11 protein-coding genes (1 of these 11 running past the window's edge) are annotated in these 57,671 nt (G+C 76.2%); 1 reads left to right on the forward strand and 10 read right to left on the reverse strand.

Annotated features, from left to right (window positions below; genetic code table 11):
- Positions 1 to 44 precede the first annotated feature (44 nt).
- Genes ACSNOG_RS01845 through ACSNOG_RS01860 form a run of 4 tightly spaced genes read right to left on the reverse strand, consistent with a single transcriptional unit; the run spans position 45 to position 29,710 of the window.
- Positions 45 to 3,911, reverse strand: coding sequence for a type I polyketide synthase (locus ACSNOG_RS01845; protein ID WP_436750714.1), 3,867 nt, complete (start codon positions 3,909 to 3,911; stop codon positions 45 to 47).
- A 14-nt stretch (positions 3,912 to 3,925) separates the two neighbouring features.
- Entirely contained in the window at positions 3,926 to 19,432 is a 15,507-nt protein-coding gene (locus ACSNOG_RS01850) for an SDR family NAD(P)-dependent oxidoreductase (RefSeq protein ID WP_436750747.1), read from the reverse strand.
- Positions 19,433 to 19,460: 28 nt separating this feature from the next.
- A complete protein-coding gene (locus tag ACSNOG_RS01855) occupies positions 19,461 to 24,194 on the reverse strand; it encodes a type I polyketide synthase (protein ID WP_436750715.1) in 4,734 nt (1,577 codons plus the stop codon).
- Positions 24,191 to 29,710 (reverse strand): type I polyketide synthase, encoded by a 5,520-nt coding sequence (locus ACSNOG_RS01860; RefSeq protein ID WP_436750716.1) that lies wholly within the window; start codon positions 29,708 to 29,710, stop codon positions 24,191 to 24,193. Before ACSNOG_RS01860 ends, ACSNOG_RS01855 begins: the two co-directional genes overlap by 4 nt.
- Positions 29,711 to 30,233: 523 nt before the next feature.
- Here ACSNOG_RS01860 and ACSNOG_RS01865 point away from each other — a divergent pair.
- Positions 30,234 to 33,023, forward strand: coding sequence for an AAA family ATPase (locus ACSNOG_RS01865; RefSeq protein ID WP_436750717.1), 2,790 nt, complete (start codon positions 30,234 to 30,236; stop codon positions 33,021 to 33,023).
- A gap of 21 nt (positions 33,024 to 33,044) precedes the next feature.
- Here ACSNOG_RS01865 and ACSNOG_RS01870 read toward each other — a convergent pair whose 3' ends face one another.
- The 6 genes from ACSNOG_RS01870 to ACSNOG_RS01895 all read right to left on the reverse strand — a co-directional run.
- A complete protein-coding gene (locus ACSNOG_RS01870) occupies positions 33,045 to 43,667 on the reverse strand; it encodes an SDR family NAD(P)-dependent oxidoreductase (protein WP_436750748.1) in 10,623 nt (3,540 codons plus the stop codon).
- Positions 43,627 to 54,540, reverse strand: coding sequence for an SDR family NAD(P)-dependent oxidoreductase (locus ACSNOG_RS01875; protein WP_436750718.1), 10,914 nt, complete (start codon positions 54,538 to 54,540; stop codon positions 43,627 to 43,629). Before ACSNOG_RS01875 ends, ACSNOG_RS01870 begins: the two co-directional genes overlap by 41 nt.
- 82 nt (positions 54,541 to 54,622) lie before the next feature.
- Complete coding sequence (locus tag ACSNOG_RS01880) at positions 54,623 to 55,939, reverse strand: methylaspartate mutase (protein WP_436750719.1); 1,317 nt, start codon at positions 55,937 to 55,939, stop codon at positions 54,623 to 54,625.
- Positions 55,936 to 56,427, reverse strand: coding sequence for a cobalamin B12-binding domain-containing protein (locus ACSNOG_RS01885; protein ID WP_436750720.1), 492 nt, complete (start codon positions 56,425 to 56,427; stop codon positions 55,936 to 55,938). Before ACSNOG_RS01885 ends, ACSNOG_RS01880 begins: the two co-directional genes overlap by 4 nt.
- Entirely contained in the window at positions 56,424 to 57,665 is a 1,242-nt protein-coding gene (locus ACSNOG_RS01890) for a type III PLP-dependent enzyme (protein WP_436750721.1), read from the reverse strand. Before ACSNOG_RS01890 ends, ACSNOG_RS01885 begins: the two co-directional genes overlap by 4 nt.
- On the reverse strand, positions 57,662 to 57,671 hold the 3' portion of the coding sequence (locus ACSNOG_RS01895; RefSeq protein WP_436750722.1) for an AMP-binding protein. The gene runs 1,529 nt beyond the window's last position; 10 of the gene's 1,539 nt are visible here — the last part of the coding sequence; the start codon falls outside the window, past its right edge; its stop codon occupies positions 57,662 to 57,664. Before ACSNOG_RS01895 ends, ACSNOG_RS01890 begins: the two co-directional genes overlap by 4 nt.

Raw genomic sequence — 57,671 nt, forward strand, 5'->3', positions numbered from 1 at the left:
GCGCACCGCGGTGCGCGGTGCGGGCCGAAGTCCGTGCCGGTGTGTCAGCTGTCGAGCGTGGGCAGCCAGGCGTCCACGGCCGCGGCCGTGGAGGCGGCCTCGTCCTCCAGGATCGTGAAGTGGGTCCCCGGCACCTCGCGCAGCGCGTGCTCGCCCTCCCACGAGGCGCGCCAGTCGTCCGTCCCCGCCCCGGTCGCGAACGACCGCTCCGGGCGGACGAAGAGGACGGGCGCGGACAGCGCCCCGGGCACGCAGTCGGTGATGAGGTCGCTGTAGCGGCTCATCGCGGCGAGCCGGGCGGCGCTGAACCGGCCGAAGGAGGCCTCCCTCTCCAGCATGCCCTCGAACATCTGGCGCCAGAGCTCGTCCTTGCCGTCGTCGCCGGGCAGGTAGGTGTCCAGCAGGACGACGGCCCGGGCCGGGGTGCCCGCCTTCTCCAGCACCTCCGCGGTCGCGTGGGCGAACTGCCCGCCGGAGGAGTAGCCCACCAGGACGAAGGGCTCACCCGAGGCGGCGGCGCGCACCTCTTCGGCGAACACCTCGACGGCCGCGTCGACCGACAGGGGCAGCGCGTCGGCCTTGCCGAAGCCCGGCACGGCGGGCACGACGACCTCCCGGCGGCCCCGGAAGTGCGCGGCGAAGCGCGCGTACTGCTGGGCGCCGCCGAGCGCCATGGGTGAGGGGAAGCAGATCAGCTTGGGGCCCTCGCCGCCCTGCGCGAGGCGTACGGGCTGCTCCAGCCCGCCCAGTTCGGCCGCCGAGGAGAACCCGGGCAGGATCTCGGCGACGGCGCCCAGCAGGGCCATGCCCTTCATCATGTTCCCGCCGGCCGCCGCGCGGCGCAGCAGGCCGCTGATCGACTCCGACTCCGCGGGGTCCTCCGCGGCGGGTGCCTCACCGCCCTCGGCGAGCCTGGTGCGCAGATGGGCGGCCAGCGCGGCCGGGGTGCCGTGCTCGAAGACGACTCCGGCCGGCAGGGTCAGCCCGGTCGCGCCGGCGAGCGCGTGCCGCAGCTCCGTGGCCGAGACCGAGTCCATTCCGGCCTCCAGGAAACCGGTGTCCGGGCCGACCTCCTCCGGGCCGGTGTGTCCGAGCACGGCGGCGGTGCGGGCCCGTACGAGGCCGGTCAGCAACTCCTCCCGGCCGGCCGGGGAGGCGGCCGCCAGCCGTTCGTGCAGGGGCTGCCTACCGTCAGGCTGCTGCGCGGCCCCGGGCTCCTCCGGGGCGGTGAGCGCTCCGACGGTCAGCGGGACGTCCGCCGCGAGCCAGTACCGCCGGTGCTGAAAGGCGTACGACGGCAGGGGCGCCGTTTCGGTGCCGGGGTACAGCGCCCGCCAGTCGGGCGCGAGGCCGTCCGCGTACAGCCGGGCCACGCCCTGCGCCAGCACCGCCGCTTCCTGCCCCTGCCGCCTGCCCAGGGCGACGAAGGTCCCCTCCGGGGCGCTCTCGCGAGCCATGCCGGTCAGGACGGCGTCGGGCCCCAGCTCGACGAAGCGGGCGGCACCCGCGTCGGCGAGGGCCCGTACGCCCGCCGCGAAACGGACCGGCTCGCGCACGTGGCGGACCCAGTACCCGGGGTCGGTCAGCAGGCCCTTCTCCGCAAGCCGCCCGGTCAGCGTCGATACGACGGGGATGCGCGGCTCGTGGAACGTCACACTCTCGGCGACGGCGCGGAAGTCGTCGAGCATGCCGTCCACGAGCGGCGAGTGGAAGGCGTGCGAGACCTTCAGCCGCCTGGTCCGCTCGAAGCCCTGCGCGATCCGCAGGACCTCGTCCAGCTCTCCCGAGATCACCACCGAGTCGGGGCCGTTGACGGCGGCCAGGCCCACCCGGTCGGTGAGCAGCGGGAGGACCTCCTCCTCCGGGGCCCGGACGGCGACCATCGCACCGCCTTCGGGCAGCGCCTGCATCAGGCGCCCGCGGGCCGCGACGAGGGTGCACGCGTCCTCCAGCGTGAGGACGCCCGCGACGTGCGCGGCGGCGAGCTCGCCGATCGAGTGCCCGGCGAGCAGGCCGGGCCGGATCCCCCACGACTCCAGCAGCCGGAACAGGGCGACTTCGTAGGCGAAGAGGCCGGTCTGCGCGTGGAGGGTCAGGTCGACCGCGTCGGCGTCCGTGCCGAAGAGGACGCCGGAGAGGCCGGTGCCGAGCGCCTCGTCCACCGCGTCGAAGGCCTCGGCGAACACCGGGTGGGCGGCCCGGAGCCCGGCGCCCATGCCGAGCCGCTGGGCGCCCTGCCCGGTGAAGAGGAACGCCGTGCGGCCGCCCTTGCGCGCGGTGCCCTGCACCACGGCCGGGGAGCTGTCCCCGGCGGCCAGGGCCCGCAGGCCGCGCAGCAGCCCGGCGCGGTCGGTGCCCACGACGGCGGCGCGGTCGCCGAAGACGGCCCGCCCGGTGCCCAGCGAGCGGGCGACGGCGGCCGGTTCGAGCTCCGTCCGCGCCTCGGCGAACGCGTGCAGGCGCTCGGCCTGGGCGGGCAGCGCCTGCCGGCCGCGGGCGGACAGCGGCCAGATCAGGACGGGCGGCACGGGGCCGGGCTCCGGCTGCTCCGGGAGGGGCTCGGCCGGGGCTTCTTCGATGATGGTGTGGGCGTTGGTGCCGCTGATGCCGAACGAGGAGACACCGGCCCGGCGCGGGCGGCCGTCGGCCTGCGGCCAGTCCCGCGCCTCCGTCAGCAGTTCGACGCTGCCCGAGGTCCAGTCGACCTGCCGCGAGGGCTCGCCTACGTGCAGGGTCCTGGGCAGGACGCCGTGGCGCATGGCCTGCACCATCTTGATGACCCCGGCCACGCCGGCGGCGGCCTGCGTGTGCCCGATGTTCGATTTGACCGAGCCCAGCCACAAGGGTTGTTCGCGGTCCCGGCCGTACGTGGCGAGCAGCGCCTGGGCCTCGATCGGGTCCCCGAGGGTGGTGCCGGTGCCGTGCGCCTCCACCACATCCACATCAGCAGCCGACAGCCCGGCGTTCTCCAGCGCCTGGCGGATCACGCGCTGCTGGGAGGGGCCGTTGGGCGCCGTCAGGCCGTTGGACGCACCGTCCTGGTTGACGGCCGAACCCCGCACGACGGCCAGGACGCGGTGCCCGTTGCGCCGCGCGTCCGACAGCCGCTCCACCACGAGGACGCCGACGCCCTCGGCGAATCCGGTGCCGTCCGCGCCGTCGGCGAAGGACTTGCATCGGCCGTCGGGCGAGAGCGCCCCCTGCCGGCTGAACTCGACGAACGTGCCGGGCGAGGCCATGACCGTGACCCCGCCGGCCAGCGCCAGGGTGCACTCGCCCTGACGCAGGGACTGGGCGGCCAGGTGGAGGGCGACGAGCGAGGACGAGCACGCGGTGTCGATGGACAGCGTCGGCCCTTCCAGGCCCAGGGTGTACGCCACCCGGCCCGAGACGATACTGCCCGAACCGAAACTCCCGAAATAGTCGTGGTACATCACCCCCGCGAACACACCCGTCCGGCTGCCCTTGAGAGAGCCCGGATCAATACCCGCACTCTCCAGCGCCTCCCACGAACCCTCCAGCAACAACCGCTGCTGCGGATCCATCAGCAACGCCTCACGCGGACTGATCCCGAAGAACCCCGCATCGAACTCCCCCGCATCGTGCAGGAACCCGCCTTCGGCGGTGTAGCTCCTGCCTTCGACGCCCGGTTGCGGGTCGTGGAGGCCGGGGTCCCAGCCGCGGTCGGCCGGGAAGCCGGTGATGCCGTCCCCGCCGTCCGCGACCAGGTCCCACAGCTCCTCGGGCGAGCGCACGCCGCCCGGGTACCGGCAGGCCATGCCGACGATCGCGATCGGCTCCCGCAGCGCGGCGGTCAGCTTGCGGTTCCGCTCCCGCAGCCGGTCGGCCTCCTTGAGCGAAGCGCGCAGCGCTTCGACCATCCTGGCGTCCGGTTTCTCGGGCTGAGCCACGTTCCCACTCCTTGTCACAGGGCGTCGTCGTCCCCGGCCGTACCTTCGAGAGCCAGGCTGATCAGGCTCTCCGCGTCCATGGCGTCGATCGACGCGCCGCTCTCGCCCTCCTGGTCCGCACCGGGCCGCGGCCGGACCCCGGCCAGTTCGAGCAGGCCGTCGAGCAGGCCCGCCTCGCGCAGGGCCGCCAGGGGCAGCCCCGCGAGGGCGCGGCGGACGGCTTCCTCCTCGGGTCCTTCGGCTCCCTCGGCACCGGCTGCGGGCTGCCCGGCCGGGGCCAGTTCGGCGGCCAGGTGGTCGGCGAGCGCCTGCGGGCTCGGGTAGTCGAAGATCAGCGTGGCCGGGAGCCGCAGTCCGGTCGCCTCGTTGAGGCCGTTGCGGAACTCGACCGCGGTCAGCGAGTCGAAGCCCATGTCGCCGAACGCGCGGTCCGGCTCGATGCCGGTGGTCCCCAGCACGGCCGCGGCCTGTTCGGCGACCACCTCCAGGAGCAGCGGGGTGCGCTCCTCCCCGGGCAGGCCCGCAAGCCGGTTGCGGAGCGCGGCGGAGGCGGTCGACGCGGCCCGGACGACGGGCCGGGGCGAGCGGACGAGGCCACGCAGCAGCGGCGGGATGCGGCCGGAGCGCGCCATGGCGGCCGTGTCGAGCCGGGCCGGCATCAGCACGGTCTGCTCGTGGCCGGACGCGGCGTCGAACAGGGCCAGGCCCTCGTCCTCGCCGAGGCCGGTCACGCCCGCCTGGGCCAGGCGCCGGGTGTCGGCCTCGCCGAGGCGGTCGGCCATGCCCCCGCCGCCGGACCAGGCGCCCCAGGCCAGGGAGACGGCCGGCAGCCCCGCCGCCCTGCGGTGCACGGCCAGGGCGTCGAGGAAGGCGTTGGCCGCGGCGTAGCTCGCCTGTCCGGGGCTGCCGAGTAGGCCGGCGGCCGAGGAGAAGAGGACGAACGCCGACAGCGGCTCGTCCTTGGTGAGCTCGTGGAGGTGCCATGCCGCGTCCGCCTTGGGACGGAGCACGGTGTCGAGGCGCTCGGGCGTCAGCGAGTCGATCACGCCGTCGTCGAGGACGCCGGCGGTGTGCACGACGCCGTTGACCGGGTGCTCGGCCAGGAGCCGCTGCAGGGCGTCCCGGTCGGCGGCGTCGCAGGCGGCGACGGTGACGTCGGCGCCCAGTGCGGCGAGCTCGGCGCGCAGTGCGCCCGCCCCGGGGGCGTCGGGGCCACGCCTGCTGGTCAGCACCAGCTTGGTCACGCGGTGTTCGGTGACCAGGTGGCGTGCCACGAGGCGGCCGAGCGCGCCGGTCCCGCCGGTGACGAGCACGGTCCCGTGCCAGTCGGCCGTCCGTGCGGCGGAGTGCGCGGCCCGGGTGAGCCGCGGTGCGCTGAGGACGCCCGAGCGCAGGGCGAGCTGGGGTTCGCCGGTCGCGACGGCCGCGGGCAGCAGCCGGTACGCGTCGGGGGCGTGCGTGTCGAGGTCGATCAGGACGATGCGGCCGGGGTGTTCGGACTGCGCGGACCGCAGCAGGCCCCAGGCGGCGGCTCCGGCCAGGTCGGTGACGTCCTCGCCGTCGGTGCTGACGGCCCCGCCGGTCACGACGGCCAGGATCGAGTCCCCGAACCGGGGGTCGGCGAGCCAGGTCCGGAGGCGGCCGAGCAGGGCGGCCGTGCCGGAGCGGACGGCGTCGGGGCCGTCGCCGCCGGTGCAGGGCAGTACGAGCACGTCGGCCGGGCCGGAGCGATGTGCCGCGGCCCCGTCGAGGTCCGCGGCCCCGTCGAGATCCGCGACCGCGTGGACGGCCGCGACCTCCCCTTCGAGGGCGCCGGTGATCCCGTGCTCGTCGTCGAGCACGGCCCAGCGTCCGGTGCCGGGGGCCGCGTCGTCGCCGGACGCCTTGACCCACTCCAGGGCGAACAGGGTGTCGCTCCGGCCCGCGGCCGCGGCGGCGAGGTGGTCGGCGGAGACCTCGCGCAGCGTCAGCGACGCCACGGACAGCACCGGTACGCCCAGGCCGTCGGTGGCCTCGATCCGCACGGCGCCGGGGCCGTTGCCCGTGATCCGTACGCGCAGAGCGGTCGCCCCGGCGGCGTGCAGCGCTACACCGGTCCAGGCGAACGGCAGCGTCATGCGCTCGGCGACGCCCTCCCGCAGTCCGATCGCGTGCAGCGCGGCGTCGAACAGCGCCGGGTGCAGGGCGAACGCGTCGCTCTCCACGGGCAGTTCGATCTCCGCGAAGACGTCGTCGCCGCGCCGCCAGGCGGCGCGCAGGCCCTGGAAGCCCGGCCCGTACTCGGCGCCGAGCGCGGCCAGCCGCTCGTACACGCCGTCCAGGTCGAGCGGTTCGGCGGCGGGCGGCCAGGCCTCCGGCGCGGCGACGGGGGCGGGGGCGGTCCCGGCCGTCAGGAGGCCGGTGGCGTGCGTGGTCCACGGCTCGCCCGCGGCGGCCGCGGAGTAGACCCGCAAGGCCCGGGCTCCGGAGGCGTCGGGTTCGCTCACGGTGCACTGCAGGCGCACGGTGCCGTGCTCGGGCAGGACGAGGGGTTCGGCGATGGTCAGTTCCTCGACCGTGCCGCACCCGGCGCGTTCCCCGGCGGCCAGCGCCATCTCCACGAACGCCGTGCCCGGGAGCAGGACCGTGCCACCGACGGCGTGGCCGGCGAGCCACGGGTGGCTCTGCAGGGAGAGGGTGCCGGTGAAGAGCAACCCGTCGGCGCCGGCCAGTTCCACGGCGGTGCCGAGCAGGGGGTGGTCCGTGGCCGCCCGGTGGCCGGGGGCGTCGCTCGCCATCCAGTAGCGGCGGCGCTGGAAGGCGTACGTGGGCAGGTCGACGCCGCGCCCGTCGGGCAGCAGCCGCGCCCAGTCCACCGCGGCGCCGTGGGCGTGGAGCGCGCCGAGTGCGGCGGTGACCGCGGTGGGCTCGTCCTTGTCCTTGCGCAGCAGGGGGATCAGGGCGGCGTCGCCGGTCAGGCAGTCGGCGGCCATGGCGGTCAGCACCCCGCCGGGGCCGATCTCGGCGAAGCGCCGCACGCCCGTTTCTTCGAGGGTGCGCACGGCGTCGGCGAACCGCACCGCCTCGCGGGCGTGCCGCACCCAGTACTCGGGCGTGCACAGCTCGTCCGCGCTCGCCCGGGCGCCGGTGAGGGCGGAGACGAGCGGGATGCGGGGCGGGTGGAAGGCCAGGCCCTCGGCGATCTCGCGGAACGCGTCGAGTGCGGGTTCCATGAGGGGCGAGTGGAAGGCGTGGCTCACGGCGAGTTCGCGGGTCCGCTCGAAGCGGCCGGCGATCGCGCGGACCTCCTGCGCGGGGCCCGAGAGGACGACGGAGTCCGGGCCGTTGACGGCGGCGATGCTCACGTCGCCGGTCAGCAGGGGTGCGACCGCGTCCTCGGCGGCCTTGACGGCCACCATGGTGCCGCCCGCGGGCAGGGCCTGCATGAGCCGGCCGCGGGCGGCGATCAGCGTCGCGGCGTCGGCGAGGGACCACACGCCCGCGACGTGGGCGGCGGCGAACTCGCCGACGGAGTGGCCGGCCAGCAGGTCCGGCCGGACGCCCCAGGTCTCCAGCAGCCGGAAGAGGGCGACCTCGACGGCGAACAGGGCGGGCTGGGTGTACTCGGTGCGCTCCAGCAGCTCCGCGGAGGGCAGGACGTCGCGCAGGGGCCGCTCCAGGAGCGGGTCGAGGTGGGCGCAGACCTCGTCGAGGGCGGCGGCGAAGGCCGGGAAGGCCGCGGCCAGTTCCAGGCCCATGCCGGCGAGCTGGGAGCCCTGGCCGGAGAAGAGGAAGGCGAGCTTGCCGTCGGTCGCCGTGCCGGTCGCCACGGACGGCGAGGCGCCGCCGGCGGCCAGCGCGCGCAGGCCGCGCAGGAGTTCCTCGCGGTCGCCGCCGGTGACGGCCGCGCGGTGGGCGAGCGCCGCCCGCCCGCCGGCGAGGGCGCCGGCGACGCGGTGCGGGTCGAGGTCGTCGCGGTCCTCCAGGTGGGCCAGCAGCCGTCCGGCCTGGGCGCGCAGGGCGTCCTGATCGTGGCCGGACAGCAGCCACGGTACGGCGGGGAGCGGTGCGGTCCGCGGCTCCGGCGCGGGGTCGGCGTCCGCCGGGGCGGCTTCGAGGACGACGTGCGCGTTGGTGCCGCTGATGCCGAAGGAGGAGATGCCGGCGCGGCGCGGGCGCCCGTACTCCGGCCACGCGCGGGATTCGGTGAGGAGCCGTACGGTGCCGTCCGACCAGTCGACGTGCCGGGACGGCTCGTCGACGTGCAGGGTCCTGGGCAGCACCTCGTGGCGCAGGGCCTGCACCATCTTGATCACGCCGGCGACGCCGGCCGCGGCCTGCGTGTGCCCGATGTTCGATTTGACCGAGCCCAGCCACAGCGGGCGGTCGCCGGTGTGCTCCTTGCCGTAGGTGGCGATCAGGGCCTGGGCCTCGATGGGGTCGCCCAGGGTGGTGCCGGTGCCGTGCGCCTCCACGACGTCGACGTCGGCGCCGGACACGCCCGCGGCGGCCAGGGCCCGGCGGATGACGCGCTGCTGGGCGGGGCCGTTGGGGGCGGTGATCCCGTTGGAGGCGCCGTCCTGGTTCACGGCGGTGCCGCGGACGACGGCGAGGACGCGGTGCCCGTTGCGGCGGGCGTCGGAGAGCCGTTCGAGGAGGAGGACGCCCGCGCCCTCGCCGAAGCCCGTGCCGTTGGCCGCGTCGGCGAAGGGGCGGCAGCGGCCGTCGCGCGACAGGCCGCGCTGGCGGCTGAACTCGACGAAGGTCCCCGGGGTGGCCATCACCGTGACGCCGCCGGCCAGGGCGAGCGTGCACTCGCCGCGGCGCAGGGACTGCACCGCCAGGTGCAGGGCCACCAGCGACGAGGAGCAGGCGGTGTCCACCGACAGCGTCGGCCCCTCCAGGCCGAGGGTGTAGGCGACGCGGCCCGAGACGACGCTGCCGGAGCCGAAGCTGCCGAAGTAGTCGTGGTACATGACGCCGGCGAACACGCCGGTCTGGCTCCCGCGCAGCCCGGCCGGGTCGATGGCGGCCCGTTCGAGGGCCTCCCACGACGTCTCCAGCAGCAGGCGCTGCTGGGGGTCGGTGACGAGCGCCTCTTCGGGGTCCATGCCGAAGAAGGCGGCGTCGAAGTCGCCCGCGTCGTGCAGGAACCCGCCGTGCCGGGCGTAGCTGGTGCCCTCGCGGTCGAGGGTCGGGTCGTAGAGGGCCTCCAGGTCCCAGCCGCGGTCGGCGGGGAACTCGCCGATGGCGTCGGTCTCCCCGGCGATCAGCCGCCACAGGTCCTCGGGGGAGTCGACGCCGCCGGGGTAGCGGCAGCTCATCCCGATGATCGCGACGGGCTCGTCGTCGGTCGCGGCGGCAGGCGTCTCGGCGGGTGCCGCGTCGAGCCCGCCGACGAGCTCGGCGAGCAGGTGACGGGCGAGGCCGGCGGGGCTGGGGTGGTCGAAGACCACGGTCGCGGGCAGCCGCAGCCCGGTGGCCGCGCTCAGCCCGTTGCGCAGCTCGACGGCCGCCAGGGAGTCGAATCCCAGCTCCCGGAAGGCCTTGTCGCGCTCGACGGCGTCGCCCGACCGGTGGCCGAGGACGGCGGCGACGTGCGTGCGCACGAGGTCGACCAGGACCGGCTCGCGCTCGGCCTCCGGCAGGCCCGCCAGGCGTGCGCGCAGCGAGTCGGTGCCGGTGGCGGGGCCGCCGGAGGCCGCCTGCCTGCGGCCTCGGACCAGGCCGCGGAAGAGCGGTGCCGGGCCGTCGGGTTGGGCGCGCAGGGCAGCGAGGTCCAGCTTGACGGGGAGCACGGCCGCATCCTGCGCCCGCAGCGCCGCGTCGAAGAGGGCGAGGCCCTCCTCGTTCTCCAGGGCGGCCACGCCGCCCCGGGAGATGCGGGAGCGGTCGGTGGCGTCGAGGGTGCCGGTCATGCCGCCGGACTGGGCCCACAGGCCCCAGGCCATGGACTGCGCGGGCAGGCCCAGGGCGCGGCGGTGCGCGGCCAGGGCGTCGAGGAAGGCGTTGGCGGCGGCGTAGTTGGCCTGTCCGGGCGAGCCGAGCGTCGCGGCGGCCGAGGAGAACAGGACGAACGCCTGCAGGTCCAGTCCGGCGGTGAGCTCGTGCAGGTGCCAGGCGGCGTCCACCTTGGGGCGCAGCACCGTGTCGAGGTGCTCCGGCGTGAGCGAGGAGAGGACGCCGTCGGCGAGGACGCCGGCCGCGTGGATCACGGCGGTCAGCGGCTGCCCGGCGGGGATCGCGGCGAGCACCGCGGCGAGGGCGGCACGGTCGGCGACGTCGCAGGCGGCCGTGGTGACCTGTGCGCCGAGCGCGGTGAGGTCGGCGACGAGAGCGTCGTCCGCGCCGCGGCGGCTGAGCAGCAGCAGGTGCCGCGCGCCCCGTCCGGTGACCAGGTGGCGGGCGATCAGGCCGCCGAGGGCGCCGGTCGCGCCGGTCACCAGGACCGTGCCCTGGCTCAGATCCGCCGCGGGGCCGGTGTCGTCCGCCGTTTCGGCACGGGCGAGCCGGGGGACGTGGACGGCTCCGTCGCGCAGGGCGACGTGCGGCTCCCCCGCGGCGAGCGCGGCGGCCAGCGCGTCGTCGTCCGGGGCGTCGGTGCCGTCGGTCTCGACGAGGACGATGCGGCCGGGGTTCTCCGTCTGGGCCGAGCGGGTCAGGCCCGCGGCCGCGGCGCCGGCCGGGTCGGGGCCGGTGACGACGATCAGGGGCGCGTCGCCGGCGAGGCCGTCGCGCAGCCGGTCGAGGAGGTCGGCGACGCCCGCCCGTACCTCCTCGGCGTTCGTCCCGGCCCGCGCGTGCAGGACGTCGTGGCCCTGGACGGGTTCGGCGGTGCCGGCGGGTGCGGGGACCCACTCGACGCGGTAGAGCGAGCCGGCGCGGGCCGACCGGGCGGCCGCGGCGAGCTGTTCGGCGGGGATCGGGCGCAGGGCGAGGGAGCCGACGGTGGCCACGGGTGCCCCGGTGGCGTCGGCGAGCGTCAGGGCGACCGCGCCCTCGGCCCCGGCGGGCCGTACGCGGACGCGCAGGTCCGTCGCCCCGGTCGCGTGCAGCTGCACGTCGGACCAGGCGAACGGCAGGAGGGCGTCGTCACCGGCGACGGAGGTGAGGCCGACGGCGTGCAGGGCGGCGTCCGACAGGGCCGGGTGGAGACCGAATCCGTCGACCTGCTCGCCCAGGCTCACCTCCGCGTAGACGTCCTCACCGAGACGCCAGGCGGCGCGCAGGCCCCGGAAGGCGGGCCCGTAGGCCAGGCCGGCCTCGGCGAGCTGCTCGTAGATGCCCTCCAGGGCGACCGGTTCGGCACCGGCGGGCGGCCACACGGCCGGTTCGGGCTCGGCGGGGGTGCCCGCCGGGGCCAGCAGGCCGTCGGCGTGGCGGGTCCACGGCAGCTCGTCCCCGGCGCTCTCGGCGCGGGAGTAGACGGTCACGGGCCGCACGGCCCCCTCACCGGCCTCGCCGACGACGACCTGCAGCTGGACGGCTCCGTGCTCCTGCAGCACCAGGGGGGCCTGCAGCGTGAGTTCGGTGACGCGTCCGCAGCCGACCTGGTCGCCGGCGCGCACGGCCAGTTCGAGGTAGCCGGTGCCGGGGAACAGCAGCTCCCCGCCGACGACGTGGTCGGCCAGCCACGGGTGGGTGCCCACCGACAGGCGGCCGGTGAGGACCGCGCCGTCGGCGTCGGCGCGCGCCATCGCCGCACTCAGCAGGGGGTGGTCCGTCGGGGCGAGGCCGGCGGAGGTGACGTCGGCGTTGCCGGAGGCGCTGTCCAGCCAGAACCGCTCGTGCTCGAACGCGTACGTCGGCAGGTCCACGCGGCGCGGCCGGCCGCCGTCGGCCAGGGCCGTCCAGTCGACCCGCGCGCCGTGGACGTGGGCCTCGGCGAGGGCGGCGGCGAACCGCTCCCGGCCGCCTTCGTCGCGGCGCAGCGAGCCGACGGCGGTGACGCCGTCGTCGGTCTCCTGGATGCCGAGGGTGAGGACGGGGTGCGGGCTGGACTCGATGAAGAGCCCGTGGCCCTTGCCGACGGCCGCCCGCGTGGCCTGCTCGAAGAGCACGGTCTGCCGGAGGTTGGTGTACCAGTACGCGGCGTCCAGCCCGGTGGTGTCGAGGAGTCCGCCGGTGACCGTCGAGTAGAAGGGCACGTCGGACGGGCGCGGCCGGACGTCCGCCAGGGCGTCGAGGAGGCGCTCGCGGATCGTCTCGACCTGCGCGGAGTGCGAGGCGTAGTCGACCGGCAGCCGCTTGACGCGGATCCCCTCGTCCTTGAGCCGTTCCTGCAGGAGGTCCAGGGCGCCGCTCTCGCCGGAGACCACCACCGAACCGGAGCCGTTGACGGCCGCGACGGAGAGTGTCCCGTCCCAGGCGGCCAGCCGGCGGGCGACCTCGTCGGCGGGCAGGGCGACGGACATCATGCCGCCGCCTCCGGAGAGGTCCTCGGCGATGGCCTTGCTGCGCAGGGTGACGATGCGGGCGCCGTCCTCCAGGGACAGGGCGCCGGCGGCGCAGGCCGCGGCGATCTCGCCCTGGGAGTGGCCGATCACGGCGGCGGGGCGCACCCCGTACGCGCTCCAGGTCTTCGCGAGCGAGACCATGACCGCCCACAGCAGCGGCTGGACGACGTCCACGCGGTCCAGCGGGCCGCGCAGTTCGGCCGTGAAGTCCCAGTCGACGAAGGGGGCGCAGGCGGCGGCGCAGTCGTTCATGGCGGCCGCGAACACCGGCGATTCGTCGATGAGTTCGGTGGCCATGCCCTGCCACTGCGAGCCCTGGCCGGGGAAGACGAACACCGGCCGGGCGGTGCCGGCGGCGATCCCTTCGACCAGGCCGGGTGCGCCGGTGCCCTCGGCCAGGGCGGCGAGGGAGCCGCGCAGGGCGGCGCGGTCCGTGCCGGTGACCGCCGCCCGGTGGGCGAAGTGGGCCCGGGCGGTGGCGAGGGAGAAGCCGACGTCGGACGGGTCGAGGTCCGGGTGGGCGTCCAGGTGGGCCAGCAGCCGCTCCGCCTGGGCGGGCAGGGCCGCCCGGGTCTTCGCGGACAGCAGCCACGGCATAGAGGGGCCGGCCGCGGTCCGCGCCTGCGGTGCGGTGTCCGCCGGGGCTTCTTCGATGATGGTGTGCGCGTTGGTGCCGCTGATGCCGAACGAGGAGACGCCCGCCCGGCGCGGACGGCCGTCGGCCCGCGGCCACGGGCGTGCTTCCGTGAGCAGTTCCACGCTGCCCTCGGTCCAGTCCACCTGGTCCGACGGCTCGTCGACGTGCAGGGTCCTGGGCAGGACGCCGTGGCGCATGGCCTGCACCATCTTGATGACCCCGGCCACGCCGGCGGCGGCCTGCGTGTGGCCGATGTTGGACTTCAGCGAGCCGAGCCACAGAGGGCGGTCCCCGGGCCGGTCCTGGCCGTACGTGGCGAGCAGCGCCTGAGCCTCGATGGGGTCGCCCAGGGTGGTGCCGGTGCCGTGCGCCTCGACAGCGTCGACGTCCGCGGTGGACAGTCCGGCGTTCTCCAGCGCCTGGCGGATCACGCGCTGCTGGGACGGGCCGTTGGGCGCCGTCAGGCCGTTGGACGCACCGTCCTGGTTGACGGCCGAGCCCCGCACGACGGCCAGGACGCGGTGGCCGTTGCGGCGGGCGTCGGAGAGCCGCTCCACGACGAGGACGCCGACGCCCTCGCCCCAGACGGTGCCGCCCGCCGAGGTGGCGAAGGCGCGGCAGGTGGCGTCGGCGGCGAGCGCTCCCTGGCGGCTGAACTCCACGAAGGTGTCGGGGGTGGCCATCACGGCGACACCGCCCACCAGGGCGAGCGAGGACTCGCCCTGGCGCAGGGACTGGACGGCGAGGTGGAGGGCGACGAGCGAGGACGAGCACGCGGTGTCGATGGACAGCGTCGGCCCTTCCAGGCCCAGGGTGTACGCCACCCGGCCCGAGACGATGCTTCCCGAACCGAAACTCCCGAAGTAGTCGTGGTACATCACCCCCGCGAACACACCCGTCCGGCTGCCCTTGAGAGTGCCCGGATCAATACCCGCACTCTCCAGCGCCTCCCACGAACCCTCCAGCAACAACCGCTGCTGCGGATCCATCAGCAACGCCTCACGCGGACTGATCCCGAAGAACCCCGCATCGAACTCCCCCGCGTCATGCAGGAACCCGCCCCGCCGTACGTAGGTGGTGTCCGGGCGCTCGCCCGTGGGGTCGTAGATGCGGTCGGTGTCCCAGCCGCGGTCGACGGGGAAGTCGCTGATGGCGTCGGTCTCGTCGGCGACCAGCTGCCACAGCCCGTCCGGGGAGGTCACCCCGCCGGGATAGCGGCAGGCCATGCCGACGATGGCGACGGGCTCGTCGGTGCGGGCCGCGGTGGTGGTCCGAGTGGCCTTGCGGGGCCCGGTGCGCGCGCCCTCGGCCTGTTCGGCGAGGTGGGCGGCGAGCGCCTGGGAGGAGGGGTAGTCGAAGACGAGCGTCGAGGGGAGGCGCTGCCCGGTCTCGGCGGCGAGGGCGTTGCGCAGCTCGATCGCGGCGAGCGAGTCGAAGCCCAGGTCCTGGAAGGCCCGTTCGGGGTCGACGGCCTCCGGGCTGCTGTGCCCGAGGACGACCGCGACCTGGGTGCGCACGAGCTGCAGCAGCGCGTCCAGGCGCTCCGCCCCGCCCAGCCCGTCGAGCCGCTCGGCGAGGGAGAGGCCCGCGCCCTCGGTGACGGCGGCCTCGCGGCGGACCGTGCGGCCGGCGAGGGAACGGAAGACGGGGGCGAGGGCTGCCCCTTGGGCGCGCAGCGCCGGCAAGCCGAGCCGTACGGGCGCGACGGCCGCGTGCCCGGTGCGGCGGGCGAGGTCGAAGAGGGCCACGCCCTCCTCTTCGGAGAGCGGGGCCATGCCGCCGCGGGAGATCCTGGCCCGGTCGGCGTCGTCCAGGCTGCTGGTCATGCCGCCGGTGGGCGCCCACGGGCCCCAGGCCAGCGAGAGGGCGGGCAGGCCCCGGGCGTGCCGGTGGGCGGCGAGGGCGTCGAGGAAGGCGTTGGCCGCGGCGTAGTTGCCCTGTCCGGGGGCGCCGACGACGCCGGCGACGGAGGAGAAGAGCACGAAGGCCCGCAGGTCCGCCCCGGCGGTCAGCTCGTGCAGGTGGAGCGCGCCGTCGGCCTTGGGGCGCAGCACGGCGTCGAGGCGCTCGGGGGTCAGGGAGGCGACCACGCCGTCGTCGAGGACGCCCGCGGCGTGGACGACGGCGGTGAGCGGGTGGGCGGCGGGGATGCCGGCCAGGGCCGCGGCGAGGGCGGCGCGGTCGGCCACGTCGCAGGCGGCGACGGTGGCGTGCGCGCCGAGGGCGGCCAGTTCGTCGACGAGCTCCCCGGCGGCGCCGCTCCTGCTGAGCAGCAGGAGCCTGCGGGCTCCGAGGGCGGTCACCAGGTGCCGGGCGAGGACGGGGCCGAGGCCGCCGGTCGCCCCGGTCAGGAGCACGGTGCCGTCGGGGTCGAGCCCGGGAGCGTCGTCGGCGGTGGGCGGGGCGGCGGTCAGCCTGGCCGCGTAGGCGGCTCCGTCCCGCAGGGCCACCTGCGGCTCGTCCGTGGCGAGCGCGAGCTCTGCGGACGTGCGGGTGTCGGCGGCCTGGTCGAGGTCGAGCAGGACGAAGCGGCCCGGGTTCTCCGACTGGGCGGAGCGCACGAGCCCCCAGACGGCGGCGCCGGCCAGGTCCGGCACGTCCTCGCCGGCGACGGAGACGGCTCCGCGGGTGACGATCACGAGGGGGCGCGGGTCGTCGGCCTGGAGCGCCTCCAGGGCCGTACGGGTCGCTGCGCGGACGGCGTCGGCGTCGCTCCCGGCGGTGCTCTCCAGGAGGCGGTGGCCGGTGTCGGCGGCGGGGGCGGTCTGCTGGGGCAGCGGGGTCCAGCCGAGGCGGAACAGCGCGTCCGCGGCGGGGTCCTGTGCGTGCTTGAGGTGCGTCAGGGGCCGCGAGGCGAGGGTGGTCACCGTCGCCACGGGCGCGCCGGTCGCGTCCGCGAGGTCGACGGCGAAGGCGTGGGCGCCGGCCGGGGTGAGCCGTACCCGGAGCACGGACGCGCCCGCGGCGTGCAGCGAGACGCCCGCGAACATGAAGGGCAGGCGTGCGGTCTCGTCGTCGGAGCCGTCGCCGATGAGGGCGAGGGCGTGCAGGGCGGCGTCGAAGGCCGCGGGGTGCAGGCCGAAGCGGCCGGCGTCGGCGGCGGGCCCCTCGGGCAGCCGCACCTCGGCGAAGACCTCGCTGCCGCGCCGCCAGGCGGCCCGCAGGCCCTGGAAGACCGGGCCGTAGTGCAGTCCGGAGGCGGCGTGCCGCTCGTACAGGCCGGTGGTGTCCAGTTCCTCGGCGTCCGCCGGGGGCCAGGCGGTGAGGGGTTCCCCGGGGGCCGCGGGGGCGCTGCCGAGCAGGCCGGTGGCGTGGCGGGTCCACGGCAGTCCGGCGGGGGCGTTCTCGGGCCGGGAGTAGATGCTCACGGTGCGGCTGTCGGCGGGGCCGGGGGCACCGGCGGTCACCTGCACGCGGACGCCGTCGCGCTCGGGCAGGACGAGCGGCGCTTCGAGGGTCAGCTCCTCCAGGTGGCCGCAGCCGACCTGGTCGCCCGCCCGGACGGCCAGTTCGACCATGGCGGTGCCGGGCACCACCACGGCCTCGCCGACCACGTGGTCGGCGAGCCAGGGGTGCGTGCGGACCGCGAGGCGGCCGGTGAAGACGGCGCCGCCCTCGTCGGCGAGCATGGTGGTGGCGCCGAGCAGCGGGTGCTCGGCCGGGTCCAGTCCCGCGGAGGCGACGTCGCCGGCGGAGGCCGGGACGTCCGCCCAGAAGCGTTCGCGCCGGAAGGCGGTGGTGGGCAGCTCGACGCGCCGGGCGCCTTCGAAGAGCGCGGCCCAGTCCGGGGAGTGGCCGCTGACGTGCAGCTGTGCGACCGCCGTCAGCAGCGTCTCCGGCTCCGGGCGCCCGCGCCGGGTGGCGGAGGCGAGGACGGCGCCTGCGGCCTTGTCCTCGCCGAGGCAGTCGCGCGCCATGGCGGTGAGGACCGCGTCCGGGCCGAGCTCCAGGAAGCGGGTGACGCCCGCCTCTTCGAGGGCGCGGACGCCGTCGTGGAAGCGGACGGCTTCGCGGACGTGGCGGACCCAGTACTCCGGCGAGGTCATCTCGTCCGCGGCGAGGCGGCCGTTCACGTTCGACACGACGGGTATCTCGGCCCTGGCGTACGCGACGCTCTCGGCGACCGCGCGGAACTCCGCCAGCATCGGCTCCATCAGCGGGGAGTGGAAGGCGTGGGAGACCGCGAGCCGCTTGGTCTTCCCGAAGCGGGCGGCCAGCTCCGTGACGGCGTCCTCGGCGCCGGAGACGACGACGGCCCCGGGGCCGTTGACGGCCGCGATGCCGACGCCCTCGGACAGCAGCGGGGTCACCTCGGCCTCGGCCGCCCGCACGGCGACCATCGCGCCGCCCTCGGGCAGGGCCTGCATCAGCCGGCCGCGGGCCTCGACGAGGGTGCAGGCGTCCTTCAGGGTGAGGACGCCCGCGACGTGGGCGGCCGCCAGCTCGCCGATCGAGTGGCCGGCCAGGAAGTCCGGCCGCAGCCCCCAGGACCCGACGAGCCGGAACAGGGCGACCTCGACCGCGAACAGGGCCGCCTGGGTGCAGGCCGTCCGGTTCAGCGGCCCGGGGTCGGAGCCGAAGACGGTCTCCCGCAGCCCGGCGAGCGACGGCCCGAAGTGGCCGCACACCTCGTCGAAGGCGCGGGCGAAGACGGGGAACTCCGCGTACAGCTCCCTGCCCATGCCCGGGCGCTGGGCGCCCTGGCCGGTGAAGAGGAAGGCGGTCAGCCCCTTGGCGGCGCGGCCGCGCAGGGTGCCCGCGGACTCCTCGGCCAGCGCGGCCAGCCCGCCGAGCAGCTCCTCGCGGCTGCGCCCGAGGACGACGGCCCGGTGCGGGTACGCGGTCCTCGTCGTGGCCAGGGAGAAGCCGACGTCGACGGGGTCGAGCGAGCCGGCGACGGCCGCGAGGCGGGCCGCCTGGTCGCGCAGCGCCGCGGCCGTACGGCCCGAGACGATCCACGGCACGAGACCGGCCGCGGCGGCGGGCGCTGCTGCGGGCGCTTCCTGCGGCGTCTCCTCCTCGGCCGGGGCCTGCTCGATGATGGTGTGGGCGTTGGTGCCGCTCGCGCCGAAGGAGGAGATGCCGGCCCGGCGCGGACGCCCGTCGGCCTCCGGCCACTCCTGGTTCCGCGTGAGCAGCCGGACGTCCCCGGCCGACCAGTCGACCTGCGCCGACGGCTCGTCCACGTGCAGGGTGCGCGGGAGCACCCCGTGCCGCATCGCCATGACCATTTTGATCACGCCGGCGACGCCGGCCGCGGCCTGCGTGTGCCCGATGTTCGACTTGACGGAGCCCAGCCACAGCGGCCGGTCGCCGGGACGGCCCTGTCCGTAGGTCGCCAGCAGCGCCTGGGCCTCGATGGGGTCACCCAGGGTGGTGCCGGTGCCGTGCGCCTCGACGGCGTCGACGTCGGACGCGGACAGCCGTGCGTTGGCCAGTGCCTGGCGGATGACGCGCTGCTGGGACGGGCCGTTGGGGGCCGTCAGGCCGTTGGACGCGCCGTCCTGGTTGACGGCCGAGCCCCGCACGAGGGCCAGCACGCGCCGGCCGTTGCGGCGGGCGTCGGAGAGCCGCTCCAGGAGCAGCATGCCGGCGCCCTCGCCCCAGCCGGTGCCGTCGGCGCCGTCGGCGAAGGACTTGCACCGGCCGTCGGGGGCCAGGCCCCGCTGCCGGCTGAAGGCGATGAAGGAGCCGGGGGTCGACATGACGGTCGCGCCGCCGGCCAGGGCCAGCGAGCACTCCTTCTGCCGCAGGGCCTGCACCGCCAGGTGCAGGGCGACCAGGGCGGAGGAGCAGGCGGTGTCGATGGTGACCGAGGGTCCCTCGATGCCGAGGGTGTACGAGATGCGGCCGGAGATCACCGCGGCGAGACTGCCGGTGCCCAGGGCCGCCTCGGTGTCCTGCGGCAGCCTGGCGAGGAGGTCGCGGTAGTCCTGGCCGTTGGTGCCGGCGAACACGCCGACCTGGGCGCCGCGCACCGCGTCCGGTGCGATGCCCGCGCGTTCCAGGGCCTCCCAGGAGACCTCCAGCAGCAGGCGCTGCTGGGGGTCCATGGCGACGGCCTCGCGGGGCGAGATGCCGAAGAAGTCGGGCTCGAAGCCGCCCGCGTCGTGCAGGAACCCGCCCCGGCGCACGTAGCTCTTGCCGGCGGCGTCGGGGTCCGGGTCGTAGAGGGAGTCGACGTCCCAGCCGCGGTCGGCGGGGAAGTCGGTGATGGCGTCGGTGCCGTCGTGGACGAGCTGCCAGAGCTCCTCCGGTGTGCTGACGCCTCCGGGGAAGCGGCAGCTCATGCCGACGATGGCGATCGGTTCTTCGTCGCCGCTCTCCACGTCCCGCAGCCGCTGCCGTGTCTGGTGCAGATCCGCGGTGACCCTCTTGAGGTAGTCGAGCAGCTTGTCATCGTTGGTCATCGGGTGTCGCCACTTCTGTGCGGAAAGATTCGGCTGCAGGCGTGCGGGACGGTGGGAGCGGTCCGGGTCACGTCGTGCCGAGCTCGTTGTCGATGAAGGCGAAGACGTCGTCGGCGGAGGCTTCCTCCAGCCGTCCGGCGACCGACGGGGCGTCACCGCCGGCCAGCGTGCCGGTGAGGCCGTTGAGGACGGTCTGCAGGCGGGAGGTGACGCGGGCCTGTTCGAGGTCCTCGGCGCTCAGTTCGCGGAGCCGGGCCTCCAGCCGGTCCAGCTCGGCGAGGACGGAGTCGGCGGAGGCCGCGGCCCCGCCGAGCTCGGAGCCCAGGTGCGCGGCCAGGGCGGCGGGGGTCGCGTAGTCGAAGATCAGGGTGGCGGGGAGGGTCACTCCCGCGGCGGTGCTGAGCCTGTTGCGCAGGTCGACGGAGGTCAGTGAGTCGAAGCCGAGGTCGCGGAAGGCCGTCGTCGGTTCGACGGCGCCGGCGCCCGCGTAGCCGAGGACGAGCGCGGCCTGGCCGCAGACCAGGTCCACCAGGGCGCGTTCGCGCTCGCCCGCGGTCAGCCCGGCGAGCTTGCGGGCGAAGTCGTCGGGTACGGGGGCCTCGGCGGCGGCCGGCTTGAGGTCGCGGACCTCCGGCAGGTCGGCCAGCAGCGGGCTGCTGCGCACGGAGGTGAACGCCGGTACGAAGCGGGTCCAGTCGACGTCGGCCACGGTCAGCGTGGTCTCGTCGGCCTCCAGGGCGCGGCGCAGCGCGGTCAGGGCGCGGGCGGGGTCCATGGCCGCGATGCCGAGGCCGCGCCCGGCGTCGCGCACGTGGTCGCTGTCGGCCATGCCCGCGCCGCCCCAGGGTCCCCAGGCGACGGAGGTGGCCGGGAGCCCGGACGCGCGCCGGAATGCGGCGAGCCCGTCGAGGTAGGCGTTGGCGGCCGCGTAGTTGGCCTGGCCGGCGCCGCCGACGGTCGCGGTGAGGGAGGAGAAGAGCACGAAGGCGGAGAGGTCCAATCCGGCGGTCAGCTCGTGCAGGTGCCAGGCCGCGTCGGCCTTGGGGGCGAGCACGGCGCCGAAGCGCTCGGGGGTGAGGGCGTCGAGGACGCCGTCGTCGAGCACGCCGGCCAGGTGCATGACGGCGGTCAGCGGCTGCTCCGCGGGCACGCTGTGCAGGAGCGCGGCGAGGGCGTCGCGGTCGGCGACGTCGCACGCGGCCAGGGTGACCTTGGTGCCGGTCGCGGCCAGCTCCTGCACCAGTTCGGCGGCGCCCGGTGCGCGTTCGCCGCGGCGGCCGACGAGCAGCAGGTGCTCGGCGCCCTCGGCGGCGAGCCACTTGGCGACCTCGGCGCCGACGGCTCCGGTGGCGCCGGTCACCAGGACGGTGCCGGTGGGCCGCCACGGCGTTCCGGGGCGGGCAGGCGCGTGCTCCAGGCGGCGGGCGTAGGCCCCGGAGGCGCGCACGACGACCTGGTCCTCGTCGCCGGCGCCGGTGAGCAGGGCGGCGAACCGGGCGACGACGTGCGGTTCGAGGGTCTCGGGCAGGTCGGCGAGGCCTCCCCACAGGTCGGGGTGTTCCAGTGCGGCCACGCGCCCGAGTCCCCAGACGGCCGCCTGGCGGAAGCCATGGGGGTGCGCTTCGTGGGCGACGGCCTGCCGGGTGACGGTCCACAGCTTCGCGGTGCCGCCGGTGTCGGCGAGCGCCTGGACGAGGGCTGCGGTCGCGGTGGCCGGGGCGGCGGGGGCGAGCAGGTTGAGCACGCCGTCCGTGCCGGTGCGGCCGGTGAGCAGCGCGGTGAGCCCGGCGCGGTCCTGCGCGGCGGCGGGGACCGGCAGGACGTCCAGGGTCAGGCCGCCGTCGGCGAGCGCGGCGAGCAGGGTGTCGGTCCAGGCGTCGCGGGCGCCGTCCTCGGGGACGACGGCGAGCCATTGCCCGGCGCCCGCCGGGGCCTGCGCGGCGGAGAGCATGCGCCAGCTTGTGCGGTAGCGCCAGCCGTCCACGGTGGCGTTGGCCTGCCGGTCGCCGTGCCAGGCGGCGAGGGCGGGCAGCAGGGTGGCGACGGGAGAGGCGTCCTGGACGCCGAGGGTGGCGGCGAGGGCGGGCGCGTCCCCGTCGCGGACGAGCTGCCAGAACTCGGCGTTCTCGTCGACGGGCCGCTCCGCGGTGACCGAGGGGGCGTTCTCCCAGTGGCGGTCGCGCAGGAAGGGGTAGGTGGGGAGGGCGACGCGGCGGGCGCCGGCGAACAGCGCCGGCCAGTCGGGGCTCAGCCCGCCGGTGTGCAGCCTGCACACCGCGTCGATGAGGGCCTTGACCTCGCCCTGGTCGCGGCGCTGGGTGGCGACGACCTGGTCCACGGCGTCCTGGGCCATGCCGGCGAGCACGGCGTCGGGGCCGACCTCCAGGAAGCGGACGGCGCCCTCGGCGGCGAGGGTGCGCACGCCGTCGTCGAAGCGGACGGCGTCGCGGACGTGCCGGACCCAGTACGCGGGCGAGGTCAGTTCGGTGGCGAGCTGCCCGGTGACGTTGGAGACGACGGGCAGCCGGGGCTCGTGGAAGTCCAGCCCCTCGATCGCCGTGCGGAAGGGCTCCAGCATGGCGTCCATGCGGTGCGAGTGGAACGCGTGCGAGACGCGCAGCCGGGTGGTCTTGCCGAACCGCTCCGCCACGGCCAGCACCGCGTCCTCGTCGCCGGAGACGACCACGGAGCGGGGCCCGTTGACGGCGGCGAGGCCGGCGCCCTCGGTGAGCAGCGGGGCGACGTCGGCCTCGGCGGCGCGGACCGCGACCATCGCACCGCCGGCCGGGAGCTCCTGCATCAGGCGGCCGCGCGCGGCGACCAGCGTGACGGCGTCCGGCAGGGACAGCACGCCGGCGACGTGCGCGGCGACGACCTCGCCGATGGAGTGCCCGCCGAGCAGGTCGGGGCGGATCCCCCACGACTCCAGCAGGCGGAACAGCGCGACTTCGAAGACGAACAGGCCGGCCTGGGTGAACCGCGTCCGGTGCAGCAGCTCGGAGCCGGGATCGAGGACGACGTCCCGCAGCGGCCGGTCGAGGTGCTTGTCGAACTCGGCGCACAGCTCGTCGAAGGCGCGGGCGAAGACGGGGAAGGCCGCGTGCAGTTCGCGGCCCATGCCGGGGCGCTGGGAGCCCTGGCCGGAGAAGAGGACGGCGAGGCGCCCCGGCCCGGCCGCGGTCACCGGCAGCTCCCGGCCCTCGGCCAGTGCGCGCAGTCCCTCGCGCAGCTCCTCGCGGTCGCGGCCGGTGACGGCCGCCCGGTGGGTGAACAGGGAGCGGGTCGTGGCCAGCGAGAAGCCGGTGTCGAACGGGTCGTGGCCGCCCTCGGCGTCGGCCTCCAGCAGCCGGCCGGCCTGGGCGCGGACCGCATCCGCCGTGCGGGCGGAGAGCACCCAGGGCACCACGGGCAGGGCGGCGCGCGGCCGGTCCTGCTGCTCCTCGGCGGCCGGGGCCTGTTCGAGGATGGTGTGGGCGTTGGTGCCGCTGATCCCGAACGAGGACACCCCGGCGCGGCGCGGCGCGCCGTCGGTCCGCCACTCCTGGGCCTGCGTGAGCAGCTCGACGTCGCCGGCCGTCCAGTCGACGGCGGTGGTGGGGTTCTCGGCGTGCAGGGTGCGCGGCAGGACGCCGTGGCGCATCGCCATGACCATCTTGATGATCGCGGCGACGCCGGCGGCGGCCTGCGGGTGGCCCATGTTGGACTTGATCGAGCCGAGCCGCACGGGGCGGCCCTCCGGCCGGCCCTGCCCGTACGCGGCGATGACCGCCTGCGCCTCGATGGGGTCGCCGAGCGTGGTGCCGGTGCCGTGCGCCTCGACGACGTCGACCTGCTGGGGGGCGAGCCGGGCGTCGGCGAGGGCCTGCTCGATCACGCGGATCTGGGCGGGGCCGCTGGGCGCCGTCATGCCGTTGGACGCGCCGTCCTGGTTGATGGCGCTGCCGCGCACCACGGCGAGCACCTCGTGGCCGTTGCGCAGTGCGTCCGAGAGCCGCTCGACCAGCAGGACGCCCGCGCCCTCGGCCCACGCGGCCCCGGCGGCGTCCTCGGAGAAGGACCGGCAGCGGCCGTCGGGCGACAGGGCGCGCCGCTCGCTGAACTCGACGAACATCTCGGGGCTCGCCATCACGGCGGCCCCGCCCGCGAGGGCGAGCGAGCACTCGCCCTTGCGCAGCGCCTGGACGGCCATGTGCAGGGCGACCAGCGAGGAGGAGCACGCGGTGTCCATGGTGACCGCGGGCCCTTCGAGGCCGAGGGTGTAGGCGATCCGCCCGGAGACGATGCTGCCGGAGATGGTGCCGCCCACGTAGTCGTGGTGCATCAGGCCGACGAAGACGCCGGTGGGCGTGCCCTTGACGGAGGCCGGGTCGATGCCGGCCCGCTCGAAGGCCTCCCAGGAGGTCTCGAGCAGGAGGCGCTGCTGGGGGTCGGTGCCCGCCGCGTCCTTGGGGCTGATGCCGAAGAAGGCGGGGTCGGACTCGGCGGCGTCGTGCAGGAACCCGCCGTGGCGCACGTAGCTCTTGCCGGGGCGGCCGGGCTCGGGGTCGTAGAGGCTGTCGATGTCCCAGCCGCGGTCCACGGGGAAGCCGGAGACCACGTCGACGCCGTCGGCGACGATGCGCCACAGGTCCTCGGGGGTTCGCACGCCTCCGGGGTAGCGGCAGCCCATGCCGATGATCGCGATCGGTTCGCGCTCCCGCTCCTCCAGCTCGCGCACGCGGCGTCGGGTCCGCTCGAGCTCTGTCGTCGCCCGCTTGAGGTAGTCGCGGAGCTTGTCGGCGGTGCCCGGCTGTTCCATCACTGGACTCCCAGTTCGTTGTCGATCCTCGCGAAGAGCTCTTCGTCGCTGGCGCCGCCGATGTCCTCGGGCGGGGCCGTGCCGCCCGGCGCGCCGTGCGTGTCGTGCCAGGTCCGCAGGAGGGCTTCGAGCCGCGCGGTGATGCGCGCGTGCGAGCCGTCCGCGTCGGGCAGGGCGGCCAGGGCGGCCTCCAGCCGGTCCACTTCGGCGACCATCGCCCGGGCCGCGTCGGCGGGCCCGGGGACGAGCCCGGCCTTGAGGTGCGCGGCCAGGGCCGCCGGTGTCGGCTGGTCGAAGGCCAGGGTGGCGGGCAGGGCCAGGCCGGTGGCGGCGCCCAGCAGGTTGCGCAGTTCGACGGCGGCGAGCGAGTCGAAGCCCATTTCCTGGAAGGCCCGTCCGGGGGCCAGCGCGTCCGCCGAGGCGTGTCCGAGCACGGCGGCCACGTGGGTGAGCACCAGCTCCGTCAGCAGCCGGTCCCGCTCCGCCTCCGGCAGGGGCGCCAGCCTCTCCCGCCACGGCGTCGTCCCCGCTGCGGCGCCCGCCGCGGCGGCCCGCCGGGGTGTGCCCCGCACGAGGCCGCGCAGCAGCGCGGGGACCCCGTCGGGGCGGGCCCGCACGGCGGCGGGGTCCAGCCTCGTCGGCACGACGAGCGCGTTCCCGGTGTCCAGGGCCGCGTCGAACAGTTCCAGGCCCTGGGCGGCGGACAGCGGCGGCAGGCCGGCGCGGTGCATGCGCTCCAGGTCGGAGGCCTCCATCCGCTCGGCGAGCCCGCCGGCCTCGGACCACAGGCCCCAGGCCATCGAGACGGCGGGCAGGCCGGCGGCCCGGCGGTGGGCCGCGAGCGCGTCCAGGAAGGTGTTGGCGGCGGCGTAGTTGGCCTGGCCGCCGCCGACGAGCAGGCCGGCGGTCGAGGAGAGCAGCACGAAGGCCGTGAGGTCCCGGTCCGCGGTCAGCTCGTGCAGGTTCCAGGCCGCGTCGACCTTGGGTCGCAGCACTCGCTCCACCTGGCCGGGGGTCAGCGCGGCGAGCATGCCGTTGTCGACGACGCCGGCCGCGTGCACCACCCCGTGGATCTCGTGCCGGGCCAGGAGGGCGGCGAGCTGCTCGCGGTCGGCCGCGTCGCAGCGCGCCACGGTCACCTCTGCGCCCAGCTCTTCCAGTGCGGCGCGCAGCGCGGCCGCGCCGGGGGCGTCCTCGCCGCGCCGGCTGGTCAGCAGCAGCCGGCGGACGCCGTGGGCGGTGACGAGGTGGCGCGCCAGCAGGCTGCCGAGGCCGCCGGTGCCGCCGGTGATCAGCACGGTGGACTCCGGCTGCCACCGCGGCCGTTCGCCCGGCTCGGTCCTGGCCAGGCGCGGCGCCGACAGCGCGCCGTCGCGTACGGCCACTTCGGGCTCCTCGCAGGCCAGGGCGGCGGCCAGGCCGTCGCTGCCGTCGGTGTCGACGAGCAGGAACCGGCCGGGGTTCTCCGCCTGGGCGGCGCGTACGAGTCCGGCCAGCGGCGCGTGCGCGAGGTCGCCGGCCCGGGTCACGACGGCGAGCCGGGAGCGGTCGAAGCGGCTGTCGGCGAGCCACTCCTGCAGGGTGGTCAGTACGGGGCCGAGCGTCGCGCGGACGGCCGTGGGCACGTCGGACCCCGCCGCGGAGGGGGCGACGGGCAGGACGACGACGTCCGGCACGGGTCCGTCGAACGACGCGAGGCTGCCGTGGAGGGGCGCGGCCACTCCGAGGTCGTCCGTGCCGAGCACGGCCGGGACGGCGGCGGGCGGTCCGGCGGGGGGCGGCAGGGGGACGTGCTCGACGCGGAACAGCGACTCCCCCGGGCCGCCCGCCAGTTGTCCGGGCGCGACGGGGCGGGCGACGAGCGTCCGTACGGAGGCGACCGGCGCGCCGGTGCCGTCCGCGATCTCCAGGGACACGGCGTCCTCGCCGGACTTGCCGATGCGGATGCGCAGCTCGGGTGCTCCGGCGGCGTGCAGGGTGACGCCGCTCCAGCTGAAGGGGAGGACGGCCTGGCCCGGGCCGAGGCCGAGGAGGCTGGCGTGGAGGGCGGCGTCGAGCAGCGCGGGGTGCACGCCGTACGAGCCGGCCGTCGCCCGCGCGCTCTCGGGCAGGGCGGCCTCGGCGAACAGGTCGTCGCCGCGCCGCCACACCGCGCGCAGCCCCTGGAAGGTCTCGCCGTAGCCGTAACCGGCCGCGGCGAGCGCCGGGTAGAGCTCGCCCAGCTCGACCTCTTCGGCACCCTCCGGCGGCCAGGCGGCCGCGATCGCGGGCGGGGCGTCGCCTGCGGGGGCGAGCACGCCGGTGGCGTTGCCGGTCCACGGCGCGTCGGGGGCGTCCGCGGGCCGGGAGTACACGGCGAGCGAGCGCCGGCCGCCGCCGTCGGGGCCGACCGCCACCTGCACGGCCACGGCGCCCCGCTCGGGCAGGACGAGCGGCGCCTGCAGGGTCAGCTCCTCCACCACGCCGCAGCCGGCCCTGTCGCCTGCCTGGACGGCGAGTTCGACGAGGCCGGTGCCCGGCAGCAGGACGGTGCCGTGCACGGCGTGGTGGGCGAGCCAGGGCTGCGCCGACAGCGAGAGGCGGCCGGTGAGCACGAGGCCGCCCGAGTCGGGCAGCTCGGTGACGGCCCCCAGCAGGGGGTGGCCGGCGGACAGCTGGCCGAGCCCGCTCGCGTCCCCGCCGTTGCCGGCCGATTCCAGCCAGTACCGGCTGCGGTCGAACGCGTAGGTCGGGAGGTCGGCCCGGCGGGCCCCGCGGCCCGCGAACAGCGCCGCCCAGTCGACCGGCACGCCGCCGGTGTGCAACCGGCCGAGCGCCCCGACGAACTCGCGCTCCTCCGCGCAGTCGCGGCGCATCGTCGCGACGGTCACCGGCTCGCCGCCCACGCAGTCCCGCGCCATCGCGGTCAGCACCGCGTCGGGGCCCAGTTCCAGGTAGGTCCGCACGCCGAGGTCGTGCAGCGTGAGCATTGCCGAGGCGAACCGCACGGGCCGGCGGACGTGGTCCACCCAGTAGTCCGGGGAGCAGAGCTCTTCGGCCGTGGCCGGGGCGCCGGTCAGCGTCGAGACGACGGGGATGCGCGGCGCTTCGTACTCCTGCGCCTTGGCGACCCGGCCGAAGTCGGCCAGCATGGGCTCCATCAGCGGCGAGTGGAAGGCGTGCGAGACCTTGAGCCTGCTGCTCCTGGCGAAGCGTGCGGCGATCTCCGCCACCTCGTCCTCGGCACCGGAGACCACCACGGACCGCGGGCCGTTGACGGCCGCGAGGCCGGCCCGGTCGGAGAGCAGCGGCTGCACGTCGGCCTCGGAGGCCGCGATCGCCGCCATCGCGCCGCCGGGCGGCAGCTGACGCATCAGGCCGCCGCGGGCGAGCACCATGGCGACGGCGCCTTCCAGGGACAGCACGCCGGAGACGTGCGCGGCGGCCAGTTCGCCGACGGAGTGCCCCACGAGGAAGTCCGGGCGGACGCCCAGGGATTCCAGGAGGCGGTACAGCGCCACCTCGACGGCGAAGATCGCGGCTTGCGCGTAGTCGGTGCGGCGCAGGGTGTCGGGGTCCGTCTCGACGACCCGGGTCAGCGGCATCTCCAGCTCGGCGTCCATGAGCGCGGCCACCTCGTCGAAGGCGGCGGCGAACGCGGGGAAGGCGCGGTAGAGCTCGCGCCCCATGCCGAGGCGCTGGGAGCCCTGCCCGGTGAAGAGGAACGCCACCTTCCCGCCGGTGCGGGGGCCGGCGCCGTCGGCGCCGTCGGCACCGGCGGTGACCGCGGCCAGGCCGGCGAGCAGTTCGCCGGTGTTCTCGCCGACGACCACGGCGCGGTGCTCCCAGTGGGAGCGGGTGGTGGCCAGCGAGAAGCCGATGTCGGCGGGGCCGGCCCCGGGCCGGGCGGCGACCCACTCGCGCAGCCGGCGGCTCTGCCCGGCGAGGGCCTGCGGCGTCCGCGCCGAGATCAGCCAGGGGACGGCCGTGAGCGGCGGCGCGCTCACGGCCTCGCCCGCCGAGGCCTCGGTGGAGGCCGCGCCGCCGGGGGCGGCGGCACCGGAGGCCGCTGCGGCCCCGGCGGTCCCTGCGGCCGCGGCAACCCCGGTGGTCCTGGCGGCCCCTGTCGTCCCGGCGACCCCCGGCGTCCCCTCCTCGGGCGCCTCCTCCAGCACCACGTGCGCGTTGGTCCCGCTGATCCCGAACGACGAGACGGCCGACCGCCGGGGCCCTCCGGTCTGCGGCCAGGCGCGGTGCGCGGTGAGCAGCTCCACCGCCCCGGAGTCCCAGTCGACCTGCGGCGAGGGCTCGTCGGCGTGCAGGGTCTTCGGCAGGGCGCCGTGGCGCATCGCCATGACCATCTTGATCACACCGGCGACGCCCGCGGCGGCCTGGGTGTGACCGAGGTTCGACTTGACCGAGCCCAGCCACAGCGGCCGCCCCTCGGTCCGGTCACGGCCGTACGTCGCGAGCAGGGCCTGGGCTTCGATGGGGTCGCCGAGCGTGGTGCCGGTGCCGTGCGCCTCGACGGCGTCGACGTCCGCCGGGGAGAGGCCCGCGTTCGCCAGCGCCTGGCGGATGACCCGTTGCTGGGAGGGGCCGTTGGGGGCCGTGAGCCGGCTGCTGGCGCCGTCGGAGTTGATCGCGCTGCCCTTGACGACGGCGAGGACGCGCCGGCCGTTGCGGCGGGCGTCGGAGAGCCGTTCCAGGAGCAGCATGCCGGCGCCCTCGCCCCAGCCGGTGCCGTCGGCGCCCGCGGCGAAGGCCTTGCAGCGGCCGTCGGGCGCGAGGCCCCGCTGCCGGCTGAAGTCGACGAACGTCTCGGGCGTCGACATCACCGTGACGCCGCCGGCGAGGGCCAGGGCGCACTCGCCGGACTGCAGGGCCCGGACCGCCCAGTGCAGGGCGACCAGCGAGGACGAGCAGGCGGTGTCGATGGTGACGGCCGGCCCTTCGAGGCCGAAGGTGTAGGCCACCCGGCCCGAGGCGATGCTGGCGGCGCTGCCGTTGGCGAGGTAGCCGTCGAGGTCCTCGGGGACGGACCGGATGCGGGTCGCGTAGTCGTTGTACATGACGCCGGCGAAGACCCCGGTGCGGCTGCCGCGCAGGTCGGACGGTAGGACGCCCGCGTCCTCGAACGCCTCGTGGCAGATCTCCAGCAGCAGCCGCTGCTGGGGGTCGGTGGCCAGTGCCTCGCGGGGGCTGATCCCGAAGAAGCCGGCGTCGAACTCCGCGGCGTCGTGCAGGAATCCGCCCGTGCGGGCGTAGGTCCGGCCCGGGCGCCCGGGTTCGGGGTCGTACAGGGAGTCGGTGTCCCATCCGCGGTCGGCGGGGAACTCCGAGACGGCGTCGGTGCCCGCGGCCACCAGCTCCCACAGCTCCTGCGCGGTGGTGACGCCTCCGGGGTAGCGGCACCCCATGCCCACGATCGCGACGGGTTCGTGCGCGCGTTGCTCGGACTCGCGCAGCCTGCGCCGCGTCTCGCGCAGGTCCGACGTCGTCCGTCGGAGGTAGTCGAGCAGTCGGTCCTCGTTGTTCACCAGCGCAGCCGTCCGATCGGAATCGACAGAAGCCTTCGGGAAACGCGGGGTTCCCACGGCTCCTCGGTCCGCGCCCCCGCCCATCGGAGGCTAAGGAGCCGCGGACGGCCGGGCCAACCCCTATCCCCCCCAGCCCGGGCAGGGGGGTAGGGGTGCCCGCAAGGGGGTGCGCCCAAGGGGCGGACTTTGCTTTCCGTGAGGCAACCGAGGGCGGTGGGACGACCTTCCCTACTCTTGGAGGCACGGAACTTGGAGGACCGGCCTACCGTTGACACCCATGCGACACGTTACATAGGTTTCGTGTCCATATTTCGCTGATGTCCTAGAACGATGGGGTTCGCTGAACGCGTGATCCGTTTTGGTGACGAAACGTTTACGCGGGATCTATCGGTTTCGGCTAGACCATGCGGTGGACTGCACAGGGGCCGGCATCCGTGCACGGGTGCCCGGTACGGGAGTTGCAGTGCCGCAGTGCTGTTCGGTGAACCCGGATTCTCGGAAATACTGACCGCGGGGGCGATGTATGCATCTGTTCGACCGCCATAAAGAACTGCAAGCCTTGAGCGAGGCGTTCGCCGACTGTGCCGGCGGAGCGGGACAGCTCGTGATGATCAGCGGAGGGCCGGGCTCGGGCAAGACCGAGCTCCTGCACGAGTTCGCCAACACGGTGGCGGCGGCAGGGGCCCGGCTCCTCATCGCCACCGCCTCCGTCACCGAACGGTTCCAACCGCTGGGCACCGCGGGGGACCTGCTGCTGAGCGGCGACGTCGCCGCGGACGTGCTGGACCGGATCACCGGCTGCCGCACCTCCGCCGGGAGCACTCCCCCGCCGTCCGGGCAGGAGCGGGAGAAGTGCGTCGCGCGCGCCGTCCAGGACGTCGCCGCGGCCGTGGTGGAACTGGCGGACGAGCGGCCCGTAGTGATCGGCATCGACGACTGCCACTACATGGACGGCGCTTCGCTCCAGGCCGTCCTCGCGCTGCTGCAGCGGATCCGCACCCGGCGCGTCCTGGTGGTGTGCACGGGCTGGGAGCAGTACGGGCCGGCCCACCCGCTCGTCCACACCGAGCTCCTCCGCCGCCCGCACCGCCGGGTCCGCCTCGCGCCGCTCTCCGAGGAGGGGGTCGGCAGCATGCTCGCCGCGCAGTCGGAGCGCCCGTTACCTCCCGGCGCCCGCTCCCGCTACCACCGCATGACCGCCGGCAACCCCATGCTGGTGCGCGCCCTCCTGGACGACACCACGCGCTTCGGCGCCGACGTCGCGGAGCCGGTGGCGAGCGTCGCCTACCGGCAGGCGGTGCTGGCCTGCCTGTCGCGCACCGGGCCCGGCCACGCGCGGACCGCCGCGGCGCTGGCCGCCCTCGGCGACGCCGCCTCGGCGCGCGGCGCGGCGGCGGTGACGGGCCTGTCCCCGGACGAGGTGCAGCAGGCGGCCGAGCTGCTGTCCTCGATGGGGCTGCTCGACGGCTACCGCTTCCGGCACGCGGTGGCGGCGGGCGCGGTGCTCAGCAGCCTCGCGGCGGGCGAGCGCTCGCGCCTGCACGGCGACGTCGCACAGCTGCGCTACGAGGTGGGCGATCCCCTCGCCGACGTGGCACGGCACCTGCTGGCCGCGGGCCGGGCCCCCGAGCCCTGGGGGCCCGCGGTGCTGCGGCGGGCGGCCGAACAGGCCCTGGCCGCGGACGACGTCGAGGAGGCCGCGAGCTTCCTCGGGCTCGCCCTGCGGGAGTGCAAGGACCGGCGCGAGCGCCACGCGCTCTCCGCGACCCTGGCCCGGGCGGTGTGGCGGGTCAACCCGGCGGCCGCCGGGCCGCACCTCGCGCCGCTCTACCCCGCCGCCCGCGCCGGCTCCCTGGACACCCGCGACACGGCCACCGTGCTGCGCCACATGCTCTGGCAGGGCGATACGGACCTCGCGGCGGAGACGATCAGCGCGTTAGGCGGCCTGCGCACGCGGACGGACGCCCGGCTCCTGGCCGAGATGGAGTTCGTCAGACAGTGGTTCTACGGCGCGCCGCGGGCCGGGCAGCGCGGCGACACCGGCAGGACGAGTCCCCTGGAACCGACCGTGGTGGACCACACCAGCAGCCTGTGGGCGAGTGTCGCCCTCATGGCCGGCGGATCCGGCGGCACCGTCACCGACGAATCCGTGACGCACGTGGCCGAGGCCCTGCAGAGCCACCAGCTCAGCGACCTGCGGCTCGAACTCACCACGATCTCCCTGATGGTCATCGCGCACGCAGACCGGCCCGCGACGGCGGCGGAGGTGTGCGACTCCCTCCTGGCCGACGCCGGGCGGCGCGAATCCACCACCTGGCAGGCCGTCCTCGGCGCCGTGCGGGCCGAGATCGCCCTGCTGCAAGGCGACGTCGAGACCGCGTCGGAGAAGGCCGTCGAGGCCCTCGGCCTGCTGCACCCGCAGGGCTGGGGCGTGCTGGCCGGACTGCCGCTGTCGACGGCCCTGTTCGCGTACACGGCCCGGGGCCGGCACGAGGCCGCGGCGGACCTGCTGCAGCGCAAGGTTCCGGACAGCATGTTCCAGACGCTCTTCGGCGTGCAGTACCTGCGCGCCAGGGGACACCACTACCTGGCCACCGGGCGGGCCTTCGCCGCGCTCAACGACTTCGAGACCTGCGGCCAGCTCATGCAGGACCGCAACGCCGGCCTCCAGGCGATGATCCCCTGGCGCACCGACCTCGCCCAGGCGAACCTGCGCATCGGCAAGCAGCGCATCGCCAAGGACTGGGCGCAGAAACAGCTCAAGCAGCACGGGGGCTTCGGCTCCCGGACGCGCGCCGTCACCCTGCGCGTCCTCGCCGGGGCGAGCCAGCTGCGCCACCGCACCGCCCTCCTGCGCGAGTCCGTCGATCTGCTCCAGGTCTGCGGCGACCGGCTGGAACTCGCCCTCGCCTACGCCGAGCTGTCCGCCGCCCACTACGAGCTGGGCGAGTTCCCCCGTGCCCGGCTCCTGGCGCAGCAGGCCGCCCAGGAAGCCGCGGTGTGCCGCATCGACTCGCCGGTCGGCAACCGCCTGGAGCGGCCCGAGCCGGAGGCCCCCGGCGCCGCACCGGCCCTCAGCGACGCGGAGTGCCGGGTCGCGGCGCTGGCCGCGCTCGGCTACACCAACCGCGAGATCAGCAGCCGCATCCACGTCACCATCAGCACGGTCGAGCAGCACCTCACGCGCGTGTACCGCAAGCTGAACGTGGCCAGCCGCACCGAGCTGCCGTCCAAGGTGATCGAGTACCGGATACCGACGCCGTCGGACCCGGCGCCCGCGGCCCGGTCGGCCGCGGTGCGCGGCACCGCCTGAGCGGATACCGAGCCGCCGTGCTCAGTTGTACGTCTCCAGCTCGTCGTCCAGGATCCCGAACAGCTCGTCGGCGGTCGCGGTCTCCAGTCCGGGTCCGCTCTTCTCGCGTTCCTCCTCCCGGGGGCCGGCGTCCGTCCACTTCGCCGTGAGGGCCCGCAGCCGCACGGCGACCCGCGCCCGCTGCTCGCCGTGCACGACCGCGGCGTCCAGCAGGGCTTCGAGGCGCATCACTTCGGCCTCCGCGTCCTGCACGGCCCCGGCCCCGTCCTCCTCCCCGGCCAGTTCACCGAAGAGGTGCTCCGCGATGGCGGCGGGCGTGGGGTAGTCGAAGGTCAGGGTCGCCGACAGGCGCAGCCCGGTGTCGGCGCCGATGCGGTTGCGCAGCTCCAGCGCGGACAGCGAGTCCACTCCCAGTTCGCCGAAGCCCCGCTCGGGGTCGACGGCGTCGGCGCGTGCGTGCCCGAGCACGTCGGCGACGTGCCCGCACACCGTCTCCAGCAGCAGCTTCCGGCTCTCCGCGGGCGACAGCTCAGCGAGCCGCTGCGGGAGGGCGGCAGCGCCGGGCTGCGGCGTTCCGGCCTCGGCGGTGACGGGTGCGGCGTGGGCGGGTGCGGCGTGGGCGGTCCGCCGGACCGGTGCGCCGCCGAGCGCCCGCACGATCGGCGGGGCGCCTTCGGTGGGCCGCACCCGCATGGGCAGGAGCAGGGCGCGGTCCGCGCTCAGGGCCCGGTCGAAGAGGGCCAGCGCCCGTTCGGCCGGCAGCGGCTCGACGCCGTCGCGGGCCAGCCGCCGCAGCTCGGCCTCGCCGAGCGAGCCGGCCATGCCCGAGGCGGTGTCCCACAGGCCCCAGCCCAGGGACAGGGCGGGCAGCCCGGCCGCGCGCCGCCGGGCCGCGAGGGCGTCCAGGAAGGCGTTGGCGGCCGCGTAGTTGCCCTGGCCCGCCGCCCCCAGGGCGGCAGCGGCGGAGGAGAACAGCACGAACGCGGAGAGACCGAGGTCGCGGGTGAGCTCGTGCAGGTTCCAGGCCGCGTCGGCCTTGGGCCGCAGGACCGCGTCGAGGCGGTCGGGGGTCAGCGACGGCAGCAGCCCGTCGTCCAGCACGCCCGCGGCGTGCACCACGGCGGTGAGCGGATGCGCCTGAGGTATCGCGGCGAGCAGCGCGGCCAGGGCCTCGCGGTCGGCCGCGTCGCACGCGGCGACGGTCACCGTCGCGCCGAGCTCGCGCAGGTCGCCGAGGTCGCCCGGGTCGCCGCCGCGGCTGCTCAGCACCAGGTGCCGGACGCCGTGTCCGGTGATCAGGTGCCGGGCGAGCAGCCGGCCGAGGCTGCCGGTGCCGCCCGTGATGAGCACGGTGCCGTCCCGGTCCGGCCCGGTGAGGGCCGGAGCGGCGCCGGGGACGGGCGCGGCCGGGGACAGGGCGGGGGCGTGGGCCTTGCCCGCGCGCAGGGCGAGCTCGGGTTCCCCGGCGGCCACCGCCGCGGGGAGGGCGGCCCGGGAGGCCGGGTCGTCGTCGAGGTCGACGAGCGCGAGCCGGCCGGGGTGTTCGACGGCCGCGGACCGCACGAGGCCCCAGATCCCGGCCTGGGCGAGGCCGGGTGCGCCCTCCGGGTCGACCGCTCCCCGGGTGACGACCACCAGCCGCGCGTCCCCGAGGGACTCGTCGGCGAGGCGCTCCTGGAGCGTGGCCAGCATCGCGTGCAGGGTCTCCCGGGCGGCGGCGGGGGCGTCCCCGGCCGGGGGCTCCGGGGCGAACAGCACCGTCTCGGGAAGTGCGGCGAGGGAACCGTCGGCCGCGGGCAGCGGCACCGGCTTCCACTCCAGTTCGTACAGGTCCCCCGGTGCCGGGGCGGCGGCGCCCAGCTGTTCCGCGGTCACCGGCCGGATGCGCAGCGAGGACACCGCGGCGACGGGCGACCCCGCGCCGTCGTACAGGTGCAGGCCCATCTGCTCGGTGCCGCGCGGGGTGAGCCGCAGCCGCACCGCCGAGGCGCCCGCCGCATGGAGCGAGACGCCCTCCCAGGCGAACGGCAGGGTCATGACCGTCGGGTCCTGGCCGTCGACGAGGTCGATGGCGTGCAGGGCCGAGTCGAGCAGCGCCGGGTGCAGCCCGAAGCCGGCCGTCTGCGCGCCCTCGGGCAGGGCGAGTTCGGCGTAGACCTCCTCGCCGAGCCGCCAAGCGGCGCGCAGGCACCGGAAGAGCGGGCCGTAGCCGTAGCCCTGCTCGGCAAGGTGGTCGTAGGTGCCGGTCAGGTCGACGGGTGCGGCGCCCGCGGGCGGCCAGGCGCCGAGCGCCTCGGGCCCGGCCGCGGGAGCGGGTGCGAGGACGCCGGTGACGTGCCGCGTCCACGCCTCCCCCGCGTCCTCGGTGCGCGCGTGGACGGTGAGGGTCCGCCGGCCGGTCGCGTCGGGTGCTCCGGCGACCACCTGCAGCTGCACCCCGCCCCGCGCGGGCAGTGCCAGCGGCCGCTCGACGGTGAGTTCCTCGACCAGGCCGCAGCCCGTGCGGTCCCCGGCCTGGACGGCCAGTTCGACGAAGGCACTGCCGGGCAGGAGGACCACTCCGGCGACGGCGTGGTCGGCCAGCCAGGGGTGCGTCTCCAGCGACACCCGACCGGTCAGCGCGACGGCGTCGTCATCCGCCAGCCGGATCTCCGCGCCGAGCAGGGGGTGGTCCGCGGGCGTCTGCCCGACCCCGCCGGCGCCGGCAGGGCCGGTGGGCGCGTCGTCGAGCCACAGCCGCTGCCGCTGGAAGGCGTACGTGGGCAGGTCGGTCCGGCGGGTGCCGGTCCCGGCGAAGATCCGCTCCCGGTCGAGGGGCACGCCGCGGACCTGCAGCGTCGCCAGGGCGGTGGCCAGGGCGACGGGCTCCTCGCGGTCGCGGCGCAGCACGGGGACGAACAGCGACCGCTCGGCGTCCTCCACGCACGAGGCGCCCATGGTGGAGAGCACCGCGTCGGGCCCGATCTCCAGGAAGGTGCGGACGCCCGCCGCCTCCAGGGTGCGGATGCCGTCGGCGAACCGGACGGCCTCGCGGGCGTGGCGCACCCAGTACGCGGGCGAGGCCAGCTCCTCGTCCGTGGCCCGGAGGCCGGTCAGGTTGGAGACGACCGGCACGGCCGGGGCGGCGAACCGCAGGCTCCGCGCGACCTCCTCGAACTCCGCGAGCACGGGCTCCATGCGCGCCGAGTGGAAGGCGTGGCTGACCCGCAGCCGCTTCGTCCTGCGGTCGCCGAAGGCGGCGGCGACGGCGGCCACCGCGTCCTCGTCGCCGGAGACCACCACGGCGCGGGGCCCGTTGACGGCGGCGATGTCCGCGCCGTCACCGAGGTGCGCCCGCACCTCCTCCTCCGTCGCGTCGACGGCCAGCATCGCGCCACCGGCGGGCAGCGTCTCCATGAGGCGGCCCCGGGCCACGACGAGGCGGGCGGCGTCCTCCAGGGAGAGCACGCCCGCGACGTGGGCCGCGGTCAGCTCGCCGATGGAGTGCCCGGCGAGGAGGTCCGGCCGGATCCCCCAGGACTCCAGCAGGCGGAACAGGGCGGTCTCGACGGCGAACAGGGCGCTCTGGGTGTACGCCGTCCGGTCGAGCAGGGCGGCCTCGGCGCTGTCCGGCGCGGAGAAGACCACGTCGCGCAGCGGGCGGTCGAGGTGGGCGTCGCAGTGGCGGCACGCCGCGTCGAACGCGGCGCGGAACACGGGGTGCTGTGCGTACAGCTCCCGTCCCATTCCCGGGCGCTGGGCGCCCTGCCCGGTGAACAGGAAGGCGACCTTGCCGGCGACGGGCCTGCCGCGCACCACGCCCGGCGCCGTGGCGCCCGCCGCCAGCGCCGCGAGGCCCGCGGCGAGCTCGTTCCGGTCGCGGGCGACCACGCCGGCCCGGTGGCCGAGGGCGGCCCGCCCGGTGGCCAGGGAGAAGGCGAGGTCGGCGAGGGGGACGTCCTGGACGGCCGCGAGGCGCCCGGCCTGTGCCGCGAGGGCTTCCGGGGTGTTCCCGGACAGCAGGACGGGCAGCAGGGGTGCTTCGGCCGCGGGCGCGGAGGCCTGGACGGGACCGTCCTCGGGCCCCGCGGCCGGGGCCGGCGCCTCGATGATGGTGTGGGCGTTGGTGCCGCTGATGCCGAACGAGGAGATGCCCGCCCGGCGCGGACGCCCCTCCGCCTCCGGCCAATCGCGCGCCTGCGTCAGCAGCTCCACGCTGCCGGCCGTCCAGTCGACCTGCCGCGAGGGCTCGTCCACGTGGAGCGTGGCGGGCAGGACGCCGTGGCGCATCGCCATGACCATCTTGATCACACCGGCCACGCCGGCGGCGGCCTGCGCGTGCCCGATGTTCGACTTGATGGAGCCGAGCCACAGCGGCCGGTCCCCGGGGCGGTCCTGTCCGTACGTGGCGAGCAGTGCCTGCGCCTCGATGGGGTCGCCGAGGGTGGTGCCGGTGCCGTGCGCCTCCACCGCGTCGACGTCCGCCGCCGCCAGACCGGCGCTCTCCAGCGCCTGCCGGATCACGCGCTGCTGGGACGGGCCGTTGGGGGCCGTCAGGCCGTTGGACGCGCCGTCCTGGTTGACCGCCGAACCCCGCACGACGGCCAGCACCTCGTGCCCGTTGCGCCGCGCGTCCGACAACCGCTCCAGGAGCAGCATGCCCGCGCCCTCGGAGAGGGCGGTGCCGTCGGCGCCGTTGGCGAAGGACTTGGCCCGGCCGTCCCCGGCGAGGTTGCGCTGCCTGCTGAAGTCCACGAACGTGTCGACGGTGGACATCACGGACACGCCGCCGGCCAGGGCGAGGGTGCACTCGCCCTGCCGCAGGGCCTGCACCGCCAGGTGGAGGGCGACCAGCGACGAGGAGCAGGCGGTGTCCACGGTGAGCGTGGGGCCCTCCAGGCCCAGGGTGTAGGCGACCCGGCCGGAGGCGACGCTGCCGAGGCTGCCGTTGCCGAGGTAGTCCCGTACGGACTCGGGGGCGTTGCTGAGCCTGCTGCCGTAGTCGTGGTACATCACGCCGGCGAAGACGCCGGTGCGGCTGCCCCGTACCGCGTGCGGGTCGATGCCCGCGCGCTCCAGGGCCTCCCACGAGGTCTCCAGCAGCAGGCGCTGCTGCGGGTCCGTCGCGAGGGCCTCGCGCGGCGAGATGCCGAAGAAGTCCGGGTCGAAGTCGGCGGCGTCGTGCAGGAATCCGCCCTCGCGGGTGCTGCACCGGCCGGCCTTGCCCGGCTCGGGGTCGTAGAGGCCGTCGAGGTCCCAGCCGCGGTCGGCCGGGAAGGCCGACATGCCGTCCCCGCCGTCGGCGAGCAGGCGCCACAGCTCCTCGGGCGTGGTGACGCCGCCGGGGTAGCGGCAGCTCATGGCCACGATCGCGACGGGCTCGTCCGCTCCGGCCGCGGGCGCGCCGGCGAGTGCGGTGCCGGCCGGGTCGTCGGGGCCGGTCAGTTCGGCCTTGAGGTGGGCCACCAGGGCGGTGGAGTCGGGGTAGTCGAAGACGAGGGTCGCGGGCAGCCGCAGGCCGAGGGCGGCGGAGAGGCGGTTGCGCAGTTCGACCGCCGTCAGCGAGTCGAAGCCGATCTCGCGGAAGGCGCGGCGCGCGTCGAGGACCATGTCCGCGTCGTGGCCGAGGACGGCGGCGACGTGGGTGCGCAGGAGTTCGAGGAGCAGCGCGTCGCGTTCGGCGGGCGCCGCGGCGGTCAGCCGGTCCCGGAGTCCGCCGCCCGCGGAGGCCGTCGCCGCGGTGCGCCGGGCGGGGGCCCGGACCAGTCCGCGGAGCACCGGGGAGAGGGAGTCCGCGCGCCGGAGGGCGGCCGCATCGAGGCCGACCGGCAGCAGCAGCGGTGTGCCCGCGGTCAGTGCGGTGTCGAAGAGCCCGAGGCCGTCCTCGGTGGCCAGCGGCCGGACCCCCGAGCGCGCCATGCGCGCGACGTCGGCGTCCGTCAGGTGCGCGGTCATGCCGGTGCGCTGCTCCCAGAAGCCCCAGGCCAGGGAGAGGGCGGGCAGGCCCCGGGCGGCGCGGTGGTGGGCCAGGCCGTCGAGGAAGGCGTTGGCGGCGGCGTAGCCGGACTGGCCCGCGCCGTCCACGGTGCCGGCCGCCGAGGAGAACAGCACGAAGGCGGCGAGGTCCAGGCCCTCGGTGAGTTCGTGCAGGTGCCAGGCGGCGTCGGCCTTGGGCCGCAGGACGGCGTCGAGCCGTTCGGGGGTGAGGGCGGTGACGAGGCCGTCGTCCAGGGCGCCCGCGAGGTGGACGACCGCGGTCAGCGGGTGTTCGGCGGGGACCGCGGCGAGGAGTCCGGCGAGCTGGTCGCGGTCGGAGGCGTCGCACCGGGCCACGGTCACGGCCGCGTCCAGGCCGGCGAGGTCGTCGGACAGGACGCCGCTGCGGCCGGCGATCAGGAGGTTGCGCGCGCCGTGCGCGGTCACCAGGTGACGGGCGATCAGGCCGCCGAGCACACCGGTGCCTCCGGTGATCAGCACGGTGCCCTCGGGGTCGAGGGCGATGTCCTCGCTGCCGCCGCTCGCCCTGACCATCCGGGGCACGTGGGCCGTGCCCGCACGCAGGGCGAGCTGGGGTTCGCCGGAGGCCTCGGCCGCGGTGGCCGCGTCGCCGGGCGTGGCCGCGGCGTCCGCGTCGATGAGGACGAGGCGGCCGGGGTTCTCGGCCTGGGCCGCGCGGACCAGGCCCCAGACGGCGGCCGCGGCCAGGTCCGTGACGCCCTCCGTGCCGACGGCCACGGCTCCGCGGGTGAGCACGATCAGCCGGGAGGAGGCGGCGCGGTCGTCGGCGAGCCAGTGACGTACGGTCGCGAGCACCCGTGCGGCCTCTGCGCGCGTGGCGGCGAGGGGGTCGCCGGATCCGCTCACGGGCAGGACGGCGTAGGCGGGCACCTCGTCCAGGGCGTCGAGGCCGCCCTCGCCGAGCACGGCGTGCCCGGCGGTGACGGGTCCGGCGGCGGGCAGGGCGGGCCAGTCGAGGCGGTAGAGGTCGTCGGCGCGGCCGGCCGCGGCGAGCGCGCCGGGGTCGGCGGTGCGGGCGACGAGGCCCTCGACGGCGGCCACGGGCGCGCCGGTGGTGTCGGCGAGCTGGAGCGTCGTGACGTCGGTGCCGGTGATCCGTACGCGCAGGGCGGTCGCCCCGGCCGCGTACAGCGAGACGCCGGTCCACGAGAAGGGCAGCCGGGCCGTACCTTCCTCCGGTTCGCCGAGCCCGGCGGCGTGCAGGGCCGCGTCGAACAGGGCGGGGTGGAGGCCGAAGCGCTCCGCCTCCACGGGCAGTTCGACCTCGGCGAAGGTCTCCTCGCCGCGCCGCCAGGCGGCGCGCAGGCCCTGGAAGGCGGGGCCGTAGTGGTAGCCCTGTCCGGCGAGCCGTTCGTAGACGTCGTCGACGCCGACCGGCCGTGCGCCCGCGGGCGGCCAGGCGGCGAGGTCGAACCCGGCGTCCGCGGCGTCCGGTTCCAGCAGGCCGGAGGCGTGACGGGTCCAGCCGTCGGCGCCGTCCTCCGGGCGGGAGTGCACCGACACGGCGCGCTGCCCCGCCCCGTCGGCGTCGCCGACGCGGACCTGCACCTGGACGGCTCCCCGTGCGGGCAGCAGCAGCGGCGCCTCCAGCGTCAGCTCGCCCACCCGGCCGCAGCCGAGCTCGTCGCCCGCGGCGATGGCGAGCTCCACGAACGCCGTGCCGGGCAGCAGGGCCGTCCCGCCGACGGCGTGGTCGGCGAGCCAGGGGGCGCCGGCGGTGGAGAGCCGCCCGGTGAAGAGCATGCCCCCGCCGTCGGCGACGGTGACCGCGGCGCCGAGCAGCGGGTGCCCGGGGGCCGCGAGCCCGGCGGCGGTCACGTCCCCGGCGGCGGAGGAGCGGCCGAGCCAGAACCGCTCGCGCTGGAAGGCGTACGTGGGCAGGTCGGCCGGGCGGACGGGCATGCCGTCGAAGGCGAGCCGCCAGTCGACGGGGACGCCGTGCACGAAGGCCTCGGCCAGCGACGCGAGCCAGCGGGCCGGGCCGCCCTCGTCGCGGCGCAGCGAGCCGAGGCCGGTGATGTCCGCGCCCGCGGCGTCGGCGGTCTCCTCGATGCTGTGCAGGAGCACGGGGTGGGGGCTGCACTCGGCGAAGACGCCGTAGCCTCCGGCGAGCAGCACCCGGGTGGTGGGTTCGAAGAGCACGGTCCGGCGCAGGTTCGTGTACCAGTACCCGGCGTCGAGCCCGACGGTGTCGAACAGGGCGCCGGTGACGGTGGAGTAGAACGGCACGTCCGCGGAGCGCGGGGCGACGGGGGCCAGTTCGGCCAGGAGCCGCTCGCGGATCGTCTCCACCTGCGCGGAGTGCGAGGCGTAGTCGACGGGCAGCCGCTTGACCCGGACCTCCTCGGACTTGAGCAGCTCCTCCAGCGCGTCGAGGGCGTCGATGTCACCCGAGAGGACGACGGAGGCGGCACCGTTGACGGCGGCGACGGAGACCCGGCCGTCATAGGCGTCGAGCCGCTCGCGGATCCGCTCCTCGGGCAGCGCGACCGACAGCATCCCGCCGCGGGCGGAGAGCTCGTCGGCGATGGCCCGGCTGCGCAGGGCCACGACGCGCGCGCCGTCGGCGAGGGAGAGCGCCCCGGCGACGCACGCGGCGGCGATCTCGCCCTGGGAGTGCCCGATGACGGCGGCGGGGCTCACGCCGTACGAGCGCCACAGCCCGGCGAGCGAGACCATGACCGCCCAGAGGGCGGGCTGGACGACGTCCACGCGCTCCAGGGGCGCCGCGTCGCGCACGGTGTCCAGCAGGTCCCAGTCGGTGAAGGGGGCCAGCGCCTCGGCGCACTCGGCCATCCTCGCGGCGAACACCGGGGAGGCGTCGAGGAGTTCGGCGGCCATGCCGGCCCACTGGGAGCCCTGTCCGGGGAAGACGAAGGCGATCCGGGACTCGCTCGCCCGCCGGCCCTGGACGACCTGCGGCGCCGCGGTGCCCTCGGCGAGCGCGGCCAGCCCCGCGAGGAGGGTCTCGCGGTCGCCGCCGATCACCACGGCGCGGTGGTCCAGGGCGGCCCGCGAGGTCGCCAGCGTGTGGGCGACGTCGGGGAGCGGCGCCGGGGCCGGGCCTTCCTCCCCGGCGCCGGTGAGGTGGCCGAGCAGCTGCCGGGCCTGGGCGGCGGGTCCCTGCTCGCCCTGGCCGGAGAGGACCAGCGGGACCGGCCCGGTGAGTCCGGCCGGCTCGCCGGTCCGCTCGGGCCCGGGGACGCCTTCCAGGATCACGTGGGCGTTGGTGCCGCTGATGCCGAACGAGGAGACGCCCGCCCGCCGGGGGCCTTCGGTGCCGGGCCACTCGCGCGCCTCGGCGAGCAGTTCGACGGCGCCCGCCTCCCAGTCGACCTGGGGGGTGCGCTCCTCGGCGTGCAGCGTCCTGGGCAGCCTGCCGTGGCGCATGGCCATGACCATCTTGATGATGCCGGCCACCCCGGCGGCGGCCTGGGTGTGCCCGATGTTCGACTTGACCGAGCCCAGCCACAGGGGCTGTTCGCGCTCCTGTCCGTACGTGGCGAGCAGGGCCTGCGCCTCGATGGGGTCGCCGAGCGGGGTGCCGGTGCCGTGGGCCTCGACGGCGTGCACCTCGTCGGTGCGCAGCCCGGCGTCGGCCAGGGCCTGGCGGATCACGCGCTGCTGGGACGGGCCGTTGGGCGCGGTCAGCCCGTTGGAGGCGCCGTCCTGGTTGATGGCGCTGCCCTTGACGACGGCGAGGACCGGGTGGCCGTTGCGCCGGGCGTCGGAGAGCCGCTCCAGGAGCAGCATGCCGGCGCCCTCGCCCCAGCCCGTGCCGTCGGCCCCGGCCGCGAACGACTTGCAGCGGCCGTCCAGGGACAGCCCGCGCTGCCGGCTGAAGTCCACGAACGTGTCGGGGGTCGACATCACCGTCACGCCGCCGGCCAGCGCCAGCGTGCACTCCCCCGTGCGCAGCGCCTGGACGGCGAGGTGCAGGGCGACCAGCGAGGAAGAACAGGCCGTGTCCACGGTGACCGCGGGGCCCTCCAGGCCGAGGGTGTACGAGACCCGGCCGGAGGCGACGCTGCCGAGGTTGCCGTTGCCGAGGTAGCCCTCGACGCCCTCGGGCACGTCCCCCGTCAGCCAGCTGCCGTAGTCGTGGTACATCACGCCGGCGAAGACGCCGGTCCGGCTGCCCCGGACGGTGTGGGGATCGATGCCCGCCCGCTCGAAGGCCTCCCATGAGGTCTCCAGGAGCAGCCGCTGCTGGGGGTCCATCGCGATGGCCTCGCGCGGCGAGATGCCGAAGAACGCGGCGTCGAACCCGGCGGCCCCGTAGAGGAACCCGCCCTCGCGCACGTGGGTCTTGCCGGGCGTGTCCGGGTCCGGGTCGTAGAGGCCCTCGACGTCCCAGCCGCGGTCGGCCGGGAAGCCGCCGATGGCGTCGACGCCCTCGTCGACGAGGCGCCACAGCTGTTCGGGCGAGCCCACGCCACCGGGGTAGCGGCAGCTCATCGCCACGATCGCCACGGGCTCCGGGGTCGCGGCCGATGCGGTCAGGCGCGCGTTCTGCCGACGCAGCCGCTCGTTCTCCAGCAGTGACTCGCGCAGCGCCTCGACGATCTGCTCGACGGATGTGTCCACGGTAGGTGTCGCTCCCTGATTACTTGGCGTCGCTGCGGTCGAGTGCGGTCCGCACGAGATCGGCGATGTTCATGCTCTTGATGTCCGACAGGCTCTGCCCGGCCGCGGCCTCGTCGTCCGCGCCCGGGCCGGAGCCGCCCGGGCCGGAGCCCGGGGCCGCGCCGGGGGAGGGGTCCGGTCCGGACAGCTCCAGCAGGGAATCCAGCAGGCCCGCCGCGCGGATCCGGGCCACCGGGATGCCCGCCAGCAGGTCGCGCAGGCGCGCGTCCTCGGCGTCCCCTGCGCCCCCCGCGTCCTGGGCGCGTGCCGTGTCACCGGGCCGCTCCGGTACGAGCCGGGTGAGCAGGTAGCCCGCGAGCGCCGCGGGGGTGGCGTAGTCGAAGATCATCGTGGAGGGGAGCCGCAGCCCGCTCACCGCGTTGAGCTTGTTGCGCAGTTCCACGGCGGCGAGCGAATCGAAGCCCAGCTCGGTGAAGGCGCGCTTGGGTTCGACGGAGGCCGCGCCGTCGTGGCCGAGCACGGCGGCCACTTCGGTGCGCACCGCATCGAGGACCGCGTGCTCGTGGTCGGCGGCCGGCAGCCTCTCCAGCCGGCGGGCGAGCGGCGCCGCCCCGGCGTCGTCCGCCGCGCCGCCCTCACCGCCGGCCTCGCGCCGGGAGGGGGCCGCGACGAGGCCGCGCAGGAGCGCGGGGACGTCGTCGGCCCGCCGGCGCAGCGCCGCGAGGTCGAGCTCGACGGGCACGAGCGCCGGGGCGCCGGCCAGGAGGGCGGCGTCGAGGAGCGCGAGCCCGTCGGCGGGGTCGAGGGCGCCGATGCCGGACCGGGCGATGCGCTGCCGGTCCGCCTCGTCCAGTTGCCCGCCCATGCCGCCGGGCTGGTCCCACAGGCCCCAGGCGAGGGAGACGGCGGGCAGCCCGGTGGCCCTGCGGTGTGCGGCGAGCGCGTCGAGGAACACGTTGGCGGCCGCGTAGTTGCCCTGACCGGTGGCGTCCAGCGTGCCCGCCGCCGAGGAGAACAGCACGAAGTGCGCGAGGTCCTGTCCCTCGGTCAGCTCGTGCAGGTGCCACGCGGCGTCGGCCTTGGGCGCGAGCACCCTGTCGATCCGCTCGGGCGTCAGCGAACCGATCAGGCCGTCGTCCAGGACGCCCGCGGTGTGCACGATGCTGCGGACGGGGTGCTCGGCGAGCAGCGCGGCGAGCGCGGCCCGGTCGGCGACGTCGCAGGCGACCACGTGGGTCTCCGCGCCGAGTCCGGCGAGCTCTTCCTGCAGCTCGGCCGCGCCCGGGGCGTCGGGGCCGCGGCGCCCGGCGAGGACCAGGCGGCGGACGCCGTGGCGGTCCACGAGGTGCCGGGCGACCAGCGCGCCGAGGCCTCCGGTGCCGCCGGTGATCAGTGTGGTGCCCCAGTCCGGGGCGTCGTCCCGGTCGCCGGCGGCGCCGGCCCGGGCCAGCCTCGGCACCAGCACCCCGCCGTCGCGCAGGACGACTTCGGGCTCTCCGGAGTCGAGGGCGGCGGCCAGCGCGGGCAGGGACGGCAGCCCGTCATCGGTGGCGGTGTCCGCCAGCACGATCCGGCCCGGGTCCTCGGCCTGCGCCGCCCGGACCAGCCCGCGGGCGGCGGCCGCGGCGAGCCCGCTCCCCGTCAGCACGACGAGCTGCGAGGTGGCGAGCCGCTCGTCCGCCGACCACTCCTGAAGGACGCCGAGCACGCGGTGCAGGGCCGAGCGCACGGCCGCGGGCACCTCGCCGGCGTCCGTCCGTACGGGCAGGAGGACCGCGTCGGGCACGTCGGCCCCGAGGGAGGACAGTCCGGGAGTCGTGGGCAGGCCGAGCCCGAGGCCGTCGGTGCCCAGCACCACGATCCGGCGGTCGCTGCCGCTTCCTGCGGGCGGCTGCGACTGCGGCTGCGACTGCGGCAGCGGCACGTGCTCCACGGTGAACAGCGCGTCGTGGCCCGTGGTCAGGCGGCCGGCCGCGACGGGCCGGGTCGTGTAGGACCCGATGGACGCGAGCGGCCGGCCGTCGGCGTCCGCGAGCTCGATCCGTACGCTTCCGGCCGCCGCGTCGCCCTCGCCGCCGCTGCGGGAGAGCCGGACGCGCGCGGCCGCGGCGCCGGTGGCGTGCAGGGCGACGTCCTCCCAGGCGAAGGGGAGCCGCACCCGGCCGTCGTCCTGCGCGGGCTCGTCGTCGAAGAACGACGTGACGTGCAGGGCCGCGTCGAGGAGCGCGGGGTGCAGGCCGTACGCGGCCGCCTCGGCGCCGGCCCCGGCGGGGAGCACGAGTTCGGCGAAGAGTTCCCCGCCGCGGCGCCAGACGGCCCGCACGCCGCGGAAGTCCGGCCCGTAGGCGAAGCCGTCGGCCTGCAGGCGGTCGTAGAGCCCGTCGGCGTCGACCGCGACGGCACCCGGCGGCGGCCACTCCGCGAGGGACTGCGGCTGCAGCCCGCCCCGGTCGGTGAGGAGCGCTGTCGCGTTCCTGGTCCAGCCCGCGCCGGACGCGTCGCCCTCGGGCCGCGAGAAGATCTCCGCGGTGCCGCCCTGGGCCACCACCTGGAGCTGTACGGCTCCGCGCCGCGGGATGACGAGGGGCGCTTCGAGCGTGAGCTCTTCGAGCACGGGGCGGCCGGTCAGGTCGCCGGCGCGGACGGCGAGGCCGACGAGCGCGGCGCCGGGCAGCAGCACGGTGCCGAGCACGGCGTGCTGGGCGAGGGCGGGGTGGGTGGCGAGGGAGAGCCGTCCGGTCAGCATGACGCCGTCGGAGGCGGCCAGCCGGATCTCCGCGCCCACGAGCGGGTGGTCGAGCGGGGTCTGGCCGAGGCCGCCCGCGTCGCCCTTGCGCGCGGGGACGTCGAGCCAGAAGCGCCGGTGCTGGAAGGCGTACGTCGGCAGGTCGACCGGCTGCCCGGCGCGGCCGCCGTGGAGCACGGACCAGTCGACGCCGGCGCCGCGCACGTGGACGCGGGCCAGCGCGCCGAGCAGTTCGCGCACTTCGGGCCGGTCCTTGCGGCAGACCGCCACGAACTCGGCGGCGTCGGTGCAGTCCCGGCCCATCGCGGTGAGCACCGCGTCGGGTCCCAGCTCCAGGAAGGTGGCGACGCCCTGCGCCTCCAGCGCGGCGACGGCGTCGGCGAAGCGCACGGTCTCCCGCACGTGCCGCACCCAGTACTCCGGCGAACGCAGCTCCGCCGCCGTGGCCGGACGGCCGGTCAGCGTCGAGACGACGGGGACGGCCGGGTCGGCGGCGGAGAGCCCGGCCATGACCTCGCCGAACTCCGCCAGCATGGCGTCCATGTGGGGCGAGTGGAAGGCGTGGGAGACCCGCAGCCGCTTGGACCTGCCGAAGCCCTCCGCGAGGGCGAGGACCGCGTCGGCGTCCCCGGAGACCACGACCGAGCGCGGACCGTTGACGGCGGCGATGCTCGTCCGCTCGTCCAGCAGGGGCGCCACCTCGTCCTCCGCCGCCCGCACGGCGACCATCGCGCCGCCCTCGGGCAGCGCCTGCATCAGCCGGCCGCGCGCCGCGACGGCCGTGACCGCGTCCTCCAGCGACCAGACCCCCGCGACGTGCGCGGCCGCGAACTCGCCGACGGAGTGGCCCGCCAGCCAGTCGGGGCGCAGCCCGAAGGACTCCAGCAGGCGGTACAGCGCCACCTCGGTGGCGAAGAGGGCGGCCTGGGTGAAGGCGGTCCGCTCCAGCAGCCCGGCGTACTCGGCGCGCTCGGCGTCGTCGGCGGGCTCCCCGAACAGGACCTCGGCCAGCGGCCGTTCGAGGGACTTGTCCAGCAGCGCGGCGGCCCGGTCGAAGTGCTCGGCGAAGACGGGGAAGGCCGCGTACAGCTCACGGCCCATGCCGAGCCGCTGCGAGCCCTGGCCGGAGAACAGGAACGCGAGCCCGCCCTCGGCGGCCGGGCCGGTGAGCAGGTTCGGCGCGGCGGTCCCCTGCGCGAGCGCGGCGAGAGCGGCCTCGGCCTCGGCGCGGTCGGCCGCCAGGACCACCGCGCGGTCCCGGTGCGCGGTGCGGGCGGTGGCCAGGGCGAGGGCCAGGTCGGTCATGTCGGCGCCGCCGGTCAGGGGCAGCAGCCGCGCGGCCTGCTCGCGCAGGGCGGCGGTGCCGCGGGCGGAGACGGGCAGTGCGAGGAGCCCGGGGGCGGGGGCCGCTCCGGACCCGGCCGCCGCTTCGGGGCCTGCGGGGCCGTCCGGCTGGGGCGCGGCCTCCTCCAGGATCACGTGGGCGTTGGTGCCGCTGATGCCGAACGAGGAGACGCCGGCCCGGCGCGGGCGGCCGTCCCGTTCCCACGGCCGGGCCTCGGTGAGCAGGTCCACCGCGCCGGCCGTCCAGTCCACCTGACCGGACGGGGCGTCCACGTGCAGCGTCCGGGGCAGCACCCCGTTGCGCATCGCCATCACCATCTTGATCACGCCGGCGACGCCGGCCGCCGCCTGGGTGTGACCGATGTTCGACTTGATCGAGCCCAGCCACAGCGGCCGGTCCGCCGGCCGCTCCTGCCCGTAGGTGGCGAGCAGGGCCTGGGCCTCGATCGGGTCACCGAGGGTGGTGCCGGTGCCGTGGGCCTCCACCGCGTCGACGTCGGCGGCGGTCAGCCCGGCGCCGGAGAGGGCGGCGCGGATGACCCGCTGCTGGGACGGGCCGTTGGGGGCGGTCAGGCCGTTGGAGGCGCCGTCCGAGTTGATCGCGCTGCCCTTGACGACGGCCAGGACCCGGTGGCCGTTGCGCAGCGCGTCGGAGAGCCGTTCCACCACCAGGACGCCGACGCCCTCGCCCCAGCCGGTGCCGTCGGCCGCGGCCGCGAAGGACTTGCAGCGGCCGTCGGGGGCCTGCCCGCGCTGCCGGCTGAAGTCCACGAACGTGTCGGGGGTCGACATCACCGTCACGCCGCCCGCGAGGGCGAGCGAGCACTCGCCCTGCCGCAGCGCCTGCGCCGCGAGGTGCAGGGTGACCAGGGAGGAGGAGCAGGCCGTGTCGACGGTGACCGCCGGCCCCTCCAGCCCGAGCGCGTAGGCGACCCGGCCGGAGACGACGCTGCCGAGGGTGCCGTTGCCGAAGTACGCGGCGACGTCCTCGGGCACGTCGGTCAGCCAGCTGCCGTAGTCGTGGTACATCACGCCGGCGAACACGCCGGTGCGGCTGCCGCGGACGGCCGCGGGGTCGATGCCGGCCCGCTCCAGCGCCTCCCAGGAGACCTCCAGCAGCAGGCGCTGCTGGGGGTCCATGGCGACGGCCTCGCGCGGGCTGATGCCGAAGAAGTCGGCGTCGAACTCCGCGGCGTCGTAGAGGAAGCCGCCTTCGCGGGCGTACGTCTTGCCGGGCGTGCCGGGCTCGGGGTCGTAGAGCGCCTCGGTGTCCCAGCCGCGGTCCTCGGGGAAGGCGGCGATGCCGTCGACGCCGTCGGCGACCAGCTGCCACAGCTCCTCGGGCGAGCGGACCCCGCCGGGGTAGCGGCAGCTCATGCCGACGATGGCGATGGGCTCGTCCGCGGCGGCGGCGAGCCCCGCGGGCGCCGGCGGGGCGTCCGGTGCGGCGCCGAAGAGCGTGTCGCGGATGTGGCCGGCCAGAATCTCCGGCGTGGGGTAGTCGAAGACGAGGGTGGCGGGCAGGCGCAGCCCGGTCGCGGTGTTCAGCCGGTTGCGGAGCTCGACGGCCGACAGCGAGTCGAAGCCGGTCTCGGTGAAGGCCCGGGACGGGTCGACGGCGGCGGCGCCCTCGTGCCGCAGGACGGCCGCGACCTCGGTGCGCACGAGCTCCAGGAGCGTGCGCTCCCGCTCGGCGGCCGGCAGGGCGCCCAGTGCACCCGGTGCACCCGGTGCGCCCGCGGCGGAGGGCGGGGCCGGTGCCGCGGCCGCGGCGGCCCGCCGCGCCAGGGGGCGCACGAGCCCGCTGAGCAGCGGGGGGATGCCGTCGGGCCGGGCGCGTACGGCCGCGGCGTCGATCTCGACCGGCACGAGCCGGGGTTCGCCGGAGCGGACGGCGGCGTCGAACAGGCGCAGGGAGCGTTCGGCGCTCAGCCCGGGCAGGCCGTACTGCGCGATGCGTGCCAGTGCCGTCGCGTCGAGGCCGGCTCCCATCCCGGCGTCGGTCGCCCACAGGCCCCAGGACAGGGCGGTGACGGGCAGGCCGAGGGAGGCGCGGTGGCCGGCGAGGGCGTCGAGGAAGGCGTTGGCGGCGGCGTAGTTGCCCTGTCCGGCGCCGTCGAGGACGGCGGACAGGGAGGAGAAGAGGACGAACGCCTTCAGGTCCCGGTCCCGGGTGAGCTCGTGCAGGTGCCAGGCGCCCTCGGCCTTGGCCCGGAAGACCTCGGCGAGCAGTTCGCCGGTGAGCGAGCCGATCACCCCGTCGTGGACGGTGCCCGCGGCGTGGACGACCGAGTCGACGGGGTGGGCGGCCAGGAGCCGTTCGACGGCGGCGCGGTCGCCCATGTCGCAGGCGACGACGCTCACGCCGGCGCCCAGCGCGGTGAGTTCCGCCTCCAGCCCGGGTGCGGAGCCCCGCCGGCCGGCCAGCACCAGGCTGCGGACGCCGTGGGTGCGCACCAGGTGCCGGGCCAGGAGCCCGCCGAGGCCGCCGGTGCCGCCGGTGATCAGGACGGTGCCCCACTCCGGCGCCGCGCCCCGTGCGGGCTGCACGGCGGTCAGCCGGGGGACGCTGAGCTCCCCGCCGGAGAGGGTGAGTTCGGGCTCGCCCGTGGCGAGGGCGGCGCTCAGGTCGGCGCCGGACGGTACGGAGTCGGAGCCGTCGTGCTCCAGCAGGACGAAGCGGCCGGGGTTCTCCGCCCGGGCCGAGCGCACCAGACCGCGGACCGGCGCGTGGGCGGGGCCGGCGGAGGTGACGACCACCAGGCGCGCGGCGGCGGAGCGGTCGTCGGAGAGCCAGGACTGCACGGCACGCAGGGCGTCCGCGGCGGCGGCCCGCCCGGCGGTCGCGGGATCGCCGTCGTGCTCGCCGGCCCGGTACACGACCGCGTCCGGCACCGGCGCCGTGCCGTCCAGCACGTCGCCGAGTGCGGCCGTGCTCAGCTGCGGGACCTGTGCGGGCCGGGGCGCGGGCACGGTCCGTATCACGTAGAGCAGTTCGGCGTCCGGTACCGGGCGCGAGGTCAGGCCGCCGATGGTGGCGACGGGGGCCCCGGTGGCGTCGGCGAGGCGCAGGGAGAGCGTGTCCTTGCCGTCGCGGGAGATCCGGACCCGCACCGCCGTGGCACCCACGGCGTGCAGGCGGACGTCGGTCCAGGCGAAGGGGACCAGGACCTCCGGGCGCGCCTGCTGCCCGAGGTCGGCGGCGTGCAGGGCCGCGTCGAGCAGGGCGGGGTGCAGGCCGAAGCCGGTCGCCTCCGCTGCCGTCGCCGGGTCCAGGGCGACCTCGGCGCAGATGTCGTCGCCGTCGCGCCAGGCCGCGCGCAGGGCCTGGAAGGCGGGTCCGTAGCCGTAGCCCTGGGCGGCCAGGCCGGCATAGACGCCGGTGAGGTCGAGGGGCTCGGCGCCCGCGGGCGGCCAGGCGTCCAAGGGCGCCGGATCGGGGGCGGGGGCGGTGGCGAGGACGCCGGTGGCGTGCCGGGTCCAGGCGCCGGGCTCCGCCGTGTCGCTGCGGGAGTGGACGGTCACGGGGTGGCGCCCGGACGCGTCGGGCTCGCCGACGGCGACCTGCACCGCCACTCCCCCGTCGGCGGGCAGCTCCAGCGGCGCGCCGAGGGTCAGCTCCTCCAGGGTGACCGCGCCGACGTGGTCGCCCGCGCGCAGAGCCAGTTCGACGAATGCCGTGCCGGGGAACAGCACGCGGCCGGAGATGGCGTGGTCGGCGAGCCAGGGGTGGGTACGGAGCGAGAGGCGGCCGGTCAGGACCGCTTCGTCGGCGCCGACGGCGACAACCGCGCCCAGCAGGGGGTGGCCTGCCGGGAGCTGCCCGAGGCCGGTGGCGTCCGCGCCGGCCGAACCCGGTTCCAGCCAGAACCGGTTGCGCTGGAAGCGGTACGTGGGCAGGTCGATCCGCCGTCCGCCGCGGCCGGCGTGGAAGCGCGCCCAGTCGACGTGCGCGCCGCGCTCGTGGGCCAGGGCGAGCGCGGAGACGGCCTGGTGCTCCTCGGGCCGGTCGCGGCGCAGCAGCGGGGCGAACGCGAGGCCGGTGCCCTCGGCGCACTCCTCGGCCATGGCGCTGAGGACGCCGTCGGGGCCGAGCTCCAGGAACGTACGGACTCCGGCGGCTTCCAGGCCCCGCACGGCGTCGTGGAAGCGCACCTGGGCGCGGACGTGCTCGACCCAGTAGTCGGGGCTGCACAGTTCGCCGGTGGTGAGGGCGCCGGTGACGGTCGACACGACGGGGATCCGCGGCGTCGCGTAGGTGAGCACCTGGGCGATGCGGCGGAACTCCGCGAGCACCGGCTCCATCAGCGGCGAGTGGAAGGCGTGGCTGACCTGCAGGCGCTTGGTGCGGTGGCCCCGCCCGGCGAGGGCGTCGGCGATGCGGGCGATCTCCTCCTCGTCGCCCGAGATCACCACGGAGGTGGGCCCGTTGACGGCGGCGATGCCGGTGCGCGGGGTGAGCAGGGGCGCGACGTCGGCCTCGGGGGCCTGCACCGCGACCATGGCGCCGCCTGCGGGCAGCTCCTGCATGAGGCGGCCGCGGGCGGCGACGAGGATCGCGGCGTCCTCCAGGGTCAGTACCCCGGCCGCGTGGGCGGCGGCGAGTTCGCCGATCGAGTGCCCGGCGAGGTAGTCGGGGCGTACGCCCCAGCTCTCCAGGAGCCGGAACAGCGCGACTTCGACGGCGAAGAGCGCGGGCTGGGCGTATTCGGTCTCGTGCAGCCGCGCGGCCTCCGGTGTGTCGGGGTCGGCGAACAGCACGTCGCTCAGGGACGGTTGGAGCTGCATGTCGAGGTAGCCGCAGACCTCGTCGAGGGCGTCGGCGTAGGCGGGGAAGGCCTCGGCCAGGCCGCGGCCCATGGCGAGGCGCTGGCTGCCCTGGCCGGTGAAGAGGAACGCGAGGGCGCCGGGCCCGGCCACGCCGGTGGGGGCGGTGCCGGAGGCGAGGGCCGTGAGGGCCTCCTGCAGGGCGCCGCGGTCGCCGGTGACGATCGCGGCGCGGTGCGGGAGGGCGGCGCGCGTGGTGGCCAGGGAGAGGGCGAGGTCGGCCAGGGGCGCCTCGGCGGCGAGGGGCAGCAGCGCGGACGCCTGGGCGCGCAGGGCCGCTTCGCCGCGGGCCGAGAGCACGAAGGGCAGCGCGCCGGGGGCCGCCGCGTCCGCGGGCGCGGCGCCCGGGCCGGGGGCCTCGTCGGGTCCGGGGTGCTCGACGATGAGGTGGGCGTTGGTGCCGCTGACGCCGAACGAGGAGATGCCGGCGCGGCGCGGGCGGCCCGTCTCGGGCCAGGGCCTGCCTTCGGTGAGCAGTTCCACGGCCCCCGACGCCCAGTCGATGTGCGGGCTGGGCGCGTCGACGTGCAGGGTGCGGGGCAGGTGGCCGTGGCGCATGGCCAGGACCATCTTGATGACCCCGGCCACGCCGGCGGCGCCTTGGGTGTGGCCCAGGTTGGACTTCACGGAGCCGAGCAGCAGCGGCTCCCCGCCGTTCCGCTCCCGGCCGTAGGTGGCGAGGAGCGCGTGGGCTTCGATGGGGTCGCCGAGGGTGGTGCCCGTGCCGTGCGCGTCGACGGCGTCGACGTCGGCCGCGCTCAGCCCGGCGTTGGCGAGGGCCTGGTGGATGAGGCGCTGCTGGGCGGCGCCGCTGGGCGCGGTGAGGCCGTTGCTGGCGCCGTCCTGGTTGACGGCCGAGCCGCGGACGACGGCGAGGACCCGGTGGCCGTGGCGGTGGGCGTCGGAGAGCCGTTCGAGGACGAGGACGCCGGCGCCCTCGGCGAATCCGGTGCCGTCCGCGGCGGCCGCGAAGGCCTTGCACCGGCCGTCGCGCGCCAGTCCGCGCTGGCGGCTGAAGGCGGTGAAGACGCCGGGCCCGCCCATCACGGCGACGCCACCGGCCAGCGCCAGCGAGGACTCGCCCTGCCGCAGGGACTGGCAGGCCAGGTGGATGGCGACGAGGGAGGCCGAGCAGGCGGTGTCGACGGTGACGGCCGGCCCTTGCGTGCCGAGGACGTAGGCGACGCGGCCGGAGATGACGCTGGGCGCGTTGCCGGTGAGGAGGTAGGCGTCGAGGCCGTCGGGCGCGTCGTGCAGGCGCGGGCCGTACTCCTGCACCTCGGCGCCGAAGAACATCCCCGCCGCGCTGCCGCGCAGGCCCGTCGGGTCGATCCCGGCGCGCTCCAGCGCCTCCCAGGCGGTCTCCAGGACCAGCCGCTGCTGGGGGTCCATCGCCGGGGCCTCGCGCGGGCTGATGCCGAAGAAGTCGGCGTCGAACTCCGTGGCGGTGTCCAGGAACCCGCCCGCGCGCACATAGCTGCGGCCCGGCGCCTCGGGGTCGTCGTCGAAGAGGTTCGCGAGGTCCCAGCCGCGGTCCTCGGGGAAGCCGGACAGCACCTCGCCGCCGTCGGCCAGCAGCTGCCAGAGCTCCTCCGGCGAGTCGATCCCGCCGGGGAAGCGGCAGCCGATCCCCACGACGGCGACGGGCTCGTCGGCGGGACCGGCCACCGCCGCGACCGGCGCGGGGCGGACCGCGGCGGCCTCGCCCAGGGCCCCGGCCAGCAGCCGTTCGGCGAGGGCGACGGGGGTGGGGTGCTCGTAGGCGAGGGTGACCGGCAGGTCGAGGCCGGTCTCCGCGCTCAGCCGGCGGTGCAGGTCGACGGCCGCCAGCGAGTCGAAGCCCAGCTCGACGAAGGGGAGCGTGAGGTCCAGGGTTCCGGGGGCGTCGGGACGGGCCGCCCGCAGCGCCGCCGCCGCGTGGGCGTGCACGAGGTCGAGGACCACCCTGCGGTGTTCCGACGGCGCGGTGGTGGCCAGCAGCCGGGCCAGTGCTGAATCGGAACTGGACTCGTTCATCCGCGCATCTCCACTTTCGGCCGAAACCGTTTTCCCGTTGACAGTAGTGAGACTCCGGCGGGGACCCCACCCTTAACGACCCCTAAGAGCGGTGCTTCCCGGGGCCGATGGCTTTCCTGCCCGGCGTGCCGGACACCTGCTCGTTGTCGAACTTCCGGCGCACGTAGGACAGGGAATCCAGCAGTTCGCCGGAGGTGACCGTGCGCGACCCGCGCGTTTCGACCACGCCGGACAGCGGCAGCCTGCCGATGTCCGCCCAGCGCAGCCGCCCCTTTCCGTCGATGTAACTCCTGCTGCGCCCCATGTTGTCGGGGTGCAGGCAATAGGGGATGTCGAGATATCCCCTGCGGAATGCCAGCAGCATGGCCTCGCCGAGATCGGATGCCATATTCAGCACGGCGGCCACGAGGGCGGCGGCTTCCGCGTAGGTCTGTGAATCGGAGTGCGTCTGTGAATCGGCGCCCGCACCGGCGGCGGTGACGGGCCGCCGGGTTCCGGCGGCGGTGGCCGCCGCGAATTCGAGCGCGCTGACGTTCTCCTCGACCGTCGGAATCCGTACGGATTCGGCGACGGTCTTCACGATGAGGCGCTCGGAGCCGGTGGAGGCGGCGAGCTCCGCCGCCTCGCCGAGCAGCCCGTAGGCGCCCTCCGGCGAGGCCGGGTAGACGCCCATGTAGGCGTAGATGACCACGTGCCAGTCGGTGTCCGGCAGCAGCTCCGCGCACAGCCGGCGCAGCGCCGCGACGGCTTCGGCGTCCTGCGGCGGGCTCGTCTGCTGGGCGTAGCTGACGGAGATGCTGCGCAGGCCGTGCCGGTGGAAGAACAGGGCCTCCAGCACGCTGATGGCCACCAGCTGGCTCGGCGGGCACAGCTGCCCGAGCATGCATCCGCCGAAGGTCTCCAGGTGCGGTTCCAGGCCGGTCTCCCGCAGCCGGACGAACAGCTCGCAGGAGCGCGACCAGTTGGCCACCGACTCCCGCAGCGGGATGCGTCCGTAGGGCAGGCAGTACGAGACGGGGCCGCCTTCGGAGGCGTCGAGGCCGACGGTCATCAGCGCCCGGAAGATGTCGATCGGATCCGCCGAGCCGTGCCGGACCTGGACGGGGAAGTCCGGTCCGTGGGTGCCGTCCAGGACCCAGCGCGTGGTGGCCGGGTCGTGGTTGACGATCGGGTAGCCGTTGAGCGACTCGCCCTCCAGGAGGGCGAGCCCGGCGGACTCCAGGTCCCGGACGCGGGTGTAGCTGTCCAGGGTGATGGTGCCGACCGTCCGCCCGTTGGCCGCTCTGGTCGCCCGCAGTCCGGCGCGCATCCGCCCGGGTTCGCTCATGCCCATCCTGGGCTGCACGACGAGTTCGCCGCCGGCGTGTGCCCGGCGGACGAACGCGCCGAACCCGGTCACGCCAGCGCCCGCTGCGGAAGCGCGTCGAGCAGCCGCCGGAAGGAGGCGATCCCCTCGGCGCCGTCGTCGAAGACGGCGTCGTACCCGGCGGTGACCAGCGCGCCGAGCTGCTCGGTGCTCTGGGCCCCGGCGATCCCCAGCTTGCCGCCGATGACCGCGGGCATGCCGTTCAGTCCCGGCTGCCGGCGCAGCCGGTTGACCAGCCGCATCCCGTCCCGGTAGCCGTGGCCGTTGACGCTGCTCACCACGAGCAGCGCGGGCTCGCGGGCGAGGCATTCGGAGACGACCAGTTCCTCGGGGACGCAGGGGCCGAGGTTGACGACGGTGAAGCCGAGCTCTTCGAGCAGCAGTTGCAGGAAGACCAGGTTCCAGGTGTGCGAGTCGGAGGTCACGCCCGTGACGACGACGGTGGCGTCCCGCCGGGCGGGGGCGCCTTTCGCGGCGGGCTCGGCGCCCGCTCCCGCGCCCGTCGTGGCGGGGGTGTTCATCGCTCCCCCCGGCCGTGGGCGTAGACGCGGGTGTGCTCGATCCGGGAGGCCGACACGACGTCGTCGCCGCGCACGACGATTTCGACCGGGGCCGGCCGGCCCAGGAACATCAGCAGGCTGGCGGTGGGGCCGTAGGCACCGGCGTTGGGCACGGCGACGACGTCGCCGGGTGCGAGCGCCGGAAGCGGGATGTCGCGGCCGAGGATGTCCCCGGGCGTGCACAGCGGGCCGACGAGGCTGGCGACCTGTTCGGCCGGCGCCTGCGGCCCGTGGAGCTCCACGGACACGGGCAGGATCCGCCCGAGTCCGGACATCCCGCCGAAGGTGTTGATGCCGCCGTCCAGGATCGCGAAGCGCCGGCCGCGGCTCTCCTTGAGGTTGACGACCCCGGCGAGCAGGGTGCCGCTGTCGCCCACGAGGTAGCGCCCGGACTCGAAGCCGATGCGCGGGGCGCCCTCGCGCCAGCCGGGGAAGTGCGCGTCCAGCGCCTCCGCCAGGGCCTCGCGCAGTTGGCCGTAGACGGGCCGGTCGCCGGTGACGGCGTACGGGGCCGCGAAGCCGCCGCCGATGTCCACGAACCGGAAGGGCACGCCGAGCTCGTCCTGCAGCCCGGCCGCCACCGCGATCGTGTGCCGGAACTCGGCGATCAGGCTCGCCTCGTCCTTGGCGTTGCTGAGCGGGAAGAAGTGGGCGCCCGCGATCCGGGTGCCGGGCACGCCGGTGAGCTCGTCCTTCAGGCCCGGCAGCGTCTCGCTGTCGAAGCCGAACTGGGAGGGGACTCCGGTCATCCGGATGCTGGTGGACGCGCTGGCGGAGGCGCTGTTGACCCGCAGCAGGCAGTCGGCGACGACGCCGAGCCGGCCGGCGACCTCCCCGATGCGCCGCAGGTCGCCGGGTGACTCGACGGAGAACAGCCCCACGCCCTCCTTCAGGGCCTCCGTCAGCTCCCCCTCGGTCTTGCCGGGACCGGTGTAGAGGACGTCCGCCGGGGAGGCGCCCGCGGCGAGCACCGCGGCGAGTTCGCCGACGGAGCTGATCTCCGGCCGGCAGGTGCGCCCGGCGCCCGCGCACATCTCGCGGATCAGCTCCGGGTGCGGGTTCGCCTTCGCGGCGTAGAAGAGGTGGGCCTCCTCGGGCAGGGCGGCGAAGAGGTCCCGCTTGGCCGCCGCGATGCGGTCGAGGTCGTAGACGTAGGCGGGGGTGCCGAAGCGCTCGGCGAGCTCGGTGTATCCGGTCACCGGACG

Source organism: Streptomyces sp. URMC 124 (assembly GCF_051386455.1).
Taxonomy (GTDB): Bacteria; Actinomycetota; Actinomycetes; order Streptomycetales; family Streptomycetaceae; genus Streptomyces.

Excerpts from the sequence above, each read along its gene's own strand:
- ACSNOG_RS01865 (WP_436750717.1), top strand. The coding sequence starts at position 30,234 with ATGCATCTGTTCGACCGCCATAAAGAACTGCAAGCCTTGAGCGAGGCG.
- ACSNOG_RS01875 (WP_436750718.1), bottom strand. The coding sequence starts at position 54,540 with ATGAACGAGTCCAGTTCCGATTCAGCACTGGCCCGGCTGCTGGCCACC.
- ACSNOG_RS01885 (WP_436750720.1), bottom strand. The coding sequence starts at position 56,427 with ATGAACACCCCCGCCACGACGGGCGCGGGAGCGGGCGCCGAGCCCGCC.